The following is a 55,910-nucleotide window of genomic DNA, read 5'->3' as shown; positions in this document are numbered from 1 at the left end:
ATGTGCGTCAGGCTAGCCCTATTCCTCGTGCCACGCGAGAGCCTGCTCCGCGGCGCCTTCCACGAGTGATTTCAGGTCAAATGGTCGAAGTCACCTCGTGCCCAGGCAGCATGCCGCTGCGCGGACTCGTGCAGGATGGCTTTGGCTCCTGACGCGATGACATTGTTGAAGTTGCCGTAGATCCGGTCGAATCTGAGCTCTCCCAACTGCCCGGCTATCCGCAACGCCACGGCACCGGAAAGCGGCAGATGATTCGGGTAGCTGCGCATGAAGGAGATGGAGATTCGATCGGGATTCGGATACACGCTGTCGCCGGTCAACAAGACCCCCCTGCCGCCCGCTCCTGCAGCCCAGTGCACCACCGCGCTGCCGGGGAAGTGCCCCCCGGTCTGGTGTAGCGTCAAGCCCTCGGCGATGGATTGGGTGCCGGACCAGTACTTGATACTAGGGTCACGGCGCCCCAGCCATCGTCGGTCTGCATCTGCCACAAGCACCGGGACGCCCCCGAGCCGATGCGACCATTCGACCTGTACACCAAACATGTGGGGATGGCTGGCGGCGATAGCCAGGACAGGGCCTCGTTCGAGTACGGCCTTCAGAGTGCTGTCATCGACATACCCGATCGGATCCCATAGCAGTGAACCCTCGTGTGTCGTAACGAGCTGGGCGGTCTGGCCGATTCCGACTTTCGGCTTCGTCATGATTCCGCTAAGACCCGGCTCGTTCTCTTTCAGCACTGTCTGCTGCCCCTCCTGCGCCAGCCCAGCCAGTGTGAGCCACTTTTGTCCGTCCTCGGGCACATACTGCCGTTCATCGGTGCAGATCGGGCAGAGCTTCGGGGCAGGTTCGTCGCGTTCCACGGCGCAGGTTGCGCAGATCAGCATGGTTGGTCCCTTCTTGCTATCTCCTGGTGCTCGCTGTTCCGCTTAGCGGTGGAATCGCATTTCGCATCACACCTAGAAACTGGTCACCAGTTCGCCCAGCACCTCTTCGAGCCTATTCGGATCGGTGGCGTCGTAGTAGTGCGCCCCACTGGCCCTGGCGATTTCCAGCAGAGTAGGGACATCGGCGTCGGGCCCGTAAGCGAGCGTAAAGACGAGCACCGGCGTCGAGTGGTTCTGATGGCTCAGCTGCTGGGAGATCCCTTTTAGGTCTCCGGGGTGCGTGGTGTCGTTTTTGCCGTCACTCAAAAGCACGATGGTGTTGATGAAGGTGTCCTTGTAGTCCTTTGCCTGATCGCCCGAGAAGCGGCTCACCGCTTCGAAAAGAGGCGTGGCGTCCACGGCCTGGAGCGCGTTGAGCTTGTTGAGGAGGTCATCTTTGTTGGTCTTGAACGGGGCTACCGGGCTGACGATGCCTGGCTGCAGGGGACCGTCGCCCACGTGGGAGAAGGCGGCCAGTCCAATCTCATCCTCACCCGTGAAATGACCCAGTGCCTTCTGGACGGCATCCTTGGCCCGTTGCAGCTTGGTCACGCCGGGCTCCTGCACCATGGACTCCGAGACGTCCAGCAGGAACAGGGCCCTGGCCCGCTTGCGGACATCGGGGAAGCTGTCCTGCATGGCTACAAGCGCTTCCCTCTTGGGCAGTGGCAGCGGCTGGAGCGTCTGCGCGTACCGGCCGGTGTCCGCCACGCCGGTATCCAGTTTGCCCTGGATGGTCCGGTACCCGGATGCCATGACAACGTTTTGACCCTGTTCCGTCACGGCGAACGCGATGAAATCCTGGGCAGCCAGGCGCTGCTGGCTCCCCACCCAGTCTCCGTCAAGGATTACTGCGGGGTTGTCCGCCACGTGCACGCCGTCCTGTGGGTAGATGGCAGTGAGAGGCTCCTTGGGCGCGGGGCCGGGATGCTTCGTAATTCCATCCTCACTGACCACGCCCCTGTTGTAGTCCCAGACAGATTTTTCATCGACGATCACGGCCGAGAGGAATTCCGAGACGTTCCCGGCGTCGTCAGCCTCCCTGGCGTGCCACAGGAAGTGCTCGGGGGTGGCCATATAGTGGCTGGTGCCCAGTTCGACGGCGCGCACTTTTCCCACCAGGGAGGGAGCGTCCAGGTCCATGTCGTCCAAGCCACCCGGGCTGCCGCCGGCGGCACCGTAGGAGGCAGCCAGGGCCATCAGTCCCGACGTCGAGACGAGCGGACTGGCTTTGCCAAACTTGAACTTTCCCCAGTCGCCGTGGCCGAGGCGCTCCCAGACGTCACGGTCCTCGGCCATCCTGAACACTTCAGACCACGACGGCGGTTTGCTGTCCCAGCCGAGGGCCTTAGCCATTGTCTCGGGCATGGCCACTACGATGGCACTCCGGGCCAGGCTGGTTCCCTCCTGCGGGACAGGACCTCCACCGGCGCTGTCCCCAGCGATCCGCAGCCACGCGGAGGAGTCAGGCAGCCAGATCACGGGTCTGTCGCCTGCGGGAACGCCGGGGAGCTCCGCCGCAACCTTGCCGGCAGCGGTCCCGGATTTTTCCTGGGTCACGGCCGGCGTCACGCACTTGCCGTCAACGCTGCGGGGTTTTGCCGTGTACCCGGCTGCCAGGGCCCGGACCATCTCTGCGTTCTCCAGCGACGTGAGGATGTTCAAGGTAATGCAGGGGGAGGTCCCGGCCACGGCGGCAGGACTGTCCTGTTGCAGGGGTTCAGCTGAAGGCGTGTTGCCATTTCCCGCGGAACCCCCACCTGAACGGTCCGGGTAAATAAGGGTTCGCAGCACAAAGGCACCGCCAACAATGAGAATTGCCACGACAGCGGCCGCGACGTACCAGATCCAGCGTGGGTAGGTGGGGTCAGTTGCTGCGTGTCGACGGCCCATGCTCGTTTCCTTTGAAATCCGCCGGGTTTCCCCGGTGTGGATGCACAATATGAAACTGGCCCGCGGCAGTCACACCGCGGGTGCGCCTAGCCCCCCGCCCGGATGCCCCCGCAACTGGATACGCTCTTTGAGGATAACCCCGACGGGCGAAAAGTGAGTGTGTGGATTCGGATTTTTGATGGAAACTTGTGGGTTCCGGATTTTGGCCAGCTGTCACTGCGCCCCCCCAACGCTTCGCCTGCTGAAGTACATTCCGACAGTGCCGGGCGGAACAACCGCAGGGAGCATGATTTTTGCCGCCAGGCAGGAGTAGGGGATGTCCATTTCCCCCACGGTCGTCGTGTGCGGGCCTGCTTGGTGGAACCAGCTCATCCTCCTTGATCACCTTCCGGAGCCCGTCCCGCACATGCAGTTCGCGCGGCGCTCCTGGCAGACGCTTGGGGGTACCTCGGCGGGCAAGGCTCTGCACCTTGCGGATCTAGGCATCAGTGTGCGCTTGTGCTCGCCTCTTGGGGCGGACGACGACGGCGCCCTGGTGGCGGCCGCCGATCTGGCCGTGATTGACCTGAGCGAGCTCGGCGTACTCCTGCTGGAACGCGATGAGGTCCGGCAGACCCCACTGTGGGTGGACCTCCACGACTACAGCGGATCGTCGTCGTTCCATGAGCCGTTCCTGCGTGCCGCCGACGCCGTGTTCATGAATGACGATCGAACCGGCGATCCTTGGGAGCTCATGAGCTCCTGCCTTGAGCAAGGCCCCTACCTGGCTGTATGCACCCGCGGGCAGCAGGTGCCTTGGCGCTGGAAGCGGATGGGACGAAGCATGAGGTTGCCGCAGTTCCCGCTGATGTGGTGGATACGAACCGCGCCGGCGATGCGTTCATGGCCGGCTTCGTGGCTGCGACCCTTCACGGTGCGTCAGTGGGGGATGCCCTCAAGGCAGCAGCGGCCCAGTCCCGCGTTGCCATTGAGAGTCAACACCTACACCCTGTGCTCGGACTGGCCTCCACCGCTAAGGCATGATTCGCTCATTCAGCCGCGCTCGGCACGCGGAGGTTAAGGTCCAGGCTGTTTTTCTCGACATAGTCCAGGGCGCTCCTGATGGCTCCGACAGCAACAATTGACTCACCCAAGGGGGAAACCGCGATCCGGGGCGGAGTCGCGGTAAATTCGCCCAGCCGTTCCGCGATGGGTCCAAGCAGTACTCCGGCGGACTTTGCCACGGCGCCGCCAATGACCACGAGTTCGGGGTTGAAGATTGTGGCCACGGCTCCGATGACTCTGGCCATCCTGTCGGCGAGGCGGTCCAAAATCCTTAGTGCCAGGGCGTCTCCTTCTGCGGCCGCGGCGAATACATGTTCGGCACTGATTTCCTCACGTGGGTGCTTTCGTAGGGATGTCCTGGTTTTGCCGGCGAGGGTTTCAGAGGCCCAGGTCCGGGCCATGAGGGCGATGCCAAAGGTATTGCCCACACCTTCGACGTACTTGAGGAATGCCAGTTCCCCGGCCCCGCCATGGCTGCCATGAAGGAGCCTCCCGCCATCGATCACTCCCGAACCGAAGCGTTCGCTGGAGAGGATCACTACGACGTCGTCGACTCCGGCAGCTTCGCCGTGCCAGCGTTCGCCCAAGGCCGCAAGGTTTGCGTCGTTTTCCAGCAGCACGGTCCAGCCGCGGAGGTCTTTGAAAGCAGTTTTGATGTCCAGGTCGAACAGTTCCCAGAAGTGTTGGGTGGCCAACACGTCCCCGTTCCGGTCAACGGGTGCTGCTATGCCAATGGTCACGGCGAGCACCATGTCGGCTAAGGCACCTGCATCCTGAAGGGCCGTCATGGCCGTCTGATCGATGATGGCAAGGCGTTCTCCGGCAGTAATCTGGCTCCCGGGAATGCGGTCCTCAGCAGTGATCTGGACACCAGGGAATGGCTGGCTGGATCGTCCGACTGTCTGCCCTCGGAGATTTGACACCACCGCTGTGACCTTGGCGATTCCTACGTCCACGCCCAGGACGAAACCGGCACTTTCGTTGAGCTCGAATCGGCGGGCGGGCCGGCCCTTCCGGTATTCGCCAAAAGCGCGCTGGTTCTCAAGCTCCCTGATCCAGCCACGTTCCACGAGTTCCTCGCACACCGATATCGCAGTGGCGCGTGCGAGCCCGGTTGCCTTCATGATCTCGGTGACTGTCACTGCGCGAGAAGCCCTCATGAAGTCGAGGACAGCGCTGTTACTTACCCTGCGCAGCAATTGTGGCTCCGGTGCGGAGATCACGGACGACATTGGTGTGGACCTCTCTTCCGGGTACGTCCCACAATACTGGCCGACTAAATTTAGTCATGAATTAAATTCAGGGCTCGCCGGCCACCCTTGCGCAGCAACGTGACCCATGCCATACTACTGGTCGATGCGCATCGACGAAGCGTATCGATGCGTCAGGAACCGTTCAGCAGAGAGCACAGGAAGGCCAGGCCATGCCCACAAGCAAGGACGTTGCCCAGGCCGCCGGCGTTGCGCAAAGCACGGTCTCCTACGTTCTTAGTGGCAAACGGCCCATCTCCGAGAAGACCCGGAAAAAGGTGGAGGATGCCATTCAGCAGCTGACCTACCAGCCGAACGCCGGAGCCCGCGCGCTGGCCAGCCGCAGGACCCGTGTCATTGGCCTGGTCATTCCTTTCATACCTGAGTTGCACATGGCCTCGATCATGGAGTTCGTCTCCGTGATCGCCAATACCGCACGCCTCTACGATCACGACATCCTGCTGGTCACGGAGGACGAAGGTGCACCAGGCCTGCAGCGCGTGGTGGGCCAGCAGATCTGTGATGGCTTGATTCTCATGCAGGTAGAGGGCGACGACGAGCGGCTGCCCGTGGTCCGAAGCCTCCACGTACCTGTGGTCCTGATTGGCATCCCGCATGACCCTTCCGGTTTGGTCTGCATCGACGCCGACTTTGAAATGGCCGGCGAACAGTGCGTTCGGGACCTTGCCGCAGTGGGCCACACGGTGATCTCCGTCCTTGACTGGCAGCGGGAAGTGGTAGACCGGCACGTGAATTACGTGGAACGCTTCATGTCCGGCACCGACAAGGCGGGGGAGAGCCTGGGTGTCAAGGTACTCCACCTGCCAGGCGGCACCGACCGCGATGTCCTTGCCGAATCCGTGGACAAGGCCCTGGCCGAAACCACGGGCGTGCCTGCGTTTATTGCTCCTGATGGCACGGTTCAGGACGTACTGCGACGGGCACTGTCGAACCGCGGGCTAACTCCCGGCAAAGACGTCTCGGTCATCGGCAGCGCCACTCCCACCCTTGCTGAACTCCAGCCCATTCCTCTCTCCACCATTGACCTCCGTCCGGCCGAGGTCTCGCGCCGGGCAGTAAAGCTCATTTGCGAACTCCTCGAAGCCAATGTGCAGGGACCAACCGAATCCCTGCAATTGGTACCCACGGTCATTACGCACCGTTCCAGTACGCTCCGCACACCCCCCGGCAGCTGAATTATCCTCCCATCGCCCCACCCAGTTCGAAGTTCACGTCCATTCATCGATCAGCATCGTCGATACGCATCGACGAACCGATCCGCACACAAAAGGAACAGACAATGAAGTCAGCACACAGGACCGCGCGCCCGCTCTCCTTGGCCATGGCCGCCCTGGCAGGCCTTCCACTGCTTATCTCAGGCTGCGGCGCAGCGGGTAATACGGCTTCCTCCACTGATCCCGTCAAGGAGATCTCAGTGGTGGACTATTACAACAATGAGCCGGACAAGTCCTTCATCGGCGATGCGCTCACCGCCTGCGGGACGAAAGCGGGCGTGACGATCAAGCGCGAGACGGTTCCGGGCAAGTCGCTGATCTCCAAGGTGCTCCAGCAGTCCTCTTCCAAGACGCTTCCCGATGTACTCATGCTGGACAACCCCGACCTTCAGCAAATTGCCGCCACGGGCGCGTTGGCTCCCTTGGCTGATTTCAAGATCAACACCGAGAACTTCGCTGAAGGTGTCCTCAGCGCAGGCACCTACAAGGACAAGGTCTACGGCCTGGCGCCCACAGTGAACACCATCGCCCTGTTCTACAACAAGGACATCCTGGCCAAGGCTGGCGTCACCCCGCCCACCACGTGGGATGAGCTGAAGGCAGCAGCCGCGAAGCTCACGAGCGGGGATCAGTACGGGCTGGCGTTCAACGCCAACCCCACCTATGAGGGAACGTGGCAGTTCCTCCCCGTCATGTGGTCGAACGGAGGTGACGAAAAGAAGATTGACACCAAAGAGACCGAAGAGGCCCTGCAGCTGTGGACAGAATTGGTCAAGAGCGGGTCGGTTTCGTCTTCTGCCCTCAACTGGACCCAGGCTGATGTGAAGGATCAGTTCCTTGCCGGCAAGGCAGCGATGATGGTCAACGGCCCGTGGCAGATTCCGTCCCTGGACAAGCAGCCGAGCCTTCAGTATGGCGTCGTGAAGATCCCGGTCCGCGAAGCCGGGCAGACCTCCGTCGCTCCGCTCGGCGGAGAGGTATGGACAGTCCCGCAGACTGGCAACAAAGCCCGTCAGACGAAGGCAGCCGAAGTGGTGGCTTGCCTGAACAATGACGAAAACCAGCTGGCGATGGCCAAGGTCCGCAACACCATTCCTTCCAAGACCACGCTTGCGGAAACCTTCGCCTCCGAGAATCCCAAGCTCGCTACCTTCACCGAACTGATCAAAACCGCCCGGGCACGGACCGGCCAGCTCGGTGAGCAATGGCCCGCCCAAGCCACAAAGATCTACACCGCCATCCAGACCGCACTGACGGGCAACGCCTCGCCGGCCGACGCCCTCAAGCAAGCCCAAGGCCAGTAAGAAGGCCGCCATGTCATTGACAACCGACGTATCGCACACTGCAGCCGGGCCGGCCACGGGAATGGCTTCACGGAAGCACCGCCGCACCGGTTCAGGGGCACAAACTCAAGTCCCGCGTCGGCGTACCCGCCAACGCAGTGAACATATCTTCCAGTGGCTCTTCCTCGTTCCCGCTGTGGTCTACATGGCCCTGTTCTTTGGCTACCCCGTGGTCAAGAACGTCGTCATGAGCTTCCAGGACTACACCACGGCGACGTTCTTTACCGGCGAAGCCCCCTGGGTGGGGTTGGCCAACTATGCAACGGTGTTGTCGTCGTCGTTGTTTTCAACCTCGCTGCTGAACACCGCGCTGTTTACGCTGGGGTCCATCCTGGGGCAGTTCGTGATCGGACTGGCGCTGGCGATCTTTTTCCAGCGCAAGTTCCCGCTCAACGGAATCCTCCGGTCATTGCTACTGCTGCCCTGGCTCCTGCCGCTGATCGTGTCGAGTGCCGTGTGGCGCTGGATCCTGGACAAGGACAGCGGTGCCCTTAACCGCTTCCTTGGCGACCTCGGCCTGATCGACACCGGCATCCCGTGGCTGACCAGCACCTCGCTTGCGTTGCTGGCCGTAGTGGGCGTGAATATCTGGATCGGTATTCCCTTCAACCTGACCATTCTCTACGGCGGTCTCCAGGAAATACCGGATGAGCTCTATGAGGCTGGGTCCCTGGACGGTGCCACCGGCTGGAGGGCCTTCCGGCACATCACCTGGCCCATGCTGAGGCCGGTGGTGAGCGTAGTACTGGTGCTCGGCGTGGTTTACACGCTCAAGGTGCTGGACATCATCCTGGGCCTGACCAACGGCGGCCCGGCAAATTCAACCCAAACCATCGCCACCCAGTCCTATGCCCTCTCCTTCCACGAGTTTAAATTCGGCGAAGGCGCGGCCCTGGGCAACGTACTGGTGATCATTTCCCTCGTGTTCGCGGTCCTCTACCTGCGGGCCAGCCGACGCGCCGTGGATGAGTGAGGAAACGATGACAACCCAACTACGGGCCCCCGTCCGCCGAACGTCAGCGGTCCCACGAACCACCAGCAAGAACTGGGGTTACACGGCACTGGCCATCTTCTTCCTGGCCGTCATGCTGTTCCCGGTCTACTGGATGGTCAACGCCTCCCTGCAGCCCAACGGCACTACCTTGGAAACCTCGTGGCTGCCGCTTAAGCCGGATTTCACCGGCTACGCGACCGCGATCAACGAACAGGCCGGCAACCTGGGCACCAGCCTGGTCATTTCACTCGGAAGTGTGGTCTTGAGCCTAACCATCGCAGCCCCCGCAGCCTACGCTTTGGCGTACTTCAAGGTCCGCGGCGCAGGCGTGGTCCTGTTCGCCATCCTCATCAGCCAGATGATCCCGGGCATCGTGGTGGCTAACGCCCTGTACACCGCCTACAACGATCTAGGCCTGCTCAACTCCATTCCTGGCCTGATCCTTGCGGACTCCGCGCATGGAATCCCGTTTGCCATCCTGATCATCCGGGCGTTCATGAATGGCATGCCGGCCTCTGTCATCGAGGCCGCGCGGGTGGACGGCGCTGGCCACCTCCGGGCGTTCTGGTCGATCGTGCTGCCCTTAAGCCGGAACTCCCTGATCACCGCTGGCCTGTTCACCTTCCTGTTTGCGTGGAGCGACTTCCTCTTCGCACTCACCCTGACTACCACCGAAGCCGTCCGGCCCGTGACGCTGGGAATCTTCCAGTACATCGGGGCCTATGTGAACGACTGGAGTTCAGTGATGGCGACGGCAGTACTTGCCTCCATCCCGGCCATCGTCCTGCTGGTCGCAGCCCAGAAATACATCGCTGCCGGCACCACCGGCGGCGCGGTCAAATAGACCGCCTTCAGCACCTAAAAAGGAGAAATCATGACTGACAGCAAGCCCATCCATGTCACTGTGTGGAGCGAGAACCGGCACGAGAAGCGGGACGAACTGGTGGCACGCCTGTATCCGGAGGGAATGCACGGCGCCGTCAAGGCGGGCATCGAGGAGAACCTGGGTTCCGCCGTCGTGGTCCGTACCGCCACCCTGGACGAGCCGGAACATGGCCTCACGGAGGAAGTCCTCGCCAACACCGATGTCCTGACCTGGTGGGGGCACATGTCCCATGCGGACGTCGACGACGCGATTGTTGAGCGCGTGCACCGCCACGTCCTCGCCGGCATGGGCCTGCTCGTGCTGCACTCCGGACACTGGTCCAAGATCTTCACCAAGCTCATGGGCACTTCCTGCACCCTTCGCTGGCGGTCTGAGCAGGACCGCGAACTCGTCTGGACCGTGGACCCGACCCACCCCATCGCCAAAGGGGTGCCGCACCCCATCGAGATTCCCGAGCAGGAGATGTACGGCGAGTTCTTCGACATCCCCACACCCGAGGAACTCGTGTTCATCAGTTCATTCAGCGGCGGCGAAGTCTTCCGTTCCGGCTGCACGTTCCGCCGCGGACACGGCAAGATCTTCTTCTTCAGCCCCGGCGACCAGGACTACCCCGTGTACCACCACAAAGATATCCGCCGGGTCATCGCCAACGCGGTGGAATGGGCACTCACCGACCGGCCCGAACGGGCCGTCCCCGAACTGCTTCGCTATGAAACCGGCGATTTCTTCAACGGCAAGAGCTACCAGGGAGCCAACGCATGAACACCCCCTTCGCCATCATCCCCGATGACGGCACGCCCCTTCGCGTCGTTGTGGTCGGAGCCGGGGGCATGGGACGCGCCTGGCTTCGCACTGTTGAGGAATCTCCACTGGTGGAGCTTGCGGGCATCGTCGACCTGGACCTGGACGCCGCCCGCACGGCTGCAGCCGCGCTGGGGCATCCCGATCTCCCGGTAGGTGCCAGTACAACGGCATTGGCGTCCGACGTCGGAGCCCAGGCAGTCATCAACGTCACCATCCCTGCCGCTCATCATCCGGTCACCACGGAAGCACTTGCCGCTGGGCTGCCGGTCCTTGGCGAAAAGCCAGTTGCATCCACAGTGGCCCAGGGACTCTCGCTGGCGGCCGCTGCTGAACTCCACGGCCAACTGTTCATGGTCAGCCAGTCCCGCCGCTACAACCGGCAATTGTTCGAAGCGAAGCGGCTGTCCGCATCTTTGGGTTCCGTTGGCATTGTGTCGGCTGAGTTCTTCAAGGCGCCACACTTTGGCGGTTTCCGCGATGCCATGGACCACCCCCTGCTGCTGGACATGGCCATCCACCAGTTCGACATGGCCCGGTTCCTGCTCGACGCCGATCCGGTCTCCGTCTTCTGCGAGGAATACAACCCCGCCTGGAGCTGGTACCGGGGAGATGCATGCTCCACGGCCATCTTCGAAATGACTGGAGGCGAACGCTTCGTGTTCACCGGGAGTTGGTGCAGTCCGGGCCAGGAAACCTCGTGGAATGCTTCGTGGCGTATCAGTGGTGAGCGCGGAACAGTTTTGTGGGACGGGGACAACCACCCTGTATCTTCGCTTGCCTCTGATGGCGGCACCAGCGAAGACCCGGGCCTGGAAATCGCCGGGTCCTTGCGGGACTTCGTGGACGCGGTCCGCACGGGAAGCGTGCCGATGGGAAGGGTCCACCAGAACATCATGAGCCTTGCCATGGTGGAAGCTGCGATCCGCAGCGCCGCAGCGGGATCGCGGGTGTCCGTGGACGTACTCCTGGCGGACTCCTACGGCCAGGCCATCCTGGCCGAGCGGGACCCGGCCGTTCTGGAAGTCCTCAAATCATGGACATCGGTTCGGAGTGCACTCACCGGCGAAAGCGTCGCCCGCTGACGGGCGATTCTCGTGTGGAGTTGGTGGGTTACTCCATTACCGTTGAGTGCTCACGCACACGCGCCAGCCATTCGGCAAGGAGTGTTTGGACCAGAATGGGTTGCTCGTGCATCAGAGCATGGCCGGCTCGATCCAGCACCGCATAGGTGGCACGAGGATAATCGTTTATCAATTCCCAAGTGTCTGCGTACCCGGCCGTGGCATCCTGACGACCGGCAAGGACGAGCACCGGATGTGGATAGACTTTCGCTGCTTCTGAAACGGACCGCAGCTCCCAGTGCGAAAAGATGCGCGTCAGGCCTCGCTCGTCAACGAGAGCGGCGGCGGGAGCCACATCCGCCTGGAACCGGCGCAGGGTTTCCGCGGTCTGCACCACAAAGTAGTCGCTGTAGGAAGCCTCAACATCCGGGTCCAGCGCGCCGGCCGGCGCGGCCGACGAAACAAGGACCTGGTGTCCGGGCACCTGGCCCGTGTGTGCGCCAACTGGGCAGATCAGCGCCAGCCCTATGGCCTGCCCGGGTCTGCGGCCGGCAATCGCACGGGCCAGGTACCCGCCGTAGGAGTGGCCTATGACAAGAAATGGTTTATCGCCGATGGTGTCGTCGATCAGTCCGAACAGCACATCCACGACGTCATCATTGCTGTTGATAGTTTCCGGCGCCGGAGTGCGGCCCATCCCTGGCAGGTCCGGGTAGAGGCGGCGAAAGCCAGAGAGGCCGGAGAACATCGGTTCAACGGCGGCGGCGATCTCGCGATGATCCACACCAGCCCCGTGCAGGGCGAGAACCGGTGTGCCGCTTCCGTATTCGGCGTAGTGCACGGGCACTTCGCTGTCCGTGACCTTCATCCAGTCAGTGTAGGTCGCGTCGCGACGCTCGTGCAGCGGGTCCAGTCATAACCAGGTGCCTCGTAAGCGGATCAGGTCTCAGTCCCGGCAGTCGGGCCAGAGTTCTCCGTCTTGAACGAAGTTGCTCGAAGTCCACTTCTGCGGAATTGCGGATGAGGCCGCCAACCCGGTGGTGGGGCTGACTCCGCTCGAGGCGTTTACCTCTATGCCAGTGCGTGAAGGACCGCCGAGGGCCCGGGGCGCTGATCTCCGCTTCATGGGTTAACCATGCCGCCGCTGGATCAAGAGTTCCTTTGGTTTTCCCTAGTCCCAGGGAAATTCTTGGGCAGGGAAAGGCAAGCATTCCTGCGAATCGCATTTTGGTGCACCGCCGGGCGCTTGGTCCCTCTCCTAAGGGATTTCCTGGTGCCGCGTTGGCTTCGCCGATAATCCGCGTTGATGCTGACGGAGTGCCAGGAGCGGAAACAGGAGTACCGAGAGCATGCCTGCTCCAACGAGGGCGGATGCGATTCCGCCCGAGATCAGCCCCTCGTCCCGGCCAATGGCTGTCACCGCCACGATAATCGGCAATCCCGTTGCCCCAAACAGCATGATGGCCCGTTTCTCTGCACCGCTGGAGTGAGGGGGAGCAGCGAGCAACGACGGCAGACCGCGGATTATGAGCAGGAGGATCAGGAAGAGCGGGACCAGGGCTAGGGCGGCCGGGCTGGCGGTGAGCGCACGCAGGTCGAAATCTATGCCGGTGTCGATAAAGAAGATCGGCACCAGGAAACCGAACGCGATGGCGTCGATTTTTGTCTCGATGACCTTCCGGTCCAGTTCGGGAGCCCGCGCGATGGCCACCTTCCAGAGGACTCCGGCGGCGAACGCACCCAGCAGCATGTCCAGTCCCAAAACCATGCTGAGAACAACGAGCACAGTGAGGATGAACATGATGGACCGTACGGCGAACTGGCCGCTGGTGTGCAGGGTCATGGTGACCTGGGAGTGGAGAAGTGAGTGCCGTGCGCGCGAGGCGAGGTAAATCGCCAAGCCAGTCAGGAGGACAAACCCGAGAAGTACACCTGTTGCCGGACCGAGCTCCCTGCCACTGAAGAACAGCGAGATCGCTACGAGAGGACCAAACTCCCCGGCGGCACCCAGTGCGGTTACCGCGATGCCGAGCGCGGACTTCGATTCGCCGGCGTCGCGAAGGATGGGCAGCAGCGCGCCCAGTGCAGTGGAGCACAGGGCGACGCCGACAATCACGGCAGCCTCCGGTGCCGGGGCCAGGACGAGGCCTGCGCCAATGCCTGCCGCCAACGAGATCACCCAGCCAGCAGCTGCACGGTTAGCCGGCCGGCCGCTAATGACGGCGAAATCGATCTCGTTGCCTGCAACAAAAAACAGCATGGCGAGCCCGAACTGGGCCAGCGTATCCGTAAACTCTGCCGGATGGATCCAGCCCAGCAGGCTGGGGCCGAGCATGATTCCGAGGACAATTTCGAAGACCACAATCGGTACCTTGACCACGCGGTCAAGGAAGCGGGCCGCAAGGGGCGCTGCGATAGCCAGCAGGGCGATCAGAACCAGTGACGTGGACAAGCCCTGCATCGGTGGTACCTCCGGCACCTCGCTGCTTCGACGAAAAGTAATCCAAAGCTACCGCCACCATAGCGATGGCGCCATAAGGCCAAACAACAACACCGGGTACCGTACGTGATCGTCCATATATCCGCGGTTTTCTGCCATGGGTCGCGCCGGGGGTGCATTCATAAACTTGCGCCGTGAAGAACACCTGCGTGACCGCGCGGCGGCCCTTTCCACGCCGTATTTTCTAGTCGTCCAGCGGAAATGCGACGGCCTCGCCCACAACCCGAAGGCACAGTTCCATGCCTGGCCGCGCGATGGACGCATTCCAGTGGCGGATGGTGATGACTTCGCCCCCACCGGGGTAGCGGTGGTCGGCGCCGGACGCCAGCTCCGGGGGAACTGCCAGCTTGAGGCGCACCGTCGTCTCAGGGCCGAAGTAGTCGGTATCCACCACCACGCCACGGATCGGGCCGTCCTCGGCAATCCGGATCTGTTCGGGCCGCAGCATCAGCTGCACACGGCCCTGGGCCGGCGGCCGGCGGACCGGGATTCCGCCCAGCGAACAGGTGGCCAGTGAGCCTTCCAGCCAGGCGTCGAGGATGACCGCGTCGCCCAGGAATTCCGCTGTGGCACGGTCTGCGGGACGGGTATAGACGACGAAGGGATTGCCGATCTGGGCCAGCTTGCCACCGCGCATCACGGCTACCTGGTCCGCGAAGGAGAGTGCTTCGGCTTGGTCGTGGGTGACCAGGATGGTGGTGACGCCGGCCTGGTTGAGGACTTTGGCTACCGCACGCCGGGTGGCAACGCGCAGGCCCGCGTCAAGGGCCGAGAACGGCTCGTCCAGGAGCATGAGTTCGGGTTCGCGGGCCAGAGCGCGGGCCAGGGCGACCCGCTGCTGCTGCCCGCCCGAAAGCTGATGCGGACGCCGCCTGGCCATTGCCGGGTCCAGGGAGACCATCTCCAGCAGTTCATTGATCCGGCCCGCCACGGCGCGCCGCCCGCCGTCGAGCTTTCCGGCGTCCAGGCCGAAGGCGACGTTCTGCCCCACGGTGAGGTGGGGAAAGAGGGCACCATCCTGTGCCACATATCCCACGTGACGCTTGTGCGCCGGCAACCAGACGCCGTCGCCCGCCACCTTGGTACCGTTCAGCGAGATGCTGCCGGTGGTGGGGTGCTCGAAACCGGCGATGAGCCGCAGCAGAGTAGTTTTGCCGGACCCGGAGGGACCAACGATGGCGGTAGTCCCACCCTTGGCGACAGACAGATTTACGCCTTTGAGGACCGCCTGGGATGAAAAATTCTTGGTGACGTCGGTGATCTGCAGATGGCTGTTGGTGCTGGGGGCCACCGACGCCGCAATCCGCGGCTCCGGGAGCCGCGAGGGAGATTGTTCGGTCACTGTCCGGCCACTTTCTTGGACTGGTGGAAGAGGAGGTAGGTCATAGGGGCGGAGAGCAGGATCATCAGCAAGGCGTAGGGTGCCGCACCTGTGTAGTCGATTTCACTGCTCTTGATCCAGAATTCCGTGGCAAGCGTCCGTGTGCCGTTGGGGGATAGCAGCAGCGTTGCGGTCAACTCGTTGGCGATGGCAAGGAACACCAAGGCGGCGCCGCCCGCAGCGGCGGGCGCAGTGAGCCGGAGGGTCACCCTGATGAAGGCAAGGAGCGGAGGTTTACCCAGTGCCCGCGCGGCTTCGTCGAGTTCTTTGGGGGCCTGGGCCAGGCCGGCACGCAGGTTCACCAGCGCCCGCGGCAGGAACAGCAGGACGTAGGCGGCAACCAGGACCGCACTGCTCTGGTAAACGCCGGGAACCACACTGATGCTGACGGTGACGAACGCCAGGCCCACTACGATGCCGGGGAGGGAGCTGGTGACGTAGTTGGAGAGCTCGAGGGCCTTGCTGAACCAGCCTGGATGCCTTACTGCCAGATAGGCCATGGGGAAGGCGACCACGGTAGTCACCGCCGCCCCGGCCAGGCCGTAGCCGAGGGTCGTCAGAAGGGCGGGCACGAATTCGTTTGCAACCCAAATCACGGGGCCACCGGCGAAGACCCAGCGCAGGACTAACACCAGCGGCAGCCCAAAGGCCAGGGCGGTGAGCGTCAGGAGGAAGAGCTGGGCAGGAACGTGGTAGCCGTGCAGCGGCAGGCGCAGGGCCTTTCCTTGGGCTCCGGAACCGATTCGCGCATACCGGGCCGATCCGCGGCCGCGGGCTTCGAGGAGCAGCAAGACCAGGCAGAAGAACACGAGCACGCTGGCCAGCATGTTGCCGGCGGTGCCGTTGAACGTGGATTGGAACTGGACCATGATCGCGGTGGTGAACGTATCAAAACGGATCATGGCAAAGGCCCCATATTCGGCCAGCAGGTGCAGGGCCACCAACAGTGCGCCGCCGGTGATGGCAAGCCGGAGCTGCGGGAGAACCACGCGGAAGAACACCCGCCAGGCCCCGAGCCCCAGAGCTGCGGCGGACTGTTCAATGGCCGGGTCCAGCCGGCTTAGAGTCGCTGCTGCGGGGATATAGACCAAGGGGAAGTAGGACAGTGTGGCGATCAGGACGCCGGAGCCCAGGCCCTCCAGGGACGGAACAGCGGATACCCACGCATAGCTGTTCACAAAAGCCGGGATGGCCAGGGGAGCGGCCAGCAGGACAGCCCAGATTTTGTGGCCGTGCAGTTTGGTGCGTTCCACCAACCAAGCCCCGCCGATTCCCAGGACGAGGCAAAGGGGCACTGTCACCAACATCAGCAGGACGGTGTTGAGGAGCAGCTCGCCCACGCGGGGGCGGAAGATCAGTTCGACGGCGGTGTCCCAGCCGGTGGCTGCGGTCATGAACACGACGTAGCCCAGGGGAATAAGCGAAAAGAGTGCGATCAGCACCGCGATGACGGACACTGCTGAGACGCCGAAAGGCGGGCGGGGGCTGCTGCCCCGGCCCGCCGTCGTCGTGCTCCCTTTTGACGGGGAAGCCGATAGATCGGTTGTCACTGAATTACAGGAGTCCTGCCTTGGTCATCAGCTCGGTGACCTTCTCGGAGTTCAGCTTGGCGGGATCCACGGTGGGAGCCTGCAGTTCCGCCAGCGGAACCAGCTTCTCGTTGGCGGGGACGTCAGAGGCGATGGCGTATTCGAAGGAGGTGCCCTTCTGCAGGACTTCCTGGCCCTTCTTGCCGGTAATGAACTTCAGGAACGCCTGGGCAGCTTCTGCATTCTTAGTGGTCTTCAGGACTCCGCCGCCGGAGACGGACACGAACGCGCCCGGATCCTGGTTCTTGAAGTAGTACGGCGTGACGTTCTTGGAGTTCTCGCCGGTCTTGGCCTGGTCGCCGTAGTAGTAGTAGTGATAGATCAGTGCGGCATCAACTTCGCCGGCGTTGACGGCCTTCATGGCCGTGCTATTGCCCTTGTAGGCCTTGAAGTTTTCCTTCATGCCCTTGAGCCATTCCTCCGTTGCGGCCTCGCCCTTGAGCTCAAGCAGTGCGGAGACAATGGCCTGGAAGTCGGCGCCGGACGGGGATGCGGCCCACTTGCCCTTCCACTCCGGCTTGGCCAGATCAAGCATGGACTTGGGCAGCTTATCCTCGGCCACCTTGGCTTTGTCATAGACCAGGACGGTGGAGCGGGCGGCAATGCCGGTCCACTTGCCGGTGGACGGGCGGAACTCTTCGGGGACCTGCGCGATGGTGGCCGCATCAACATCCGCAAAAAGTCCCGCGTTTTCCACCTGGGCCATGGCGGGGGAGTTTTCGGTGAGGAAAACATCGGCCGGCGAGGCAGTGCCTTCCTGGACGATCTGATTGGACAGTTCCGTGTCCGAGCCCTGCCGCATGGTCACCGTGATGCCTGTCTCGGCCGTGAAGGCCTCGATCCACTCTTTGGTCAGGCTCTCGTGCTGAGCGTTGTAGACCGTGATGTCTCCGGCTTCGGCGGAAGCGGAACCGGAGGCTGCGGGGGCAGTGCTGCCGCCGCAGGCGGTCAGCCCAAGGGCTGCGGTGGCGGCGATGGCGATGCCGGCCAGCGCGTGGGTGCGGATCTTCATGGAGGCTGCTTTCTGGGAACAAGTCTGGTGGACCCTGGGGCCGACGGGCTGAGATTGCCCACAAAGGAACTTTAGGTTAGCCCAACCTAAGTCCCAACAAGGAAAGCGCTTAAAGTGATGGAGATCACATCAATTACGGAACTGTTGCATAACGTAATTCGCGCCGTTGCTTGGGTTGTCATTTATCCAGTTGTAGTTAGGCAAGGCTTACTTTATGGTTACGCCGTGACCTTACCCCTCGAACTCACAGGGGTCGCCCTTGCCGCCAATCTGGCAAGCCACGGTGACCGGCCCGCCGTCCTGACCGGCGGCCGCGTCCTCAGCTACAGCGACCTCGCCCAACGCGTGGAAGCTTTCGCAGCGCGCCTCGGTACCGTGCGCCGCCTTGTGGTGCTTGCCGCCGACAACAGCATTGAGTCGCTCGTTGCCTACCTCGCGGCCCTGGCATCCGGACACCCCCTCATCCTCGCTCCCGCCGGCAACGACGCCGCGCTGGAATCGCTCATCACCTCCTACGATCCCGACGTCATCATCCGGCCGGGCGCCTCCCTGCCGAGTACGGTGCCGGGCCATCAGGCGGGGCCGCTCCTGGAAGAACTCCGGCCCGGTACCCGGCATGAGCTGCACCCGGACCTCGCGCTCATGCTCAGCACGTCCGGTTCCACAGGATCCCCGAAGCTCGTGCGCCTGTCGCACCAGAACGTGCAGTCCAACGCCGAGTCGATCGCTGAGTATCTCAACATCCATGCCGGCGACCGGGCCATGACAACGCTCCCCATGTACTACTGTTACGGGCTGTCAGTGATCAACAGCCACCTTCTCCGCGGGGCGGGGATCGTCCTCACTGAGCTGTCTGTGGTGGATCCTTGCTTCTGGGAACTGTTCCGCAACCGGCGTGCCACTTCCTTTGCTGCCGTGCCGTACACCTTCGAATTGCTGGACCGGGTCCGGTTCACCGACATGGAGCTGCCGAGCCTGCGCTACATCACCCAGGCCGGGGGCCGCCTGGAACCGGAAACGATCGTCCGGTACTCCAAGGAGGGCCAGCGGAACGGCTGGGAGCTGTTCGTTATGTATGGGCAGACGGAGGCCACGGCACGGATGGCCTATCTTCCACCGCACCTGGCCACCACCTTTCCCGGCAGCATCGGGATTCCGGTGCCGGGCGGGAACTTTCGCATCGAACCCGTCCCTGGCCTGGACGACGGAGAACTCGTCTACACCGGACCCAACGTGATGCTCGGCTACGCGGAAAGTCCGGCCGACCTCGCGGCCGGCCGCGCCGTCCACGAACTGCGCACGGGCGATCTCGCCCGCAAGCATGATTCCGGTCTCTATGAGGTAGTGGGCCGAAGGAGCCGGTTCGTCAAGATCGTCGGGCTGCGCATCGACCTCGGCCAGGTGGAGAAGACGCTCCACAACCTTGGCCTCCAGTCCGCCTGCGCTGGAACAGACCAGAGGCTCGTGGCCGCCGTCGAGGGCAACCACGACGAGCGCCTGCTCGCCAAAACCCTGGCCCAGAGCCTGGGCCTGCCGCGGGCCGCGGTGGAGGTGCGCGCCGTCGAGCGCCTCCCGCGCCTGGCCACAGGCAAAACCGACTACCCGGCTATCCTTGGGCTTGCGGCTCCGCCCGAAGGGCCGGTGCGGACGACGGCGAGCCCCGGCGCCGAAGCGTCAGCGGCCCCCGAGGACATCCGCCGAATCTTCGCCGAAGCGCTTGAGATCACGGACATCGACGACGGCGACACGTTCGTATCCCTCGGAGGCGATTCGCTGTCATATGTGGCGGCCTCGGTCCGTCTCGAGAAAGCCCTCGGGCACCTGCCTGCCGACTGGCACGTAACCCCGGTCGGGAACCTGGTTGCCAAGGCGCGGCCAGCTCGCAAACGCTGGAGGCTCTTTGCGCCACTGGAGACAAGCATTGTGCTCCGCGCCGTTGCCATCGTGGTGATCATCAGCACCCATATGGACCTCATTGCGTGGCCCGGCACCGCACACGTCCTGATGGCCCTGGCCGGCTACAACTTCGCGCGCTTCCAACTGGGCGGGGACCGGCTTCCCCGGTTGAAACGCCAGGCACGGAGCCTTGCCCGGGTGGTCGTGCCCACTGTCGCGTTCATCGGCGCTGTGATGCTCCTGACGGACAAATTCAACTACACACCGGCCAACCTGTTGATGCTCAACACGATGATCGGGCCCAGCGGCTGGACAGATGCCTGGCATTTCTGGTTCGTGGAAGTCCTGATCTATGTGCTGGTGGCCATGATGGCACTTCTGGCCATCCCGTGGGCGGACCGGGCAGAAAAGCGGTTCCCGTTGGCCTTTCCCGTGGCGCTTATCGGGGTGGGGTTGCTGGCCCGCTACAACCTCGTACCGATCGACATCCTGCACACCAGGCCCGTCCTGTGGCTGTTCGCGCTCGGGTGGGCCCTGGCGCGGGCCCGCACGGTTCCCCAACGGCTCATCCTCTCCGTCATCGCGGCTTTGGCCCTTCCGGGCTACTTTGACAACCCCTGGCGCGAAGCCACAATCCTCGCCGGGATCCTCCTGCTCGCCTGGATTCCTGCCCTTCCCCTGCCTGCAGTCCTTCATGGACTGTTCGGCACGCTGGCCAGCGCCTCCCTGTACGCGTATGTGACGCACTGGGTGATTTTTCCCGATTTCAAGGAGCACACCCCTGTGCTGGCAGTGGTCCTATCCCTGGCCGTTGGAGTGGCGTACTGGGGGGTGTCCATGAGGATCATGGGCCGCCTGCTTCGCTTGGGAACTGCAGCCCCTCGGAAACCCGTCAACTATGGGCGGACTCAATCCACGAAACGCGAAGGGTTGCCCCCGGCCGCCCGAGCCTAGCTGCTTGGTGCCTCAGCGCCGGTCGGGGTGGGATTGGGCGTCGGGGTGACAACAGCTGGTTCAGCGGGCGCGGTACTCGGTTCCTGCATGGGACCTTCCTGGGTGAGACCTTCCTGCGTGGGGCTGCCGTCGGTAGCCGCACCACCAGTGACAGGCGCGGCGGGAGTGGGTGCCGCCGTCGTGGCCTTGGACGTCACGGATGCCGGTTCAGTGGTTCCAGGAGAGGGGGCCGTTGTGCCGGCAGAGGGGGCCGAGGCCGGGGGAGTACCGTTCGTGGCGCCGGGGTCGCTGCGGACAATTTCCATGATTTGTTCCTTGAATGCGTTGAGGCGTCCCTGGATCTCAGAGAAGGGGACGTTGTGGAGCTCCCGGCCGTACTCGGCGATCTCGGCCCACAGCGTGTTGAGCCGGGCTGTGCTGTCCTCGCTGAGGGGTCCGTCCAAGGTGAGGACCAATTGGCTGGCCAGCGCGTAGGTGAGGCACCGAAGGCAGTTGTAGTTGGCGGCGGCTGACAAATTCTCCGGAACTATCACGTCGGCCTGACCCACGATCAGCACTACCTGGAAGCCGACGGCGACTGCGGTGCAGTCTGTGCAGCTGGCGAACGCGTAGGCCTCGTTGGTGGTATCGACGGGTTTGCCGTCTTCTGCCCAGACCAGCGCGAAGGCGACGTCGTAGGTCACAGAGCCGTCGCTCGTGTTCACGGCGAGGGCCTGGTTTCCGTCCTCCTCTGGTGCGGCAGGCTGGTTGAACGGGAACACCCACGACGGCGCCGGACTGGCCCCTGGGGCGCTGTCGGCCCGTGTCCCAGCACTGGCGGGACCAGTATGCGGTACCAGGACCGTGCTGAGCTGGGGGTTCTCGCGTGTCGGCATGGCTGCCCCTGCGGGCCATAACGCTACAGTCTTCCCGGCCTGCCCTTCCCGCAGGGGAGAGTGTGACGCAGCGGGGAAAACGGCGGTGGCTACGTCTGCCAGGGTTCCGCGTTCGTACGGCTGGACGGGCCGGTAGGTGTCTGCCGCGGGCCACCAGGCCCAGGCAAGCCCGGCGGTCACCGCTGCGATGGTGGCCATCGCGGCGGCTCGCTGCAATGCCTTTCCGCGCGTTTTGTGCCAGAGCCCGAGGGTCAGTTGCCGGGCCAGTCGGAGCAGGATGTAGAGGATGCCAAGAATGGGAAGGGCGACGGCGGCGATCGCCAGGGCGCGCAGCGCAGCGCCGCCAAGGTCGCCGTCGGCGAGGCTTCCGGCAAACTGCGCCTGCTGATCCAGGACGCTGGCCCACGCCGTCGCGAGGAGCCGAGGGAGCGAGAGGACCATCATGGCCATGCTGACCACGAGCAGCGGCACAGTGACCAACACCCAGACAGTGACTACGGCCCGGGCCCATGGTTTGAGGGCCTGTGCTTCGGGACTCGTGCGGCGCCAGGGGAGCAACCCCAGCAGCGTCGGTTTGATACGTTGGAAAAGGTCCGGGACCCCGGTGGCATCGGCCAGGATGTGGTACCCGTCGAATCGGACCAGGGGCAGGAGCTGCCGGACCATCTGGAGAATTTGGGTGACCACAACCAACAACAGGGCGTCAAAGCCGGTGGCCCACCAGAGACCCATTATGGCCACGGCAACGATCGCGTTGAAGTACAGCCCGCCCAAGTCGGTCCGGATCCGGCCCCCGCGGCCCAGCCTGTACGAGTCTGTGACGTCCGTGAAGAATGCAGGCCAGATGAGGTACAGACCCGCCCCCATGGCACCGGGCGTGGCGCCGCCCCGGCGTGCGGCCGCGGCGTGACCGAACTCGTGAAAGCCGGCCGAAAGCACTGTTACGGCCAGGACCAGCAGGACCAGGGCCGGGTTGGCGAAGGCGTCGTGGGTCGCGGAGGCGAGTCCCTTGACCCCGAGAACCCACCAGGACGCGGCGATGAAGGCTGCGCAGATGGCCGCCACGATGACCGGGTTGAAGAGCAACGCGAACGGCGCCGTGAGCTTTCGGGTACGTTCCGGATCCGTGACGGTGTAGCGGAAGCGCATGCCCAGCAGGGGGTCCGCTTTCCGCACCTCTGGCTGTGAACCGTCACCCAGCCGGAGCAGTCCCAGCGGCAGCAGCTGCGAGGCGACCAGTGTGCGGACGTTGTCTTCGCTGACTAATCTTCCGAAGCGTGTGCTGGCGTGGGCGGCAATCTGTTCGGTAGTGCGCTGGCCGTCCACTGCTTCAAGTACCAGGTACAGCAGGCGGGTCAGCTGGATGGCCTGGCCGTCTGCCCGGCGGACCAGCGAAGGCGGTTCCCGGTACCCCGATCCCTTTGTTTCACCCATCAGTTCCACGCCGTCGGCCAGCACAGGAACGTCAGGCAGCAGGACGTGGGAAGGGTTAACAGTGCTGGTACCGGCAGACGCGGGAGAAGTCAGCGGGCCGTCCGGCCGGGACGGCCCGCCGTCTACTGTGCTCATGAAGCAGTGCTCATTCTCGGAGGTAGTGTGCGGACTCTACTGCCTCAGGTCTGACTGCTGGTCGGCAGACGCGGTTGCTTCACCGTCGATGTGCTGGCTGATGATGGCGTCCTGCTGGGCCACTGCGAAAGCGTCACTGTCGATGGAACCGATGTTGGCGGCAACGGCGGCGTCGATCGGCGCGGCGACGTTCGCGTTGGCAGCCACGGCGCCGTTGATCGGGGCCGCAATGTCTGCCTGCGCCGCCAGGTCAACGTTGACGTTCAGCAGGTCCCCGTCCAGCGCGGCAGCCGGATCCACCGGCAAGGCACCCACGTCGGGGAGTGTGCCATCCGGGAGAAGGTCACCGCCTGCGGTTCCGTCCGGTGCGGTCCCGCTGTCCGCAGTTCCGGCGTCACCGGCCTCTGTATCTGCGCCCTGGTCAATGCTGCTGTCCTGCGTGGAGTCTGCTGTGGCATCGGCAGTGATGCCCTGTTCGATGATCACTCCCTGGTCCGCTAGGGCCTGGGCCTCGGATCCGTAGGAGAGGATGTTCGCGGACGCTGCCGCGTCGATCGGGGCTGCTACGTTGGCGTTGGCCGCGACGGCGAGGTCGATGGGGGCCGCAGCGTTGATGCCCAAGTCAAGATCGGCGTTGAGGTCCAGCACGGAAGCTACTTCCTTGTCGGGGAGCGCCGTGCCGCCCTGTGCCTGCAATTCTTCGTTGGTCAGCGGAGTCATTCCCTGTTCAGTGCTCATGCGAAACTCCAGTTCCGGCACGGTCGCCGCTGCCCCCAGTGAGCAGTTCCTACACCGATGTGCCTAATGCCAGTCAATAGTAAGCATGATGATCATATTTTGGTATATCCCCCGACGGTGAGTACGGGACAGGGCCGACCTGCAGATGGAGCCTGTTCCGCACAATCAGCGTCGAGTCGAGGCCGGCCGTCATATCGGGCCGGGCCTGGGCATGACCGGTCCCGCCGCGGTGGATTACATCTTGTGGAGCCAGCCGAGCCTTGCGTGAAGGGTCAGAAATGTGCCCCCTCGAGCGTGGCGCGTAGCGCGTATGGCCGGGGCTGTGGGCGTTGGCCGCTCTTCCCCGACCCGGTGACTCTCTTACAGCGACGACGGCCGTTTGCCGGACGAGGGCCTTTCCCGACGGACCTTCCTGACCTTCAGCCTGCGCCGTCTCACGGGAACTCCGGCGTTCCGGTCCGGGATCGCATGGCGTCGGCGCATTGGCCGGTCGGGGCGGCCGGGGGCTTGGTCTGCGGGGGCGGTAGCGGAACGTACCAGCGTCGAGCCACTTCTGCGCCGCCGTAGCCGGAGCATCGCGATCGCCGTCAGGCCCAGCCAGACGAATGCTGCCCCAATAACGAGGAAAACCGCCGGGATCGTGTCCATGATCAAGTCTAGATCCGATTCCGTAAGTACACTTAGCAACTAAGCTTCCGCGCTTGGTCTGCACCCCGCACGGCCTTCCAACGGCGCCTCGCTCGTTTGTTCCTCCGGGCTAGCCGTTCTTATTTTTGCCTTTACCCTCGCTGCCTCTTGCCGGCTCGGGAGCAGGCGCAGGTACAGGGGCCGGCGGCGGGACCACCGATACCTGTTCCTGGGCTGCCTTCGCCGCCGCTTCTGCTTCGGCCCTTGCCTTCTCCGCTTCTGCTGCTGCGGCAGCGGCTGCTTCGTGCTCGCGTGCTTTCGCGGCAGCCTCGGCGGCCGCTTGGATGGCGGTGGTGAGGTCGGTCCTGACAGCGGTGATACTGGTCATGATGGCCCGGCGCCGTTCCTCCGAAACCTGGCCGCTGCCCGCCGCCGACGCTACGTCCGCTTCCAGGCTCTCCAAGGCTGTGAGCGCAGCAGGGTGATCATTCGCTGCCGCTGCCTGGCTTACGCCCAGCACCAGTTCCTGAAAGTGCCGGGCCGTGTCCGGCTGCAGGCCGGTATCGGCCGGGGCGCAGCCTGCCATGGACGCCGCCAGCATCATCAGGGCCGCGGCGAAGCCGGCTCCCCGTGTACCGGCTCCCCGTGTACCGGTTCCCCGTGTACCGGGCCGCCGAATGGCGGCATGAAACCGGGTCACGGTTCCACACTCTTTTGCAGTTCCAGGAGGTGGTCACCCAGCGTGCCAGTAACCGCAGGGTAAGGAACGACGCCGGACGTTGAGTCCGGGGTCTGGGCCGCCGTGAGTGCCCCGGCGCCGCCCGCCAGTGCAATAACGACCAGGCTGGCCGCCGCCCAGAGCCGGCCTTTGCGCGTGGGGCGGGTGGAGCGCGCAGCCCTGCGCGTCCTTAACGGGCCGCCGGGCTGATCTTCACCAGGCACCAACCCCGACCACCCGACGCCGGCGGAGAGCGGGCCCACCTGGCCAGTATCGTCGGTACCGGAATCGGCCGGTCGTGAATTTGGCGAGCGTGGCTCCGCAGTGATGGCGGGTGCCCTGAATGGCATGGCGGGCAGCACTCGAGTGGTTTCCGGTGCAAGCTGACCGGGGGTGGATGTCGGGGAGATGAGGGCCTGCCGGAGCGCGGTCTCGATGTCAGCTGCTGTGGGGCGGTCCAGAGGCTCGATCGCGGTCATTGAACGGATCAGGTCGGTCCACTCGGCCGGCAGATCCTCGGGAATGCCTGGCGGGCGGTGCAGCCTGGCCACAGCGGATTCCACCGCGCTGCCCGGGAACTCCATTGTCTGCTTGACGCATTCGAGCAGCACCAGTCCCAGCGAGTACACGTCGGTGGCCGGGCTGAGCGGCGATCCCATGGCCTGTTCAGGGCTGAGGTAGGCTGCGGTGCCCACCATGGCTCCGGTGGCAGTCAGGCGTGTGCTGTCGGCAATTCTTGCGATGCCAAAGTCGGTGACCTTTGCCCTGAGTGGTTCCCCTGGCCGGGTCTGCACCAGGAGGATGTTTCCTGGCTTGATGTCCCGATGGATGATGCCGAGGCCGTGGACGTAGGCCAGGGCGTCAGCGATTCCGGCTCCAATAACGGCCAGCTCGTCCAGTGGAACAGAGCTGTGCCGGATGCGGCTGCGCAGGTCCTGTCCTTCGACGAGTTCCATGGTCAGGAACGGCCGTGGCTCATCCGGGATGCGCGTGTCGATGCCGGCATCGAACAGCGTTACAAGGCTGGGATGGTTCAGGGTGGCCAGCAGCCTGATTTCAGCTTCCTGGCGTTTGAGTTCGTCCGCATCCGGGGCCTGCGGCGCGAAGAGTTTCAGTGCAACGTCGCGGCCCAGGTTCTCGTCCCGCGCGCAGTACACGGACGACATCCCGCCACGGCCGATCACATCACCGAGGCGGTAACGGCCGCCGACGACTTCAGTCCTGATGGAGCTGGGCGATTCCGCCACCATATTCGTTCCTCCCGGCGCCCCACGGCACACTACACTCCAAATCATAAGGCAACTTACTTTATTCTGTGGAACCACGGAGTGCTGAGGTATGACGGACGTGACCCCCAGTGTCCCGAGGCCATGGAGGTACTGTGGGGCACATGGAGATGCGCCTTGAGGTTGTGCAAGTACCGGTCGCGGATGTTGACGCGTCCAAGTCCTTCTACACGGAAAAGCTGGGATTTGTCCTCGACCACGATGTTGAGCACATCCCTGGGATGAGGGTCGTTCAGCTGACACCTCCAGGATCCGCTACGTCGATCGTCATAGGTACCGGAATGACGAGTATGGTGCCTGGCAGCCTGGAGGGGCTACAGCTCGTTGTCCCCGACATCGGCTCAGTTCGCGCGGAGCTCCTGGGGCGGGGCGCAGACATCAGTGAAATCCACGACATGGGCGGAGTGCAATTTGCCTACTTCGGTGACCCGGACGGCAACCGCTGGGTCTTGCAGGGCATGACACCCCCTGGTATCAGGGACGCACACCTGAACTTGGGTACGCGCTAACGAAGCTGGCCGGGACGGGACAGGCGAAGTCTCTCGGCCCGTTCGACAAGAAGTGGAATGTAGTCCCGGACTTCGGGTTCGTTGGTCCCCAAAGTTTCGGCCCGACAGGCAGGACAGTCAACTGCCGCGCGTGCGCCTCTGCCGTACCCGGATTGCATCCGTTGGCCGGGGTCGCACGGTTAAATAGCTGGCCGTCCTAGGTGGAGTAGGCCCAGGATCGCTATGCTGATGCCATACACGAGCCGGGGGGCGCCATGTCGAGGGGAATCTGCCTTGTCATCGAGGATGACGAGGATATCGCCGGCCTGATCGGCGTCGTCCTCAAACGTGTTGGGTTTGAAGTCCGCGCCGTGCGAACAGCTTCTGCCGCGCTGCATCAGCTTCGGGGCCTTGACCCGGCACTCATTACCCTGGATCTGGGCCTGCCTGACCTGGACGGGCTTCAAATAGCCAAAAACGTCCGGGAACTGAGCGCCGCCCCACTGCTGATGATCACGGCACGGGCCTCAGCAGCCGACCAATTCAACGGCATGGCTGCGGGAGCTTCCGCGTACCTCATCAAACCTTTCCATCCTGGTGAACTTCGGGACGCGGTCAATGGCCTCTGCCCGGCCCCCAGCTCTATGCAGACACCGGAGTAGCCCAACTCTTCGTGAAGGCGTTTCGGGCCGCCGGATGAGGTGGGGAACATCGTCGGAGGCGTTTATTCGCGGTATTCGAGTGTTTGACCGAAGGGGACGTCGCGGCTGACTGCCACTGTGTATCTGGTGTAGCCGTGCTGGGTGACCAGTATTCCGTAAAGTCCTTGCTGCATGGCGTGCTCGCGCGCGATCTCTACGGCGGTATTGAGGTCATTTTCTATGGTGTGGGGATCGTAGCCGGTGATTTCCAGGACGAGGTCAGAGTGGCGCTGGATCATTGTGGTCTCTTTCTCAGGGGAGAGATGCCGGTGCCTCGGGCTTGTTTCGGGGCGGGAACGCCCCTTGGAGGCTGAAGGGCTGTGATTCGAAAGGGGTGCCCGGCATGCTCTGATGGGGCGGTGGTCGGCGAGGGCCGGCTGTGTGGATCGGCGGAAGAACTCCTGCGGATCTGTAGTCAGTCTGAATGATCAGTGGCCCTGGGCGCAACATAAAGCATGATGAATCTTTCGCGGACCGGGTGAACAAAAGGGAGCGGGCCTGCCGCATGCCATTCGGTTATGGGCGAACATTTGTGCGGAGGAAATTCATAGCGTCTCCAAAGATGTTTCTGGATCTGTTCTCAACCTGCGGCATCATGATCGGGTTATGAGGCTTTGGAAGAAGACCGTTGTTCCTGCGCTGGCGGCCGTGGCGGTCGTTCTGATGGCGGCGGCTGGTGCTGCAGGGGTGGACCAGATCGCAAACACCATGGTGACGAACACCGCCTCAGTCACCGCCTTCGCTGCCGGTGCTGACAGCCAGCCATCGCTGCGGCATGTGCTTATTCGAGGCCTGGCGGAAGGAGGCCTTCCTGGTGGGTCCCCGTTCGACGAGCCGCGTGAAGAAAGGTACGACGAGAACCATCAGGAAGCACGTCATGTTGAGCCGAGCACTCCGGCGTAACGCTGGTTCCTGACCTTGGATGATGGCCTTCAGAGGCTGCGCTCAAGCATCTCAAGCGCTCCGGACCTTCATCGCAGCACGGCGGCCACCGCACTGATCTCGACGAGGGCGCCGGGCACACCCAGCCCGGCCACTCGTGCTGCTGTAACCAGGGCAGGTTCATCGGACGCCAGCTCCGACGCGATCGCCCCATACCCCGCCGCGAGGTCGGCGCCGTCGACGAAGAGCACCGTCCAGTGCACAACGTCGGCGAGGGTCGCGCCGGCCGCGGCGAGGGCGGTTCTCGCGTTCTCGAGGGCGCGGGCGGACTGCGCCGCCACGTCGCCCCTGCCGACGAGCGAGCCGTCGACGTCGACCGCGTTCTGACCGCCGACGTAGATGGTGGTCGCGCCGGGCGGCACGATGGCGACGTGGCTGAAGGCCGGGCTCGAGACGAGCCCCTGGGGACGGATGCGCTGTATGGATGCCATGCCTGTATGTTCCCACTGACTTCAGATTGAGGGCACGCCCATCTTTTGGCGATGGCCTGGGATGGTGAACGCCACGAAGATCAAAGGCGCCACTTTCCCTCAGTCCTGCCCCCTTGAACTCCTGTTCGCCCCGGGGCTAGCATTGCCGGCACGGGCGCCGACGGCGCACCTCTGCAGCGTGGCGCCGGTCATGGACTGAGCGTCCCGGGCAGACAGCGACGTCGACCAGATTCAGGAGACGGCCATGGGCGAGCAAACTGCGGAAACGTCATCAGCGACATTGATGATTGACCTGATCATCTCCCTTGACGGGTATGCCTCAGCCGAGGGATGGCCCGGCTGGTGGGGTTTGGAGGGGCCGGAGTACCTGGCTTGGCTGGAGCAGGAAGGGGAGAAGAACTACACCTTCCTTCTCGGGGCCAACACGTACCGGCTCATGTCCAGCATGTCTGAGGAAGCCGCGGCTGAGGGCTCGGGATTCTCCGAAAATGAGGGTGCCAGCCTCACCGGCCTTGCCGCCGTCCCCAAAGTCGTCTTCTCCTCGACGCTGCAGGCGCCCCTGACGTGGCCGAACTCGGAGCTGGTCACCGAGGACGCGGTGGAGGCCGTGAGGGAGATGAAAAGGACCAGGACTGGATCCCTGAGCACCCTCGGCAGCCTCAGCCTCTGTCGTTCGCTGCTGACGGCTGGCCTGGTGGACAGATTCCGGCTCGTCATCTTCCCGGTCATCACAGGCCGCACCGGGCAAGAGCGGATCTACGACGGCTATCCGGACGTATCGCTCGAGATGGTGGATAGCAGGATCTTCGATGGCAGGCTCCAGTTGCTCGAATACATCCCTACGGTGCTCAGCGGCCCACCTGGCAGCAGTCTGGCCTGAGTCAAACCGTGGGCAGCGGCTCAGTTTATTGTCCAGCCCGCCCGCCGCAATGGCTCACCCGCGGTTTGCCACGGTGACAGTCCGGGGAGCCTGAAAGGACAGGAGCCTGATCCAGTCGGGCTGGTCCACCCGCAACTGCACTTCCGGCAGTGCAGTGGCGGCCTCCTGAACAATGACAGCAGCTTCCAGTTCCGCCAGCTTGGCCCCGAGGCAGCGGTGGATGCCGGAGCCGAAGACCAGGCCAGGGCCTGTAGTTCTACCGCGCTGGGCCTCCTTCGAAGACATGGCCTCCTTCGAAGACATGGACAGACGCTCGGCTCCGCCCGGAGCGGTGATGTGATTTCCACTTAGTTCGAGGAGAATTTCCGCACCGGCAGGGATCAGGCCGCCACCAAGCTGTGTATCGTGGGCTGCCACGCGGCGCCAGGTCGGCACGGACGACTCGGTGGCCAGCACGTGCTGGACCATGGTCCTGGAACCCGCTTCGGTGGCAGCGTCTTTCCAGCCCACGGGCCCAGACCCCTCCAGGAGGCGGAACAGCGTGGTGCTGATCAGCTGCGTGGTTGTTTCCTGTCCGGCGATCAGCAGGAAGTAGCCCAGCGAGCAGATTTCAGGTGTGGACAGCCCGTGTTCGGCCAGGGATTTGAACAGGTTGCGCCCAGGGGCCTTCTTGGATTCCGCTGCGAGCTGCCGGAGCCAGACGTAGAAATCGGCGGCGCTGCGGGCCAGTTCCAGTTGCCGGTCCTCATCGGGCCAGCCCCAGAACAGCTCCATGGAATCCAGGCCCCAGCGCTTGAGGTCAACAAGATCCCGAACGGGAAGCCCGAGAAGTTCGAGCATCACGACGGCAGGCGGAAACGCCGCAACTGCCTGCACGAGGTCCACGTGGCCGGAAGATTCGAGCCCGCCCGCGGCGTTCCGTGCAGCTTCGCGGGCCAGTTCACGGATCCGCGGCTCGAAGGCCCCAACGGTAGCTGGAGTAAAGAATCCCGCCACGACCTTGCGGATTCCGGCGTGCGTGTCGGTATCGTTGCTGGCCAAAACGGGAGGCAGCGCAAAGCGCACCCCCTGCAGCACGCGCAGGGCAGGCCCTGCGAGGGGCGTGACCGCGACGAGTGCGTTCCCTGGGCTGAAGTCGCCAGGCCGGTGCAACACGTCACGGACCGCGTCCGGGTCACGCACCACGAGGTACGGGCAGCGGGCCCCGGCAACGCCGTCGACCACCCCTGGGACGCCCTGCGGTCCCGGGCTGTCTACCAGACCCTCCGCGGGTTTCTGGCCCATCAACGCGGGGTTCATGCGGGCAGTCCGTTAAGCCAGGCAGCTGCCCCGGTACGGAAATCCGCAGGGGACAGGTCAGAGGCGTGCTCCGGGAGGGCGCCCAGCAAGGGCACACGCAGCGATCCGAACACCTGCCGGTTGCTGAAGTGCACAACATCCGGCGTGTGTGGCCAGCTTCCGAGTACCACGCCCAGGACCAGAAGATCCCGCGCGGCCAGCGCCTCGAGTGTCAGGGCAGTGTGGTTCAGCGTGCCGAGGGACGGCCGGGCGACCAGTACGAATGCCGCGGCCAGGATTGACCCGAGCTCCGCCAGGGTGCCGCCGTCGGAATCCAGCTCCACCAGCAGGCCGCCCGCGCCCTCAACCAGGACGTGGTCGTGCGACGTTGCCAGCTCGCGGACCCGCTCGGCGTGCGCAGCCACTCGTGGGAGCGGCGTCCCGTCGACGGCGGCTGCGGCCACGGGTGCCAGCGGTGGCTGCAGTACCACTCCCGTCTCAGCAGTCACGGCGCCGGCGAGCCGGACGACTTCGGCGGCGTCGGAATCGCCCTCGGCGGCGCCTGATTGGCACGGTTTGTACACCGCAACGCTGCGCCCTGCTCCGCGGAGGACGGCGGCGAGGGCCGCCGTCGTAATGGTTTTGCCAACGCCGGTGTCGGTTCCAGTGACCAGGATGATGCCAGGCAAACTCATTGATGCTCCTCCAAAATGCCGCGCAGCACTGCGCAGCCGTCTTCGATTTCCTCGAGGGTAAGGGTGGCGCGGGCAGTGAGCCGCAGCCGTGAAATCCCATCCGGGACGGATGGGGGACGGAAGCAGCCGATCCGGACGCCGGCGGTGCGCGCGGCAGCGGCAGCCGCCAAGGCCGATTCGGCGGACGGCATGGCGACAGATTGGACCGCCCCTGCTGTTTGTTCGACGACGGGATGGCCGATGACGGGACGGCCGACGACGGGCACGACGTCAGCCGTGCGGCGGGCCTCGAGGGCCGGGGCGAGGCCAGCGGCCAGCGCCGCTGCGTTGCGGTGAACAGCTCCGGCCCGCCAGGGCTCGTCCCGAATGATCCGTACCGCGGCGAGGGCTGCCGCCGCAGAGGTGGGCGCCAGGCCAGTGTCGAAGATGAAGCTCCGGGCCCTGTTGACGAGGTGCTCGCGCAGCAGTCCGGATCCCAGGACAGCCCCGCCCTGGCTCCCCAAGGCTTTGGACAGCGTCGCCGTCACCACCACGTTCGGATGTCCGGCCAGGAAAGTTCCGGCCACAGAGCCGTGGCCCTGGAAGTTACCGGTCCCGGTGACGCCGAGGCTGTGCGCCTCGTCGATAAGCAGCATGGCGTCGTACTGTTCTGCCAAGGCCAGCAGGGCAGGAAGCGGGGCTTCGTCGCCCAGGACACTGTAAACGGATTCGACGGCGATGAGAGCGCGCGGTTCATTCCGGTCGGCCAGCAGGCGCCCGGTTTCCTCCACGCTGTTGTGGGCGAACGTTTCGGTGCGGGAGCGGCTAAGCCGGAAGCCGTCGATCATCGAGGCGTGACAGTGTTCATCAGCGACGATCAGGGTCCCGGGGCCGCCGAGCGCAGTGATGACCCCGATGTTGGCGAGATAGCCGGAGGAGAACACCAGCGCCGTCTCCATTCCCGCCAGCCCGGCCAGTTCCTGCTCCAGGTCCAAGTGCAGCCTGGTGGTGCCGGCGACGAGGCGTGAGGACGTGGCCCCAGCGCCCCACAGAGATGCGGCCGCCGCCGCAGCAGCAGCCACCCGAGGGTCGGCCGAGAGGCCCAGATAGTCGTTGCTGGCCAGGTCGGTGAACCGTTCGTCCGCGCCACGGGCGAGTGGGCGGCGGACAAGGCCCCGGCGGTCCCGGACTGCGGCCTGCCGCTCAAGCCACTGGGTCATCGATCCGGTCATCCCCGACCACCCAATCCTGTAGGGACGTACTTCCGTGCCGGGATACGCTCATGGACTTCGGCGATGGCGGCCGTCATCCCCGCGGTAATCTGCCCAATATCGGCCGCGGCGCTGATATACGGTGGCATCGTGTAGACGAGGTTGCGGAACGGCCGGAGCCAGACCCCGTGCCGGATGGCGGCGGCAGTGACCGCCGTGACGTCGACGGCGTCGTGCAGTTCGATGACGCCGACGGCGCCGATGGTGCGGACATCACGGACGGACTCAAGGTCAACTGCAGGGGCGAGCCCCGCTTCCAAGCCTGCACGGATCCGTGCGACGTCGGCCCGCCAGCCGCCGCCGTCGATGATGCCGAGGCTGGCGTTGGCCACTGCGCACGCCAGCGGGTTGCCCATGAACGTGGGGCCGTGAAGCAGCGCCCCGACCTTGCCGCCGGATACCGTCGACGCAATTTCCCCCGTGCAAAGCATGGCGGCCAGGGTCAGGTACCCGCCGGTGAGGGCTTTGCCCACGCACATGATGTCCGGCACAACGCCACCATGATCAGCCGCGAACAGTTCGCCGGTACGGCCAAAACCGGTGGCGATCTCGTCGAAGATGAGCAGCAGCCCATGCCGGTCCGCCACCTGTCGCAGCACCGTCAGGCATTCGGCCGGGTACGCGTGCATCCCGCCGGCACCCTGGAGGACCGGTTCGACGATAATCGCGGCCAACTCCCCGGCATGCGCGGCCGCAATGTCCGCGAGTTCGGACGCCCAAACCCGCACGGTCTCCGGTGTCGCCGAAGAAGCCGCCGGCGGTCGGGGTGCAAAGACGTTGGCGGCCAGCAGGCCCGGGAAGGCGGAGTGCATGCCGTCAACGGGATCGCAGACACCCATCGCCGCGAAGGTATCGCCATGGTACCCGCCACGGATGCTGAGGAAACGCTGCCTCCGGGGGTGCCCGGAGGCGGTCTGGAACTGTACGGCCACCTTCAGCGCAACCTCGACGGCCACCGAACCCGAGTCGGCCAGGAACACCCGCTCCAGCCCCGGCCGTCCAGGTGCGGACGGCGCCATCTCCACCAACCGCTCGGCCAGTTCAACCGCCGGGGCGTGCGTGAGGCCGCCGAACATCACATGGCTGAAGCTGTCCAACTGCCGCTCTGCCGCCGCATCCAACACTGGATTGCGGTAACCATGGATGACCGACCACCACGAAGACATCGCATCCACCACCTCGTGGCGCGTGCCGTCCTCGCCCCGAATCCGCAGCCGCACGCCGTCGGCCGCCTCCACTTCCCACAGCGGAAGGCCCGGCGAGGCGGGCGCATACGGATGCCACAACCGCGCACGGTCCCGCTGGATCAGGCCCGGCTGCGCCTCATCGATCATGGTGCGAGCACCCCATGGCGGGAGCACTCGGCGGACCAGCCCAGCGGAGTGACCTGGACCTTCATGCGGCGCCGGCAGGCGGCGCAGTACCGCGGCGGCTCCATGGCGAGCCGTTCGCGGCAAGGGTGGTGAACGTCCGACGCCGGGCCGGTGCCGCCGTCGGACGGCTCGCCGCAGTGACCGCAGAACGCAGCCGTGGTTGGGCCCACTGCGTCGGCGGCGGTGGAAGCGTGGGGGAGCGAAACCCGGTTCATAGCGTCTTCTGGAGTTCCTTGATGGGCATGTTCAGCTCGACCAGGAGGTTCAGGTCCGCGGTAGCCGGCCGGCCCAGGGTGGTGAGGTAGTTGCCCACGATGACGGCGTTGATGCCGCCCATGAGGCCTTCGCGGGTTCCGAGGTCGCCGAGGGTCAGTTCCCGGCCACCGGCGTAGCGGAGCACGGTGCGGGGCATGGCGAGGCGGAACGCGGCGATGGCGCGGAGGGCGTCCTTGCCGTCCATGATGCCTTGGTTTTCCAAGGGAGTGCCGGGCCGGGGGTTGAGGAAGTTCAGTGGCACTTCGTGGGGTTCCAGTGCCGCCAGTTGGGCTGCGAGTTCTGCCCGCTGCTCCACTGTTTCGCCCATGCCGATCAGCGCTCCGCAGCAGAGCTCCATGCCGGCGTCCTTGACCATGTTGCAGGTGTCCAGGCGTTCCTCGTAACTGTGGGTGGTGACGACCTCTGGGAAGTAGCTGCGGGCGGTCTCGAGGTTGTGGTTGTAGCGGTGCACGCCCCAGCTGGCGAGCTGGTCCACCTGCCGCTGGGTGAGCATGCCGAGGGAGCAGGCGATGTTGATATCCACTGCTTCGTTGATTCGGTCGATGGCGAACTTGATCTGGTTCATGAGCTTGATGTCGGGTCCGCGGACAGCCGCGACGATGCAGAATTCGGTGGCTCCCGTGGCGGCGGTTTCCTTGGCGGCCTTCACGAGTTCGGGGATGTCGAGCCAGACGCCGCGGACGGGGGAGTCGAAGAGGCCGGACTGGCTGCAGAAGTGGCAGTCCTCGGGGCAGCCGCCGGTCTTGATGGAGATGATGCCCTCGACTTCGACGTCTTCGCCGCAGTGTTTGAGCCGCACTTCGTGCGCCAGTTGCAGGGCGGCGGGCAAGTCGCTGTCCGGCAGCCGGAGGATTTCCAGGAGCTGGTTTTCGGAGAGGCCGATACCCTGGTCAAGGACCTGCGTGCGGGCGGTTTCGAGGATGGTGCCGGGCTTGGCCTGGAGGTCTGGCTGCATCGTCATTGATCGTCCTAGGGTGCTTAGGTGCGGATATTTCTTGTGATCTGACGGTAGTTCCCGGTTGCAGGCGAGATTTTGTTGGGTTTCGACAAGGTGGTGAAGCCGACGTTGGACGGACCGGGTACTGCTTTACTCAGGAGGGCGCGCGCGACTCGCGCCTGCGGAGTGTCCTCGTAGACTCGCCATTGCGTTAGCCCTTCGGGGGTGGCAACGGCCGTCCACAGCGCAGGTCGCTCAAGGGCAGGAAACCCTGAGCAGACGGAGCGGCGGCGCAGATGACGGCGTCAGGTTCCAACGGGGTACCGCGCTCAAGCTGGACGGCCGCGCCGTCAAAGGACTGCACTGCACCGACGACTTCGAAGCCAGTTTATCGCCGGCTTAACACGGGCGACAGGGACCCGGACGCTATGAGGGCGGCACTCGCGGGAGCAGAATGGATTCATGGTCGACGCCGCGGTGTCTGAACGCCTTAGAGAAGGCGAAAGCCTCCTTGCGTCTGCCGAATGGGCAGCGGCCGCAGCCGTATTCGACTCCGTGCTGGCGGTCCATGACCAGCCAGAGGCCCACGACGGACTGGCAACCGCTTTGTGGTGGCTTCGGAACGTGGACCAGGCTGTGGCCGCGCGCACGGCGGCTTACGCCGGCTTTCGTCGTTTCGGCCAGGACGCGAGGGCATTCCGCTCAGCACTGTGGTTGGCGCGGGAATATGCAGAGTCGCTGGGCAACGAGCCGGTCAGCCGCGGCTGGCTTGCGCGTGCCGAGGGCATCGCAGCCGGCCTCCCGAACGGCGTCGACCGCGGGTGGCTGGCTGTGACTCGCGGGCTGTTGCGCACTGACCCGGCAACGGCGCGCGACGACGCCCGGACCGCGCTGGAAGTTGCGCGGAGCTGCAAAGATCCGGATCTTGAAGCAACAGCCCTGGCGCTCCTGGGCCTCGGGACCATCGCCGCTGGCGACGTGCCGGAGGGGATGACGCTGGTTGATGAGGCAATGGTGGTGGTTACGGCGGGCGAACTTCGCGACAAGATAGTTTTCGGCGATATCTGCTGCATGGTTACACGGGCCAGCGAAGAGGCCTGCGACACCTCCCGCCTGGGCCAGTGGAACAAGATCCTCCTGCGCTTTATGCAAAGTACGGGGCACCCCGCGCTCCTGGAATTTTGTGGCACGTGCTGCGCGGAGATCTTCCTCGCCTCCGGCGATATCGCCAGTGCCGAGGACTGGCTCAGCAAGACGCTCCGCGAGCTGGAACAGGGCGGTCACCGTGCCCGATGCGTGCACCCGGCAGCAAAGCTTGCGGAGCTGCGGCTGCTGCAGGGCCGCGTGGAGGAAGCAAGCCGCTTGCTCGCGGGCTTTGAAGACCGCACCGACGCGTTGCGGGCGACGGCGGCGGTTCGTCTCGCGGCTGGTGACACAGCCGTGGCTGCGGCGCTGCTGCACCGCCGGATCCATCAGGTCGGCGAGGGCTTGCTTACCGTTCCACTGCTCGCGCTGCTTGCCGAGGTCGAACTTGCTCAACACGTCCCGAGCCAAGCCGTGGCGACCGCAGAACGCCTGGACAGGATTGCTTCCGCGACACGCTGGCCCCGCGCCATCGCGTCGTCCCTCCTGACAGGTGGTCGCGTCGCGGCCGCCGTCGGTAACACCGACTTGGCGCACGAACGGTTCGACTCAGCGATCGCGATCTTCGGCGAGTTGACCATGCCGCTTGAGGCTGCGCGGGCACGGCTCGCACTAGCCGAAGCCTTGCGCGAGTCGGACCGTGAAGTGGCTGTGCACGAGGCCGGGGTGGCACTGGCAGTGTTCGACGGCGCCGGCGCTAACGGTTTGGCCGACAAGGCGGCTGCGCTCCTTCGATCCCTGGGCGGCCCTGCCCGCACGGGACCGAAGGCACTGGGCCTGCTGTCGCGGCGGGAACGTGAAGTACTCGCCCTGCTCGCAGAGGCCATGACCAACGCCGAAATCGCGGAGCGCCTTTTTATCAGCGCCAAAACAGCCGAGCACCACGTGAGCAGCATCCTGGCCAAGCTGCAGCTTCGCAGCCGTGGCGAAGCGGCCGCCTTCGCGCTGCGGCACTCCCTCGCGGAATAGGACCGCAAATGGGGGATGCCCCCCATCCTTTTCATCCGGCCGCAACGCATTCTTGGGGTGTCCGCAGAATATTGCCCTAGGAGGTGCGGAAATGAAGCAGCAAAGAACAGCAGCCAACGTCCTTAATCGCGAGGTTGCCGTGACCGTCCGTGAACACAGCGCCGCCCCAGCACATACGGTTTTCGATGTCCTCGCTGATTTGGCAGGCCATCCCGGGTGGGGAGGCGCCGAGGCTTCAACGCTCTTGTCCATGGATGCCCCACCGGGGCAGGCCACGGCCGGGACGGAGTTCACGTCCACGGCCGAGGACTCCATATGCCGGATGCGGGACTCCTCAGTGGTCACAGAAGCCATTCGACCATCAACGTTCGAGCGGGTCACGGAGTCGGCATTGGAGTCCAAGAAAAACGGGACGCCAGCGGACTGGCTCCTGGTGCACCGGTATGAAATACGTCCGGACGGAAACCAGAGCGACGTGACTTACACCTGCCGCCTGGTCCGGGCGACCGCCCTGCCCGGCATGCTGGCGATGTTTGGAACTCCCGTCTTGCGGTCACTCGCCGCGCGTGAGTGGGCGCGGGCAAGCAGGGCAGGGCTGCAGCGGCTGATCGCGGCGGCGGAATCCACAGCACGGGCGTGACCCGCGCAGAAGACAAGAAAAGGAACAAGACGATGGCAAAGCTATCAAAAGACGACGAGACCGCACGGGTGGAGCGCATGACCGGCTATGAGGGCCGCTATCGGGAAGCCGACGGATACACGATCGCATTCGAAAAATTCGAGGAGGGAGGCGATTTCACGCCGTTCTACCAAGGCTTGCCGGATGACCTGTGCCAGAGCCACCACTGGGGGTATGTCGTCAAGGGCAGGCTCATCATGCACACGCCCGCGGGAGACGAGATCGTCGAAGCGGGTGAGGCCTACTACACGGCTCCTGGCCATACCGATGAGCTTGCTCCAGGTACGGAATTGGTGGAGTTCAGCCCGACCGACGAGCTCGCCCGTACGCTGGCAGTGGTAGCGCAGAACCTGCAATCCGAGGCGAGCTGACTATCCGAATGGACACCCGTGGCGACTGAGCTACTCGGCGGGCGGACGCTTCCTTTGCTGTTTCGTCGCCGCACGCTGTTGCTTTGCGGCAAGACGACGGCGGTTCGAGCCCCGCGTGGGTTTGGTCGCCCGGCGGCGGGCCGCTTCGGGAGCAATACCCTCTGCCACCAGGCCGGCGAGCTTGGCTAGGGCGATCTCGCGATTGCGGAGCTGGGAGCGCTGCTCGGAGGCGGTCAAAGTGATCACCCCGGCGATGAGACGCGGTTCGAGACGCGTCAGCAGCCTCACTCGTTGGACGTCCGACAGCGCCGACGAGGTGCAGACGTTCCAGAAAAGCTCCACGCGGCTGTCCGAGGTGTTGACGTGTTGTCCGCCAGGTCCGGACGACCTCGAAAACCGCCAGCCGAGTTCCGAGGCGGGTATCGTGAGCGCGGGCGACACTTCCAGATCCATGTACCAAGCGTTGCACAACATGGGCACGGTGAAGACTCCTTTCGGGCGGCAACACCGGGGTCCCGGCTGGGTCGCAAGGTCCCAGGAGTACAACTCCAGGAGTAGGGTTTGCCCTAGTCGACGAAGGGGTCACCATGAGCTACAAATACCGAACTGTCCGGGTTCGCGGTACCGACCTGGTTGGAACAATTGCCCGGAAACATGGAAGTGCGCCTGATATCTACGAAACCTCCAAGGACCCCAGCACATCAGTAGTCCCGGTCTTCTTCGAGGCGACGGGCGAGATCCGTTTCTTTGACAGGTCGATGCTGGAGGACGTCGTTGCGCCCGCCGGTTAGTTGCGGAAACCGCTGCGATTAGTTCCTGGCCGCATCTGTGAAGCCGATTATCCTCCTCGACGTTGATGGCGTGCTCAACCCTGTGGCCCGCCCTGGCACGGAAGGGGATCCGACGGAGTTGGAGCTGTCGGATGGCACCGTTTCCCTCGTCAGAAGGCTTGCCCGGTGCGGACGGATCGCGTGGGTTTCAACGTGGCCGGCAGACTCAACGGCCAGCTTGGAGTCGCAGCTGCAGCTGGAGGAGGAACCCTTGCGGGTGACGGTGTCCATGCGTGCCGAGGACATCGAAGAGCCGACGCCGAAGCTCCGGTCGGTGCGCCGGTGGTTGGCCACAAAGGAACTCCTCGGCGAAGCAGACTGGGACGCCGTGGTGTGGATCGATGACGTGCTGGGGTCCGACGCCCGGGAATGGGCCCACAACCATCACCAGCCGGTCCTGCTGGAGAAGCCGGCTCCGGCGCAGGGGCTGTCGGAAGTGCACGTCGTCGCTGTCGAGGTGTTAACGAATGACAGTCCGGACGATTGATCCGCCCGGGCCCAGAGGGCCTCTTCCCGCGGCGCGCGTCCGGTGGGACGATGCCTTTATGAGTGATAAATACCCAGAACAGCCGCATGATCTTGGCCCGCACCAGCACGCGCATGCGGCTCCAACCACGCAGCAGATACGGACTGTCGGACAGCGCCGGCGGGACGCGGAGGAGAAGCTGGAGCATCACCTCGATGAGGCACGCCATAAGGCCGAACACCATGAGGAGACGGCCAAGCCGGGTACGGAAACGGGGAGTTCCGGTGCTCCGGAGGTCAACGGTGGGGATGTAGCAGCCATACAGAACGATGAGCGGCTGACCGCCGCCGACCGCGTGGACCTGATTGCCAATCAGGTCGTCCCCGAACCGGAGGACAAGCAGGCATCCCAGGCAGGCGAACAGGAGCAAGGACCGTAGCAGAGATGAAGGACATGACCTTCAGGACGGGAGAAGCCCGGGACGCCGCTGCGCCTGAACCGGCGGTGGGTGGCGATCTCGCCGGCCAGCTCAGCGATCTCGCCCGGGAGCTTCAGCAGGAGGAGGACACTGAAGCACTGCTGGTGGACATTGTTCACGCTGCCCTGGACCTGATCCCGCACGTTGCCGATGCCTCCGTCAGTCTCGTCATGGGCAGGAGGACCGTCCAGTCCCGGGCAGCCTCAGGAGATCTCCCCAGGAAGGTGGACGCATTGCAGAGCGCCACGGGTCAGGGACCCTGTATTGATGCCGCCTACGAGGAACGGATTGTCCGGGTCCCGAATATGGGCCGTGAGCAACGTTGGCCGGATTTCGCGCGCGCAGCCAACGACGCCGGTGCCCGGAGCATGCTGTCATTCCAGCTTTTCGTCGAGGGGGACAACCTGGGCGCCCTCAACCTGTACGGCGACGACGTTGACGTCTTCGATCAGGAATCAGAACAGGTCGGCCTGCTGGTAGCCGCCCACGCGGCGGTCGCTTTTTCCGAGGCACAGGAAATCAGCCAGCTCAACCATGCCCTGGACACACGAGACCTCATCGGACAGGCCAAGGGAATCCTGATGGAAAGGTTCAAAATCAGCTCCCAACAGGCGTTCCAAATCCTGACCAGGGCCAGTTCCGAATCCAATATCAAACTCAGGGACGTCGCCGACCACCTCGCCCGCAGCGGAGAAATCCTCACTCGCCACCGCGGCTAGGGGTCTTCCCCTGTACGTTCCGTTCCTTGGAGTTTAGGCAATATTGCCCGGATCTTGAGCCGATCCGGCGTGTCCGCAAGTACTCCTGAAGCTACTGTTTCCGTAGTGGTTCAGGCAGATGGACCCCCACTCTGAGTGGTTGGAGCACCGAATGGCTGACAGCAAGCACAACGATGGAGAACGTCAGAAAGCCCAGGAGCAGGCCGGAGACGAAGCTTCTGAATCGGCAGACAGCGGTGAGAAGGTTCATGAGGACCGTCCTGACCAAGCACAAAGGCCGCGCCGCATTCCAGGCCTGCACGGCTACGACCCGGATCAATGGCCGGACGCAAGCGTTTAGCGTCGTCACGGCCCCGCCGGCGGACCTTTCATTGGAAGGCGTACCACGCATTGAGCCTCAACCGTAGCGCTAACTTAGAGTCATGGCTGATTCTGAAGCGGTTACAACGCAACGTTCGACGGTTGAAGACTGGACGCGGGCTTTAGCGGAGTCCCACGGTTCGCCGGGCGGTGGGGCCGGCACGGGAGTGATGCTGGCCATCGCCGCGTCACTGACGTCCATGGTTGCCGGATACACGGAACCAGGGGCGGCCCAGCACGGGGAGCTCAACGATCTCCACGCGCGGGCGCATTCCCTGCGGGAGGCCGCTCTTCGGCTGGCCGACGACGATGCTTCGGCGTCTGCTGCTTTCGGGGCTGCCTTCAGGCTTGAACCGGGGCCGCAACGTGAGGACGCGATACACCGTGCCTCCATCGAGGCCGCCAAGGCATCGGCGGTGCTCGGCGAACGCGCTATCGACGCCATCGATGACCTGGGGTGGCTGGCATCCAACGGAAACCCAGCGCTCATTTCCGATGTCGTCGTCGCGTTCGGTGCCCTGCGCGCCGCGGTGACAGGGGCACGCACCAACGTCAGTTTTGACCTGGCGCAACTGACCGCCGCCGGTGCCACGCTCGAACAAATCCGGGAACAGCATCCCGTTTTGTGGGCCACTGTTGAGCGCTTCAATGCCGCCCTGGACCGCATCGACGGCTTGACGGGCAAAATAGACCACCGGGCCGCCCCCACTGACGCCTCGCCGTTGGGGTGAGCCCGGAAGGTTCAGCAATAACGCCTCAGTAACGGCACTTCCGTAAGTTCAGGGTGAACCGAACCGATCAGTGGGAGGTAAGCCATGGCACCGCGACTCATCGAAGTCCGCCAGCCCAAATCAGGCGATGTCGTTGGCCGGGACTTTACGATCGCCGGCTTCGGCACGGGATTTGAAGCCACTGTGCTGTGGCGGGTGCTCGACGCTGCCGGGCACATCGTCGCCACCGGCAACATCCAGGGCGCGGGGAGCATGGGGGTGATCCGTGACTTTGGGCATCAGGTTTCACTCGGCGGATTCACGGCCCGGGCCGCCCACATGATGCTTCAGGTTTTCGGCGAAGACGCCTCCGGTATGAATCCGCCCGGGACGGATCTGAACGTCGTCCCGGTTACGGTATTCACGGGGCTGGAGGGCTTCAGGCTCTACGAAGTGGTTAGCGGTGACAACCTGACAAAGATCGCCCGCGATCAGGGACAAAACACCACGGCCGACGACATTTTCCAAGCCAACAGGGATCGAATCAGCAACCCGAACCTGATTTTTCCCGGCCAAGTCTTCCGCATCCCGCTCCTTGCCTGACGGTTGCCCCGTGGCGTGAGGCCATAGGGGAGGCAGTCCAGCCGCAGTAATTTTGATTCAGGACATGAAGGAGAAGCCCGAACAGCTTGGGGCCATTGCGCCTGCGCTTCGTAAGTTCAGGTAAATTTTGTCCATTGAAATGCCAAACTTCCCCGGGTGGAGTCGTACGATGGCCTCGTCCTATCACTCAAATTTGGGGGAAATCACCATGAGCTATCCGCAATACCCGCAGCAGCAGGCACAGCCGCAGACCTTCCAGGGCGGCGAGCCGCCGCTCTGGGCACCGTACTACGGAGCGCCGTTCCCGGCTGCCGTCAAGCGGTTCTTCAAGAAGTACGCCACCTTCTCCGGCCGGGCCAGCCGAAGCGAGTTCTGGTGGTGGGCCCTTGTTTCATTTGCTGTGAGCATTGTCCTTAACATCATCAGCGGCCCGGCGACGACGGCCGACGGCACGCCAAACTTTGGCGTCGGAAGCATTCTGGCCCTCATCTGGGGGCTGGCCACGATCGTCCCGTCCCTGGCGCTGGTTGTGCGTCGTCTCCACGACGGCGGCTTCAGCGGCCTGCTGGCCCTGCTCCTGCTGGTGCCTTTCATCGGCGCCCTGGCGGTGCTGGTCCTGACGATCCTGCCGTCCAAACCGGAAGGCCAGAAGTACGACAGGCCGGCGGGCGTCTAGCTCGCAACTCGGTCAGTCCACGAAGCTGACCCACCACATGCAGAAGGGCCCGTTCGGACGAACGGGCCCTTCTGCATTCCTCTTCAGTCAGCCGCCCACACGTGCCGGAGGGGGCTCGGCAGTCAGGTTTCATCCAGAAAACTCCGGAAGAGTGGAAGGCTGCGGGCCTTGCGCCCGCGAAATTCAGTCGAGCATCGAGGGCCCAGTTCCTGCCTTGGACCAGCCAAGGCCGGCACTGGCCGGACGGAAGCCCCGGAGGTTATGTGACGTTACTCATTGGTGGACCCGTGAAGACGGCCGCCCCGCAAACTACGGTTCGCCAGAGGCTGGGCGGACTGGATGTTCTACGCGGTGCCGCAGTTGGCGCCGTCCTGCTGGGGCATTCGTGGCCCGGAGTCTTCCAGGGCGCCGGAATCGTCGGTGTCATTGTGTTCTTCGTGCTGAGCGGTTACCTGATCACGGGCGTCCTGATGAGGGATGTCGAGCGGCACCGAAAGGTCCGTTACGGACGCTTCTACGCGCACCGGGCCTTCCGACTGCTGCCGGCATTGACCGCCTTCCTGGGCGTATACGCCATCGTGGAACTCATGGCCGACGTCCTCGGGGACCGGTCGGAGGGAATCATCGGTTACACACTCCTGGCCGGTTTCGGGTACCTCAAGGACCTGCCGCTGCCGTTCGATGTCAGCATGGCCATCGGGCCGCTTTGGACACTTGCGGTGGAGGAACAGTTCTATCTCATCTGGCCGGCCCTCCTGGTGCTTGCCCTGCGGACGAACCGGCAGGCGCGCCTGATTAGCTGGTCGGCCGCCGTCGTCTATTCACTAATGGCCGCAAGCGTTTTGGGGATGCTGATCCTTGCCCCGCACCTGCACTCCCTGGTCTACGCGCTTCCGACGACGTGGGGCCTCGGGCTGATCATCGGTGCCGCACTGCGCCTGTATCGTGTGCGGCTGTCCGGCTGGTCCTCGGGGCGCAGCACCCGGCGGGCGGCCCTTCTTGGTGCGGCCGCGGTCCTGGGTGCGCTGATGTTCTTTCCCAAGGCCAACGAGTCCCCGGCTTTCTTTTTCGCCTGCGGCCCCCTGGCCATGGTTGCCGCCGCCGTCTTGGTGGTCCTGGCCTCTTCCACTCAGCGCCAAATGCCTCAATGGTCCCGGCCATTGCAGTTGCTGGGCACGGTGTCCTATGCGGCGTACCTCTGGAACTATCCGGTTATCCTGTGGCTCAACCACGGATCAACGGCCAACCTTCCGCCGCTCGTGGCAGTGATGGCCATCGTGCTGACCCTGCTCGTGGCGGTGATCAGCTGGCACACAGTGGAAAGGCTTGGCCGCATGGGACGCGTACGGTTCGACAAGCGCTACGGCACCTAGGGGCTGGTCTCCTCGGTCGATGGCGTCGTCGAAGCTTTGGCCACGTCGGCGGGGGAGCCCTGCCGGCGGCTCGCCAGCAGGAACGGGACCACAAAGAGCTGGATCACACCGGCCATGGCAAGGGATGCGGGGTAGCCGAACACGTCGGCACCCCGGCCGAGCGCCGGCTGGACCACTACGCCACCGCTCGATCCCATCAGCGAAGCAAAGCTGAGTACTGTGGCCCGCTGCTTGGACGGGATCATGTCGTTGACGTAGGCCTGCCGCACGGGCATTGCCGCGGAGTCGACCACAGCCCACAGCGTCAGCAGTGCCAAGGCCACCCAGAACACCTGGGTAATCCCGAGCACCAGGAGAAGCAGCGCGCTGATACAGGCGCTAAGGATCAACACGGACGTGCGTTTGCGGAACAGGCCCCGGACATGGGGGGCGAGCCAGCCGCCCACTACCTCCGCGCCGGCCACGATTGCCGCCGCCAGGCCGGCCACGGAGTACGCCCGCGGATCCCCGAAGAGCTCCAACAGGTACGGCTGCAGGGCATAGAAGACGTAATATCCGACGCCGGTACTGAAGGGGGCAGCCAGCATCACGTACCGCACGGGCGGGATTTTCAGGCCGTTGTCGATCGAAGCGGACAGCACAGCCCGCGTCGCGCGCAAGGGGTGCGCTGACCGTTCAGGGGTGAACCCGACGTCGTGCATGAGCCAAAACGCCAACGCGAACATGGCCAACAGCACGCCCACCCGCACAAGGAACGGCACGCCGAGGTCCGTGGCCTGGGCAATGACGCCGCCGGCCACCGAGCCAACGAGCATCGCCACCCCGGACACCATCTGCCCGCGCCCGAAGACCGACTCGAGCCCGCCTTCGTACCCCGAGAAATGCAGGGCATCCACCAGCCAGGCCTCAACCGCCCCCGAGAAGAACGTGAAACCCAGGCCCAGCAGTATCGACACCGCGGCCCACCAGGGGAACGGCGCAGACAGCAGCCACAGCAGGTAGTAAAGGTAGGTCGAACCGGCCAAGGTTACGGTGCCCAGCAGGAACGAAACCCGACGGCCCCAACCGTCGGCGATCACTCCCGTGGGAACCTCGAAAATTACCATTCCGGCCGTGAAGAAGGCGTTCGCGGCGAAAGCTTCGAAGTTTGTCAGCCCCGCGTCAAGCAGGAATAGCGTGTTGACGCCCCAGATGAAGGAGGCCGCAAGGGTATTGCCCAGCGTCAACGTCAGATAGATGCGCTGAATCTTTCGGGCGGCAGCGTTCATCGTTTCGCCGTCCCCGCCGCGGCGAGTTAGGAACACGAGGCTATTCTCGCCCCGTTCAACGTGGTGTGCCAGAGAGCCGGCGAAACCCCAGCATCCCCCTACGCTTCGTGGGTCGTCGGAATGTCCTGGGACGCCGCCCATTCGCCAACGTCGCGGCGTTCAATGGCCGCTGCCATCAAGTCAGGGAACAGGTCGGGCGTGCAGGCGAAGGCAGGGACGCCGATTCCCGCGAGGGCCGCGGCATGGCCCGAGTCGAAGGACGGGTGGCCGCTGTCGCTCAGCGCCAGCAGCGCGATCATGGTGGTCCCCGAACCCACGATCGTGGCCGCGCGCCGCAGCATTTCCTCCGCTATCCCTCCTTCGTAGAGGTCGCTGATCAGCACCAGGATCGTTTCGGTGGGCTGGGTGATCTGCTCCTGGCAGTAAGCCAGGGCTCGGTTGATGTCAGTGCCGCCGCCAAGTTGCACGCCAAAGAGCACATCAACGGGATCGTCCAGTTCATCGGTGAGGTCCACGACTTCGGTGTCGAAGACCACGAGCCGGGTGCGCACGGACCGCAGCGAGCTGAGCACAGCTCCGAACACGCTGGAGTACACCACAGACTCGGCCATGGACCCGGACTGGTCGATGCACAGGATGATTTCACGCTGGATCTCGGTGCTGCGCCGGGCATGGCCGACCAGCCGCTCGGGCACGATCGTCCGGTATTCGGGCTGGTAGTGCTTGAGGTTGGCCGCGATCGTCCTGGCCCAATCAATGTCCCGATGGCGGGGCCGCCGGGACCGTGCCGCCCGGTTCAGCGCCCCGGAGACCGCCTGGACAGTCTTAGCGCGCAGGCGGTCCTCAAGCTCATTCGTCACGTGCCGGATGACTGTCCTGGCAGTCTCGCGGGAATGCTCGGGGATCACCCGGCCGAGGCCTACCAGCGTACTGACGAGGCCGACGTCGGGCTGTACCGTTCGCAGCATCTCCGGCTCGAGGAGCAATTGGCGCAGCCCGAGCCGGTCCATCGCATCGGCCTGCATCACCTGCACGACACTGGACGGGAAATAGCTCCGTATGTCACCCAGCCAGCGGGCCACCCGTGGGCTGGAGGCGCCGAGGCCACCACGGCCGTTCTTTTCCGCCCCGTACAAAGCCTCGAGGGCCTGGTCCCGGCGCGCGTCAGCGGTTGAAAGCACCACGCTATCGCCGTCCGCCGTGCTGATACCGTCCGCAGCCTGCCCGCCAAGAACCAGGCGCCAGCGGTTCAGCCGGCCGCGCGGGCCGATGACATCAGGGTTCGCGTCCGTCACGCGACCACCTCCCATCCGAGATACCTGGCCATGGTCCGGATCGCAGGGCCGGCCGACGCCAAGTCCAGAGTTGTCTGGCTGTCCGTTTGCCCGGCGTCGTCAATGCGGCTCACCTGCTCGCCGATCTCCCGCCTCTCCGGCTGGCTGAATGCCGAAAAGGTCCTGCGCAGCAGCGGGAGGACGTCGTCGAAGACGTCGTCGTCAACGCCGGCGACCCAGTCGTCCACGATCTTGAGGAGGCGCCGGTCATAAACCAGCAGCGTCGCGTCGCCGGAGAGCAGGCCCTCCAGCCAGGCAGCGGCTTCCCGCGCCGGAGTGGCCACTGAGAGCCGGCGACTGAGCCGGGCGGCGACGTCGTCCGCGTCCACAAGGCCCGCGTCCAGCAGCAGCCTGGTGGCGCGTCCCGCCACCGAACCGTGGATCCGGTCCGAGCCGGCGACGGCAGCGAGCGCCCGGTGCCAGTCGCCGAGCGGCAGGTCGGGCATCAAGGACAGTCCTTGCTGGGCCGAGTCGATGGCGCGCCGCATGGCGTCCGCAGCTTCATCGTCCAGGCCTGCGCAGGCTGTGGGCAGTCCCACGCAGGCGCGCACCACCGTTGTGTCCAGGATCTTCCGTACACCCGTGACGTCAACCCCGCGGACGTTTCCATACCTACAGGTCCGGGCTAGCGGGGCGATGGTTTCCAGCAGCGGCGCGACGTCCTGCTGCAGGGCCGTGCGTTCAGCAAGTACCGTGACGACGCCACCTATGCCGTCGGGCAGGTCAGCGAGCAGGCAGCTTGCGAGCAGTTCGCTAAGCTCGGCCAGGCTGCCGGCGGCCTGCGCACGTTCGGACACACAGGTCGAGGCAGCCGAGGCGACCGTCGTGCCGTAGCGGCTGGCTTCAACCACTGCAACCGCGAGTTCCGGCTGCCAATGGAGCGTCCAGACCTCCTTGAAAGTGCCCGTGGTCCGGCCGGTTTCGCTCTGCGCGCCCCAATGCACTCCGAGCAGTGCCAGCCGGTGCAGCAGGACCGAGCGGGCCAGCTGATTAGGCTTGCGCAGGTCCAGGGTCAGGACCTCTTCCATGGCGCTGGGCTTCCACCGGAGCCTGCGTTGTGTGGCTGCCAGATCGGCGGCCAGGGGGAGGGTCGGCGCGGAGTCCGGCACGCTCCCGAGTTCGAGTCCAACGGTGAGTTCGCGATGGACCAGGGCCAGCGGGAGGGGCGAACCGTCGCACAGCACGGCCTGGGCGGCGTCGTCCAGTTCCGCCAATCCCGGGCTCGGCCGGCCCCGGACGGCGGCCAGGGCAGTCGCCATCCTGCTCGCTTCCACCACCGAGGCTGTTGATGCGTCGAGGTTTTCCCGGCGCAGGGCATGGGCTACCCGGACCAGCCAGGTGGTGGACACGTCCGGGCCGGAGCCCCGGGTCATCCAGTGCGAAAAGAGATGCTGGTACCAGCCCGGTGCGGTGACCCCGGCACCGTATCCGCTGCGCAGGCTGAGCCGGCCCGAGGTCCATGGCACCCAGGTGACGGCGACCTTGGCTTTAGGCAGGCCGGCGAGCACTTTATTGTCTGCAGACACCGGGGGAAAGTCGGCGGGCACCAGCGCCGGGGCATGATAGGCACCGCACACGACGGCGATCCGTGCGTGCCCTTCACGCATGGCCGCCCTGATCAGGCGCCGCATCGCGGCTTCCCGCCGGTTGTTTTCCAGCACGTCGGGGTGGTCGCCCGGCCGGCCGTCGGCCGCACGGATCTCTGCAATGGCCTCGGTCAGTGCCGTGAACCGGTCGACTGGGTCAGTGTTGCGGTGCTCGATGGCATCCTCCCACCACCGTTCGGCGTCGCTGTAGCCGGCGGCCGCGGCGAGCATCCCGATCGCGTCGGGCCGGTAAGGCTGCTGTGGAGGGGCAGGTGGTTCCGTACCTTCTGCGGAGGGGCCGTCGTCGTCCTCCCTCTCACTGTCCGACGGCGGCACGGGAGGCACAGTTGGCACGTCCGACGGCGGCATGGGAGGCACAGAGGGCGCAGGGGCCATCTGCAGCGCGAAAGTGTGCGCCGCCGGCAGGTCGATCGCCCGCACCTGAGTGCCGGTGGAGAGGGCCCAGCGGATCGCCACCCATTCCGGCGAGAAACTGGCCATCGGATAGAAGGAAGCCAGCCGTGGCTCATCTGCTACGTAGATGAGGCCGGCGACTGGCGGCACCATCTCGGGATCGGATAGTAAGGGGATGACCTGGTCCAGTTCCGGAGGTCCCTCGACCAGCACCAAATCCGGTTTGAGGCTGGCCAGTGCTTCAGCGACGGAGTGTGCTGAGCCGGGGCCATGGTGCCGGATCCCCAGGATGTGGACGTCTGTCATCGGTCAGGGCTCATCGGTCAGGGCCAATCGGTCAGAAGCCACAGTCAGTTGGTCGATTCGAGGTCGCGGCAGGCCCGGTAAAGGTCCTTCCACTCTGGCCGGTTCCGCACGACGGTTTCCAGGTATTCCTGCCAGATCACCCGGTCCTGGACAGGGTCCTTGACCACCGCGCCCACCAGGCTGGCCGCTACATCCTGGGCCCGGACGGTTCCGTCACCGAAGTGCGCAGCGAGGGAGAGCCCGTTGGTCATGACCGAGATGGCTTCTGCTGTCGACAGGGTCGCCGAGGGCGATTTAAGAGTGGTTCGCTGGTCCTGGGTTACGCCTGCGCGCAGTTCCCGCATGACGGTGACCACCCTTCGGATCTCGGAGAGCGCGGCCAGGTCAGCCGGAAGCTCAAGGGCCTCGCCCAGGCTCCGGACCCGGGTGGTGACAATCTCCACCTCCTGGTCGATGCTGTCCGGCAGCGGCAGCACCACGGTGTTGAAGCGGCGGCGCAGTGCCGAGGAGAGATCGTTGACGCCTTTGTCGCGGTTGTTAGCCGTCGCGATGATGTTGAAGCCCTTGCGTGCCTGCACTTCTTCGTTCAGTTCGGGGATTGGCAGCGTCTTCTCGCTGAGAATCGTGATGAGGGAATCCTGGACGTCGGACGGGATCCGGGTGAGTTCCTCCACGCGAACCAGGCTTCCGGTTTCCATCGCGCGCATCACCGGCCCGGGGACCATGGCCGCCCGGGACGGGCCGTCGGCGAGCAGCCGCGCATAGTTCCAGCCATACCTCAGTGCCTCCTCCGGAGTTCCGGCGGTGCCCTGGACCACGAGCTTTGAGGATCCGGAAACGGCTGCGGCGAGATGCTCTCCCAGCCAGGTCTTAGCGGTGCCCGGCACACCAAGCAAGAGCAGGGCCCGGTCCGTTGCCAGGGATGCCACTGCGATTTCCACCAGCCGTTCCGAACCCAGGTATTTGGGCGTGACTTGCACTCCGTTACCGCCCAGGGTGACAGCCGCCAGCTGGGCGGACGGGGCCGGTCGTCGACGGTGGCCAGCGCGCTGAGCTCGTCGGCGTACGCGTGCTCGGCGTGGGCGCGAAGGACATCGGTGCCGTTAGGGGCATTGGTCATGGAAAAGCCTCCGTCAGGGATTGTCGGAATGATTGGTACTGCAGGGCCTCACGGAGCACGCGGCGCCGCGCGGCGTCGTCGTCTGAACGCTCCAGCAATCGCCGGGCCTGCTCGGCCGCCTGCGGCGGCAGTGCCGCGGGCAGGACGTCGGCCAGCATGCTTGCCAGCTGTCCGCCGTTCTTGGCCGAAATCTGCTCAAGCACGGCTTCAGCCAGGGCAGTTCCCCAGGGACGTGGCATGTCACGCAGCGGTGTGGCCAGTGCGAAGGGGTTTGCGGCGCTGGCCCGGATGTGCCGGATCAGTGTCTCTTCGCGCTCATCCTGAGGCAGGCAATTGAGCAGCCGCAAGTCCAAGCGGAGCTCCAGGAGCGCACGAGCCCAGTCACCGTCACCCCGCAGTGCGGCAATGTCCCGGATCGTTTCGAGGACGCGCTTTTCGCTTTTAAGCAGTGCCACAGTTGCCGCGGGGCTGCGGCCAGAGGCCTTTGTCCAGACGTCGAGCGGGGCGCCGCGGACGACGGTGTCGAGCCGGCCCAACAGGTCGGGCTCACCGCTGAGTGGGTCCGGCGCGATCCCGTCCCGCAGGGCGACCGCGTCCGGTTCCGAAGGGAGGTCGATCTCGAATTGCTTGCGCAGCACGCCCTTGACGCGCAGCAGCGGGAGAAGCCGGGTGGCCATACGGCGGGCGCGGGCGCTGGCGGGGAGTTGGTCGAGCAGGCCGGCGGCAACCTCTCGGACCACCTTGGCTTTGTCATCGAGCGCCTGCTCGAGCAGGTCCTCGTCGTCGTCCCCGAGGTTCATCGCCAAGGTGCCCAGGTGGGCGGCCCGCTCCCGCGCTCCGAGCGTGTCCCAGTGGGCGGCAAGGTATTCGCGGGCGGCGGCAGGGTTACTCCTGCGGAGGCGTTCCAGTTCTTTGGTAGCGTCCGCGCTTTTCAGCTCCGCCCAATCCGTTGCACTGGCTGCCGGCAGGTCGGACCCCCGCGCTTTGAGGTCCTGAAGCCAGCGGCCCCGGGCACCGATCGCCGGCTGCAGAAGCGCTGCGACCCCGGGCTTCGTGTCCGCCAAAGCCAGCAGCACAGGCAGCAGTCTGTGCGGAACTCGTCGGCCGAAGGCTTGGGCCAGCTGGAGCCAATCGGCCACCAGCATGTCCCGAAGCTCCTGTCCGACCGGCGGCTGGGTAAGCAGCAGTTCCAGCAGTCGGGCGGCCGCATCGGAGGCTATGGGGGCATCATCCGGTGGGGCTGGCTCGGGCAGGTCAGCTGCAGCCAAAGTGGTGGATTCCCGGGAGGAACGGCTGACGGCGTCGGCCAGGGCCGCCTGGTCAAGCACCAATTCCTCGCTGGACAGGCCTTCCGGGGGGCGGACGCCCAGTTCACTGGGCGGCGGCGGTGCCGGATGCCGGGCGGTCCCGACGAGCGCCGCCGTCCTGAGCTCGGCCAGCCAGGTCATGGCGTCACCACCGTTCCACCAACGACGGCGGACAGTGGCCGTAGGTGGCCCTCGTCCAGTTCGCCGAACACGTCCACGGGATGACCGCCGGTGAGGGCCAGCAAGGCGTCCAATGGTGCGTCGACCAGGGGGAGGGCGTCTCCCGCTCCGTCCCGCAGCCAGCCGTGGTCACCAGGACAGATGCGCACTCCGCCCAGCAGGAAGGGGTGGCGCTCACGCCAGGGGGAGAGGGCTACCGCGGCCGATTCGGCTTCCATCGCTTGGGCGATACTGCCACCGTCGCCCAGGCTGGTTGCCGTTCCCAAGGGTGCGGCGGGGCTGGTGAACATGGCGCGCCTCGGTGCGGAGCCGGGGTATCGTGCGAGCGTGGCGTCCAGGACAGCGCCGGCGAGCTGGGGCGTCGCCAGGGACTCACTCTGGGCAGCAAAATCGAGGACGACGACGACCGTTCCGTCGGATGCTCGGAGCCAGGTCCGTTGCTGCTTGAGCCTGCCGTCGTCGCTGCGGTGGGCGCCCAGGACCAGCCAGGGACCGTGCAGGGCCTCGGTGCCGTGGACGTCCGCCGTCGGAACTGCCCAGCCGACGGCCACCCGGAGATCGGCGAGCTCCTCCGGCGTCAGGATTTCTCTCATGCGCCAGGCCTTGGTCACGGCCCACCAGCGGCCTGCGCGGAACAGCAGATGGTCGGCCCAATCGGCCCGGGCGTGTACGTCCGAACCCATGGCCCTCACCTGTTCAGCCAAACCCGGAAGCTGGGCGTCAACAAGGCGGGCTGCCACCCCGTCCCACCAGGAGTACGGCTGGGTGCGTGCGGACGCCAGCCCGGTCCTGACCAGATCTGTCAGCCACCGGGCGAAGTCCTCGATCCCCGCATCCATCAGTGCCATTCGGTCGGCCAGCCGCTTCGCCTGTGCTGCAGGATCCGTCGGCTGATCAGTAGGGCGTTTTTCCCGCGCAGCGGACCGTTCCGCCCGCTGGGCCGCCCATTCCTGGGCGAAACCGGCGGTCTCTGTGCCGGCGTCGGCCGCTTCACCCCGGGACCACATAAGCAGCAAAGCCAGGGCGTGCTTGCAGGGGAATTTCCGGCTGGGGCAGGAGCACCGGTAGGCGGGGGCCACGGTGTCCACGCTCACCTGATAGGGCGTCTTTCCACTGCCTTGGCATTTGCCCCAGACCAGGTCGTCGTTGCTGCCCGTATCCGACCAAGGCCCCGGCCGTGCCAGCTTCCGCGCGGCCGCGAGGGACGACGCGTCGGGAGCGGCGCCTATCACCTGCTGCTCGCTCCATCGCCCCATGAAGCACATTGTGCCCGATGTCACAGGAAGCGCCAAGGTGAGCAGCGCGGCCTGGCCCTCAAGATCTGAACAAGATTGCCAGGATCCGTGACGTCCGGCTATGTGCAGGAGTCTGAGCCGCCGAGCAGGCCCAGTCCCTTGCCTGCGTCCTCCCATACCGCGGCTGAAACGGGCGTTCCGTGGAGGCCCAGGACAAGGACCCCGTTACCGTTTTCGTCGTAGTAGAGCTCGACGCCGCTGACGCGGGGTTGAGGCATGCCACCAGCGTAGGCCTGCCAGTTAACCTGCGAAAGGCCCGCGTGCAAGGCCCTCGGGAACGCGGAGAGCTTAACTGAAGACTCTTGCGCACCCTCCCAGGGCTGAGCGAGACTCTTTAGGAACTTGATGCACCGATCAATGGGATTGCACAACAAAACCAGCGGTAAGGGACGCAGCGTCGCGTCCCTCAGCTCAGCGGCAAAGCCGTCGCGGGGTTTGATCGCGCAGACTTGAGGAGAGCCATGGCCGGCATGTTTGAACTTTACGTGGACCCCGAATCCTGTTTCAGGTTTCGGCTCACAGCACCGGATGGAACGGTGATGGCCATTTCCAAAGCCTTTGACACCAAGACCGCAGCGGTTGCCGGCATTGCCGAGGTGCGTGAGTATGCCGGCATGGGACACATCACCGATCTCTGCCCGAAGGCCGTGAAGGAGGCGCGGCCGGATAATTACGACCTCCCGGTTGTCCAGCCCCATGAGGTCCGGCGTATTCCGGCCGCTGACCTTCATGGCCGTATCAGGCCGATCCGTCAGCCCGCCGGGCCACGGTGGGCGGGCGCGGTCTAACGCTGCTGGCGCATCCGTGTCAGGATCAGGTATGCCACACCGCCTGATGCTGCTCGACACCGCGTCACTGTACTTTCGCGCCTTCTACGGCCTGCCGGATAGCATCCGTCGCCCCGACGGGACACCAGTGAACGCTGTCCGCGGCCTTCTGGACATGATTGCCAGGCTCACCACCGATTATGGTGCGACGCACCTGATCGCTTGCTGGGACAACGACTGGCGCCCGCAGTGGCGGGTGGATCTCATTCCGACCTACAAGGCCCACCGGGTCGCGGAGGTCATGACGGATGCAGCCGATATCGAGGTTGTTCCGGATGCGCTGGAGGCCCAGATTCCGATGATCCGCCACGTGCTTGACCTCGCTGGCATAGCCGTCGTCGGGGCTGACGAGCACGAGGCGGACGACGTCGTGGGCACGTACGCCAGCCACGCCGAGTTTCCGGTCGACGTCGTCACGGGAGACCGCGATTTATTCCAGGTGATCGACGACGCCCGCCAAGTGCGCGTGATCTACACGGCGCGAGGGATGAGGAACCTCGAAGTGTTGACGGAAGTGGTCGTCGTCGGCAAGTACCTCGTGCTGCCCCAACAGTATGCCGACTATGCCACGCTCCGCGGCGACGCATCGGACGGGCTGCCAGGCGTCGCCGGTGTCGGTGAGAAGACCGCCGCGTCGCTGCTCGGGCAGTTCGGCACGCTGGACAATCTGCTCGCGGCGGCAGCTGACGGGGGAGGCGGCGTTTCCGCATCCGTGCGGGCAAGACTCGAAGCCGCTGCCGGTTACCTCATGGTCGCGCCCACGGTAGTGAAGGTGGTACGCGACCTCAAGTTGCCCACCCTCGAGGAAGCCGGAGCGCAACTTCATCCCGTCGGAGCCGACTCGCGCGCCGAACTGGAGCGTCTTGCTGTCGACTGGAATCTGGGCAGCTCTGTTAAACGGCTGCTGGCCGCCTTGGACCAGCGCTAGCCTTGGGCCAGCGCTAAAGGTGCTGGTCGGGAACCAGTTCGCTCAGTACTTGGGGTGGCCAGTGGGGTGGTTCCCAGTCTTGGTGTTCGCTTTGGTAGTGGCGTCCGGTGGGTGAGGTCCAGCCGGGTGGTTTGTCGAT

Annotated in this window: 56 protein-coding genes and 1 pseudogene (1 of these 57 running past the window's edge); 26 read left to right on the top strand and 31 right to left on the bottom strand. The window is 64.7% G+C overall.

What is annotated here, in order from left to right; translation table 11 throughout:
- The 3 genes from V9L17_RS09970 to V9L17_RS09960 form a co-directional block, all read right to left on the bottom strand.
- A protein-coding gene (locus V9L17_RS09970) for a methyltransferase family protein (RefSeq protein ID WP_337351302.1) crosses the window boundary here: on the bottom strand, window positions 1–2 show a 2-nt sliver of it. Its footprint begins 508 nt before the window's first position; only 2 of the gene's 510 nt are visible here; the start codon is cut by the window's left edge — 2 of its three bases fall inside, at window positions 1–2; its stop codon lies off the left edge, out of view.
- Between the two features lie 69 nt (window positions 3–71).
- Complete coding sequence (locus V9L17_RS09965) at window positions 72–884, bottom strand: hydrolase (RefSeq protein WP_337351301.1); 813 nt, start codon at window positions 882–884, stop codon at window positions 72–74.
- 72 nt (window positions 885–956) lie between these two features.
- Window positions 957–2,816 carry a vWA domain-containing protein gene (locus tag V9L17_RS09960; RefSeq protein WP_337347186.1) on the bottom strand — a complete coding sequence of 620 codons (1,860 nt, stop codon included), beginning with the start codon at window positions 2,814–2,816 and terminating at the stop codon, window positions 957–959.
- A gap of 316 nt (window positions 2,817–3,132) precedes the next feature.
- Between V9L17_RS09960 and V9L17_RS21295 the strand changes: the two genes are divergently transcribed.
- Window positions 3,133–3,876: a hypothetical protein gene (locus V9L17_RS21295; RefSeq protein ID WP_443198026.1), complete on the top strand. Its 744-nt coding sequence runs from the start codon at window positions 3,133–3,135 to the stop codon at window positions 3,874–3,876.
- On the opposite strand, the gene V9L17_RS09945 is transcribed toward V9L17_RS21295, so the two are convergent.
- Entirely contained in the window at window positions 3,845–5,092 is a 1,248-nt protein-coding gene (locus V9L17_RS09945) for an ROK family transcriptional regulator (RefSeq protein ID WP_337351298.1), read from the bottom strand. The genes V9L17_RS21295 and V9L17_RS09945 overlap by 32 nt on opposite strands.
- A 191-nt stretch (window positions 5,093–5,283) precedes the next feature.
- Here V9L17_RS09945 and V9L17_RS09940 point away from each other — a divergent pair, with 191 nt between their 5' ends.
- From V9L17_RS09940 to V9L17_RS09915, 6 genes are all read left to right on the top strand, one after another.
- Window positions 5,284–6,306 carry a LacI family DNA-binding transcriptional regulator gene (locus V9L17_RS09940; RefSeq protein ID WP_337351297.1) on the top strand — a complete coding sequence of 341 codons (1,023 nt, stop codon included), beginning with the start codon at window positions 5,284–5,286 and terminating at the stop codon, window positions 6,304–6,306.
- Between the two features lie 104 nt (window positions 6,307–6,410).
- Complete coding sequence (locus V9L17_RS09935; protein WP_337351296.1) at window positions 6,411–7,649, top strand: sugar ABC transporter substrate-binding protein; 1,239 nt, start codon at window positions 6,411–6,413, stop codon at window positions 7,647–7,649.
- A 10-nt stretch (window positions 7,650–7,659) separates the two neighbouring features.
- Window positions 7,660–8,661, top strand: coding sequence for a carbohydrate ABC transporter permease (locus V9L17_RS09930; protein WP_337351295.1), 1,002 nt, complete (start codon window positions 7,660–7,662; stop codon window positions 8,659–8,661).
- 7 nt (window positions 8,662–8,668) lie between these two features.
- Complete coding sequence (locus V9L17_RS09925; RefSeq protein WP_337351294.1) at window positions 8,669–9,526, top strand: carbohydrate ABC transporter permease; 858 nt, start codon at window positions 8,669–8,671, stop codon at window positions 9,524–9,526.
- A 30-nt stretch (window positions 9,527–9,556) separates the two neighbouring features.
- On the top strand, window positions 9,557–10,330 hold the full coding sequence (locus tag V9L17_RS09920) for a ThuA domain-containing protein (RefSeq protein WP_337351293.1): 774 nt from the start codon (window positions 9,557–9,559) through the stop codon (window positions 10,328–10,330).
- Window positions 10,327–11,454: a Gfo/Idh/MocA family protein gene (locus V9L17_RS09915; RefSeq protein ID WP_337347194.1), complete on the top strand. Its 1,128-nt coding sequence runs from the start codon at window positions 10,327–10,329 to the stop codon at window positions 11,452–11,454. Before V9L17_RS09920 ends, V9L17_RS09915 begins: the two co-directional genes overlap by 4 nt.
- A 28-nt stretch (window positions 11,455–11,482) precedes the next feature.
- Here the strand turns inward: V9L17_RS09915 and V9L17_RS09910 are convergent, their stop codons facing one another.
- From V9L17_RS09910 to V9L17_RS09890, 5 genes are all read right to left on the bottom strand, one after another.
- A complete protein-coding gene (locus tag V9L17_RS09910) occupies window positions 11,483–12,301 on the bottom strand; it encodes an alpha/beta fold hydrolase (protein ID WP_337347195.1) in 819 nt (272 codons plus the stop codon).
- Between the two features lie 390 nt (window positions 12,302–12,691).
- On the bottom strand, window positions 12,692–13,894 hold the full coding sequence (locus V9L17_RS09905) for a cation:proton antiporter (RefSeq protein WP_337351292.1): 1,203 nt from the start codon (window positions 13,892–13,894) through the stop codon (window positions 12,692–12,694).
- 223 nt (window positions 13,895–14,117) lie between these two features.
- Entirely contained in the window at window positions 14,118–15,275 is a 1,158-nt protein-coding gene (locus V9L17_RS09900) for an ABC transporter ATP-binding protein (protein ID WP_337347197.1), read from the bottom strand.
- A complete protein-coding gene (locus V9L17_RS09895; protein ID WP_337351291.1) occupies window positions 15,272–16,864 on the bottom strand; it encodes an ABC transporter permease in 1,593 nt (530 codons plus the stop codon). Before V9L17_RS09895 ends, V9L17_RS09900 begins: the two co-directional genes overlap by 4 nt.
- Before the next feature lie 4 nt (window positions 16,865–16,868).
- Window positions 16,869–17,915, bottom strand: coding sequence for an iron ABC transporter substrate-binding protein (locus V9L17_RS09890; protein WP_337347199.1), 1,047 nt, complete (start codon window positions 17,913–17,915; stop codon window positions 16,869–16,871).
- Between the two features lie 225 nt (window positions 17,916–18,140).
- Here V9L17_RS09890 and V9L17_RS09885 point away from each other — a divergent pair, with 225 nt between their 5' ends.
- Window positions 18,141–20,765 (top strand): AMP-binding protein, encoded by a 2,625-nt coding sequence (locus V9L17_RS09885; protein WP_337347200.1) that lies wholly within the window; start codon window positions 18,141–18,143, stop codon window positions 20,763–20,765.
- Here V9L17_RS09885 and V9L17_RS09880 read toward each other — a convergent pair.
- From V9L17_RS09880 to V9L17_RS09860, 5 genes are all read right to left on the bottom strand, one after another.
- On the bottom strand, window positions 20,762–23,209 hold the full coding sequence (locus tag V9L17_RS09880; protein ID WP_337351290.1) for a hypothetical protein: 2,448 nt from the start codon (window positions 23,207–23,209) through the stop codon (window positions 20,762–20,764). The genes V9L17_RS09885 and V9L17_RS09880 overlap by 4 nt on opposite strands.
- Window positions 23,210–23,245: 36 nt before the next feature.
- Window positions 23,246–23,947: a peptidoglycan-binding protein gene (locus tag V9L17_RS09875; protein WP_337347202.1), complete on the bottom strand. Its 702-nt coding sequence runs from the start codon at window positions 23,945–23,947 to the stop codon at window positions 23,246–23,248.
- 360 nt (window positions 23,948–24,307) lie between these two features.
- Window positions 24,308–24,595 carry a hypothetical protein gene (locus V9L17_RS09870; protein ID WP_337347203.1) on the bottom strand — a complete coding sequence of 96 codons (288 nt, stop codon included), beginning with the start codon at window positions 24,593–24,595 and terminating at the stop codon, window positions 24,308–24,310.
- Between the two features lie 109 nt (window positions 24,596–24,704).
- Window positions 24,705–25,274 carry a hypothetical protein gene (locus tag V9L17_RS09865; RefSeq protein WP_337351289.1) on the bottom strand — a complete coding sequence of 190 codons (570 nt, stop codon included), beginning with the start codon at window positions 25,272–25,274 and terminating at the stop codon, window positions 24,705–24,707.
- Window positions 25,271–26,542 (bottom strand): serine/threonine-protein kinase, encoded by a 1,272-nt coding sequence (locus tag V9L17_RS09860; protein WP_337351288.1) that lies wholly within the window; start codon window positions 26,540–26,542, stop codon window positions 25,271–25,273. The genes V9L17_RS09865 and V9L17_RS09860 overlap by 4 nt, the downstream gene beginning before the upstream one ends.
- 140 nt (window positions 26,543–26,682) lie before the next feature.
- Between V9L17_RS09860 and V9L17_RS09855 the strand changes: the two genes are divergently transcribed.
- Both V9L17_RS09855 and V9L17_RS09850 read left to right on the top strand, forming a co-directional pair.
- Window positions 26,683–27,087: a VOC family protein gene (locus tag V9L17_RS09855; RefSeq protein ID WP_337351287.1), complete on the top strand. Its 405-nt coding sequence runs from the start codon at window positions 26,683–26,685 to the stop codon at window positions 27,085–27,087.
- Between the two features lie 254 nt (window positions 27,088–27,341).
- Entirely contained in the window at window positions 27,342–27,728 is a 387-nt protein-coding gene (locus V9L17_RS09850; protein ID WP_337347207.1) for a response regulator transcription factor, read from the top strand.
- A 62-nt stretch (window positions 27,729–27,790) separates the two neighbouring features.
- Here the strand turns inward: V9L17_RS09850 and V9L17_RS09845 are convergent, their stop codons facing one another.
- The gene (locus V9L17_RS09845; protein ID WP_337347208.1) at window positions 27,791–28,006 is read right to left on the bottom strand and encodes a hypothetical protein; all 216 of its coding nucleotides are present in this window, start codon (window positions 28,004–28,006) and stop codon (window positions 27,791–27,793) included.
- Between the two features lie 367 nt (window positions 28,007–28,373).
- On the opposite strand from V9L17_RS09845, the gene V9L17_RS09840 reads away from it, so the two are divergent.
- Window positions 28,374–28,670, top strand: a complete 297-nt coding sequence (locus V9L17_RS09840) for a hypothetical protein (RefSeq protein ID WP_337351286.1) — start codon at window positions 28,374–28,376, stop codon at window positions 28,668–28,670.
- Between the two features lie 68 nt (window positions 28,671–28,738).
- Here the strand turns inward: V9L17_RS09840 and V9L17_RS09835 are convergent, their stop codons facing one another.
- Window positions 28,739–29,140, bottom strand: a complete 402-nt coding sequence (locus V9L17_RS09835) for a RidA family protein (RefSeq protein WP_337347210.1) — start codon at window positions 29,138–29,140, stop codon at window positions 28,739–28,741.
- A gap of 244 nt (window positions 29,141–29,384) precedes the next feature.
- On the opposite strand from V9L17_RS09835, the gene V9L17_RS09830 reads away from it, so the two are divergent.
- Window positions 29,385–30,020, top strand: coding sequence for a dihydrofolate reductase family protein (locus V9L17_RS09830; protein ID WP_337351285.1), 636 nt, complete (start codon window positions 29,385–29,387; stop codon window positions 30,018–30,020).
- Between the two features lie 54 nt (window positions 30,021–30,074).
- On the opposite strand, the gene V9L17_RS09825 is transcribed toward V9L17_RS09830, so the two are convergent.
- The 6 genes from V9L17_RS09825 to bioB are packed head-to-tail and all read right to left on the bottom strand — an operon-like array spanning window position 30,075 to window position 35,853.
- Window positions 30,075–31,319 (bottom strand): cytochrome P450, encoded by a 1,245-nt coding sequence (locus tag V9L17_RS09825; protein ID WP_337351284.1) that lies wholly within the window; start codon window positions 31,317–31,319, stop codon window positions 30,075–30,077.
- On the bottom strand, window positions 31,316–31,993 hold the full coding sequence (gene bioD, locus V9L17_RS09820) for a dethiobiotin synthase (protein ID WP_337351283.1): 678 nt from the start codon (window positions 31,991–31,993) through the stop codon (window positions 31,316–31,318). The genes V9L17_RS09825 and bioD overlap by 4 nt, the downstream gene beginning before the upstream one ends.
- Entirely contained in the window at window positions 31,990–33,192 is a 1,203-nt protein-coding gene (locus tag V9L17_RS09815) for an 8-amino-7-oxononanoate synthase (RefSeq protein WP_443198029.1), read from the bottom strand. The genes bioD and V9L17_RS09815 overlap by 4 nt, the downstream gene beginning before the upstream one ends.
- An 8-nt stretch (window positions 33,193–33,200) precedes the next feature.
- Window positions 33,201–34,577, bottom strand: a complete 1,377-nt coding sequence (locus tag V9L17_RS09810; protein ID WP_337351281.1) for an adenosylmethionine--8-amino-7-oxononanoate transaminase — start codon at window positions 34,575–34,577, stop codon at window positions 33,201–33,203.
- Window positions 34,574–34,831 carry a biotin synthase auxiliary protein BsaP gene (gene bsaP / locus V9L17_RS09805; protein ID WP_337351280.1) on the bottom strand — a complete coding sequence of 86 codons (258 nt, stop codon included), beginning with the start codon at window positions 34,829–34,831 and terminating at the stop codon, window positions 34,574–34,576. Before bsaP ends, V9L17_RS09810 begins: the two co-directional genes overlap by 4 nt.
- Window positions 34,828–35,853 carry a biotin synthase BioB gene (gene bioB / locus V9L17_RS09800; RefSeq protein ID WP_337347217.1) on the bottom strand — a complete coding sequence of 342 codons (1,026 nt, stop codon included), beginning with the start codon at window positions 35,851–35,853 and terminating at the stop codon, window positions 34,828–34,830. Before bioB ends, bsaP begins: the two co-directional genes overlap by 4 nt.
- A 438-nt stretch (window positions 35,854–36,291) precedes the next feature.
- Here bioB and V9L17_RS09795 point away from each other — a divergent pair, with 438 nt between their 5' ends.
- The 3 genes from V9L17_RS09795 (at window position 36,292) to V9L17_RS09785 (ending at window position 38,991) form a co-directional block, all read left to right on the top strand.
- On the top strand, window positions 36,292–37,941 hold the full coding sequence (locus tag V9L17_RS09795) for a helix-turn-helix transcriptional regulator (RefSeq protein ID WP_337351279.1): 1,650 nt from the start codon (window positions 36,292–36,294) through the stop codon (window positions 37,939–37,941).
- 91 nt (window positions 37,942–38,032) lie between these two features.
- Window positions 38,033–38,581 carry an SRPBCC family protein gene (locus tag V9L17_RS09790; protein ID WP_337347220.1) on the top strand — a complete coding sequence of 183 codons (549 nt, stop codon included), beginning with the start codon at window positions 38,033–38,035 and terminating at the stop codon, window positions 38,579–38,581.
- Entirely contained in the window at window positions 38,578–38,991 is a 414-nt protein-coding gene (locus V9L17_RS09785) for a hypothetical protein (protein ID WP_337351530.1), read from the top strand. The genes V9L17_RS09790 and V9L17_RS09785 overlap by 4 nt, the downstream gene beginning before the upstream one ends.
- 30 nt (window positions 38,992–39,021) lie before the next feature.
- Here the strand turns inward: V9L17_RS09785 and arfB are convergent, their stop codons facing one another.
- Complete coding sequence (gene arfB, locus V9L17_RS09780; RefSeq protein WP_337347222.1) at window positions 39,022–39,444, bottom strand: alternative ribosome rescue aminoacyl-tRNA hydrolase ArfB; 423 nt, start codon at window positions 39,442–39,444, stop codon at window positions 39,022–39,024.
- 134 nt (window positions 39,445–39,578) lie between these two features.
- On the opposite strand from arfB, the gene V9L17_RS09775 reads away from it, so the two are divergent.
- The 9 genes from V9L17_RS09775 (at window position 39,579) to V9L17_RS09735 (ending at window position 45,206) form a co-directional block, all read left to right on the top strand.
- A complete protein-coding gene (locus V9L17_RS09775; RefSeq protein ID WP_337351278.1) occupies window positions 39,579–39,782 on the top strand; it encodes a hypothetical protein in 204 nt (67 codons plus the stop codon).
- Window positions 39,783–39,819: 37 nt separating this feature from the next.
- Complete coding sequence (locus V9L17_RS09770) at window positions 39,820–40,308, top strand: HAD domain-containing protein (protein ID WP_337351277.1); 489 nt, start codon at window positions 39,820–39,822, stop codon at window positions 40,306–40,308.
- 58 nt (window positions 40,309–40,366) lie between these two features.
- Window positions 40,367–40,726: a hypothetical protein gene (locus V9L17_RS09765; protein WP_337351276.1), complete on the top strand. Its 360-nt coding sequence runs from the start codon at window positions 40,367–40,369 to the stop codon at window positions 40,724–40,726.
- A 5-nt stretch (window positions 40,727–40,731) separates the two neighbouring features.
- The gene (locus tag V9L17_RS09760) at window positions 40,732–41,484 is read left to right on the top strand and encodes a GAF and ANTAR domain-containing protein (protein ID WP_337351275.1); all 753 of its coding nucleotides are present in this window, start codon (window positions 40,732–40,734) and stop codon (window positions 41,482–41,484) included.
- 151 nt (window positions 41,485–41,635) lie between these two features.
- Complete coding sequence (locus tag V9L17_RS09755; RefSeq protein ID WP_337351274.1) at window positions 41,636–41,824, top strand: hypothetical protein; 189 nt, start codon at window positions 41,636–41,638, stop codon at window positions 41,822–41,824.
- Between the two features lie 82 nt (window positions 41,825–41,906).
- Window positions 41,907–42,575: a cyclodeaminase/cyclohydrolase family protein gene (locus tag V9L17_RS09750; RefSeq protein WP_337351273.1), complete on the top strand. Its 669-nt coding sequence runs from the start codon at window positions 41,907–41,909 to the stop codon at window positions 42,573–42,575.
- An 84-nt stretch (window positions 42,576–42,659) separates the two neighbouring features.
- Complete coding sequence (locus tag V9L17_RS09745) at window positions 42,660–43,157, top strand: Gmad2 immunoglobulin-like domain-containing protein (protein ID WP_337351272.1); 498 nt, start codon at window positions 42,660–42,662, stop codon at window positions 43,155–43,157.
- A 208-nt stretch (window positions 43,158–43,365) separates the two neighbouring features.
- Entirely contained in the window at window positions 43,366–43,833 is a 468-nt protein-coding gene (locus V9L17_RS09740) for a DUF805 domain-containing protein (protein WP_337347230.1), read from the top strand.
- Between the two features lie 287 nt (window positions 43,834–44,120).
- Window positions 44,121–45,206, top strand: coding sequence for an acyltransferase family protein (locus V9L17_RS09735; protein ID WP_337351271.1), 1,086 nt, complete (start codon window positions 44,121–44,123; stop codon window positions 45,204–45,206).
- Here V9L17_RS09735 and V9L17_RS09730 read toward each other — a convergent pair.
- The 7 genes from V9L17_RS09730 to V9L17_RS09700 form a co-directional block, all read right to left on the bottom strand.
- Window positions 45,203–46,474 carry an MFS transporter gene (locus V9L17_RS09730; protein WP_337351517.1) on the bottom strand — a complete coding sequence of 424 codons (1,272 nt, stop codon included), beginning with the start codon at window positions 46,472–46,474 and terminating at the stop codon, window positions 45,203–45,205. The two genes, V9L17_RS09735 and V9L17_RS09730, sit on opposite strands and share 4 nt — an antisense overlap.
- Window positions 46,475–46,572: 98 nt before the next feature.
- Window positions 46,573–47,769 carry a VWA domain-containing protein gene (locus tag V9L17_RS09725; protein WP_337351270.1) on the bottom strand — a complete coding sequence of 399 codons (1,197 nt, stop codon included), beginning with the start codon at window positions 47,767–47,769 and terminating at the stop codon, window positions 46,573–46,575.
- Window positions 47,766–50,114: a DUF5682 family protein gene (locus V9L17_RS09720; protein WP_337351269.1), complete on the bottom strand. Its 2,349-nt coding sequence runs from the start codon at window positions 50,112–50,114 to the stop codon at window positions 47,766–47,768. Before V9L17_RS09720 ends, V9L17_RS09725 begins: the two co-directional genes overlap by 4 nt.
- Window positions 50,115–50,158: 44 nt before the next feature.
- Window positions 50,159–51,094, bottom strand: a complete 936-nt coding sequence (locus V9L17_RS09715) for an ATP-binding protein (RefSeq protein WP_337351268.1) — start codon at window positions 51,092–51,094, stop codon at window positions 50,159–50,161.
- Between the two features lie 136 nt (window positions 51,095–51,230).
- On the bottom strand, window positions 51,231–52,682 hold the full coding sequence (locus V9L17_RS09710; protein ID WP_337351267.1) for a DUF5691 domain-containing protein: 1,452 nt from the start codon (window positions 52,680–52,682) through the stop codon (window positions 51,231–51,233).
- Window positions 52,679–53,977, bottom strand: coding sequence for an SWIM zinc finger family protein (locus V9L17_RS09705; RefSeq protein ID WP_337351266.1), 1,299 nt, complete (start codon window positions 53,975–53,977; stop codon window positions 52,679–52,681). Before V9L17_RS09705 ends, V9L17_RS09710 begins: the two co-directional genes overlap by 4 nt.
- A 98-nt stretch (window positions 53,978–54,075) precedes the next feature.
- Window positions 54,076–54,234 carry a hypothetical protein gene (locus tag V9L17_RS09700; RefSeq protein WP_337351265.1) on the bottom strand — a complete coding sequence of 53 codons (159 nt, stop codon included), beginning with the start codon at window positions 54,232–54,234 and terminating at the stop codon, window positions 54,076–54,078.
- A gap of 321 nt (window positions 54,235–54,555) precedes the next feature.
- Between V9L17_RS09700 and V9L17_RS09695 the strand changes: the two genes are divergently transcribed.
- Window positions 54,556–54,804, top strand: coding sequence for a hypothetical protein (locus tag V9L17_RS09695; RefSeq protein WP_443198025.1), 249 nt, complete (start codon window positions 54,556–54,558; stop codon window positions 54,802–54,804).
- A 31-nt stretch (window positions 54,805–54,835) separates the two neighbouring features.
- Complete coding sequence (locus tag V9L17_RS09690; RefSeq protein WP_337351516.1) at window positions 54,836–55,771, top strand: 5'-3' exonuclease; 936 nt, start codon at window positions 54,836–54,838, stop codon at window positions 55,769–55,771.
- Between the two features lie 40 nt (window positions 55,772–55,811).
- Here the strand turns inward: V9L17_RS09690 and V9L17_RS09685 are convergent.
- Window positions 55,812–55,910: pseudogene (locus V9L17_RS09685) on the bottom strand (HNH endonuclease); the annotation flags it as partial.

Source organism: Pseudarthrobacter sp. CCNWLW207 (genome assembly GCF_037203945.1).
In the GTDB taxonomy this organism is placed as follows: domain Bacteria; phylum Actinomycetota; class Actinomycetes; order Actinomycetales; family Micrococcaceae; genus Arthrobacter.
Note: the sequence above shows the minus strand (reverse complement) of the source record. Positions and strands in the feature narration are given on the sequence as shown.

Coding starts and splice junctions, on each gene's coding strand:
- V9L17_RS09965 (WP_337351301.1), bottom strand. CDS start 884: ATGCTGATCTGCGCAACCTGCGCCGTGGAACGCGACGAACCTGCCCCG.
- V9L17_RS09960 (WP_337347186.1), bottom strand. CDS start 2,816: ATGGGCCGTCGACACGCAGCAACTGACCCCACCTACCCACGCTGGATC.
- V9L17_RS21295 (WP_443198026.1), top strand. CDS start 3,133: ATGTCCATTTCCCCCACGGTCGTCGTGTGCGGGCCTGCTTGGTGGAAC.
- V9L17_RS09945 (WP_337351298.1), bottom strand. CDS start 5,092: ATGTCGTCCGTGATCTCCGCACCGGAGCCACAATTGCTGCGCAGGGTA.
- V9L17_RS09940 (WP_337351297.1), top strand. CDS start 5,284: ATGCCCACAAGCAAGGACGTTGCCCAGGCCGCCGGCGTTGCGCAAAGC.
- V9L17_RS09935 (WP_337351296.1), top strand. CDS start 6,411: ATGAAGTCAGCACACAGGACCGCGCGCCCGCTCTCCTTGGCCATGGCC.
- V9L17_RS09930 (WP_337351295.1), top strand. CDS start 7,660: ATGTCATTGACAACCGACGTATCGCACACTGCAGCCGGGCCGGCCACG.
- V9L17_RS09925 (WP_337351294.1), top strand. CDS start 8,669: ATGACAACCCAACTACGGGCCCCCGTCCGCCGAACGTCAGCGGTCCCA.
- V9L17_RS09920 (WP_337351293.1), top strand. CDS start 9,557: ATGACTGACAGCAAGCCCATCCATGTCACTGTGTGGAGCGAGAACCGG.
- V9L17_RS09915 (WP_337347194.1), top strand. CDS start 10,327: ATGAACACCCCCTTCGCCATCATCCCCGATGACGGCACGCCCCTTCGC.
- V9L17_RS09910 (WP_337347195.1), bottom strand. CDS start 12,301: ATGAAGGTCACGGACAGCGAAGTGCCCGTGCACTACGCCGAATACGGA.
- V9L17_RS09905 (WP_337351292.1), bottom strand. CDS start 13,894: ATGCAGGGCTTGTCCACGTCACTGGTTCTGATCGCCCTGCTGGCTATC.
- V9L17_RS09890 (WP_337347199.1), bottom strand. CDS start 17,915: ATGAAGATCCGCACCCACGCGCTGGCCGGCATCGCCATCGCCGCCACC.
- V9L17_RS09880 (WP_337351290.1), bottom strand. CDS start 23,209: ATGAGCACAGTAGACGGCGGGCCGTCCCGGCCGGACGGCCCGCTGACT.
- V9L17_RS09875 (WP_337347202.1), bottom strand. CDS start 23,947: ATGAGCACTGAACAGGGAATGACTCCGCTGACCAACGAAGAATTGCAG.
- V9L17_RS09870 (WP_337347203.1), bottom strand. CDS start 24,595: ATGGACACGATCCCGGCGGTTTTCCTCGTTATTGGGGCAGCATTCGTC.
- V9L17_RS09860 (WP_337351288.1), bottom strand. CDS start 26,542: ATGGTGGCGGAATCGCCCAGCTCCATCAGGACTGAAGTCGTCGGCGGC.
- V9L17_RS09855 (WP_337351287.1), top strand. CDS start 26,683: ATGGAGATGCGCCTTGAGGTTGTGCAAGTACCGGTCGCGGATGTTGAC.
- V9L17_RS09850 (WP_337347207.1), top strand. CDS start 27,342: ATGTCGAGGGGAATCTGCCTTGTCATCGAGGATGACGAGGATATCGCC.
- V9L17_RS09845 (WP_337347208.1), bottom strand. CDS start 28,006: ATGATCCAGCGCCACTCTGACCTCGTCCTGGAAATCACCGGCTACGAT.
- V9L17_RS09840 (WP_337351286.1), top strand. CDS start 28,374: ATGAGGCTTTGGAAGAAGACCGTTGTTCCTGCGCTGGCGGCCGTGGCG.
- V9L17_RS09835 (WP_337347210.1), bottom strand. CDS start 29,140: ATGGCATCCATACAGCGCATCCGTCCCCAGGGGCTCGTCTCGAGCCCG.
- V9L17_RS09830 (WP_337351285.1), top strand. CDS start 29,385: ATGGGCGAGCAAACTGCGGAAACGTCATCAGCGACATTGATGATTGAC.
- V9L17_RS09825 (WP_337351284.1), bottom strand. CDS start 31,319: ATGAACCCCGCGTTGATGGGCCAGAAACCCGCGGAGGGTCTGGTAGAC.
- bioD (WP_337351283.1), bottom strand. CDS start 31,993: ATGAGTTTGCCTGGCATCATCCTGGTCACTGGAACCGACACCGGCGTT.
- V9L17_RS09815 (WP_443198029.1), bottom strand. CDS start 33,192: ATGACCCAGTGGCTTGAGCGGCAGGCCGCAGTCCGGGACCGCCGGGGC.
- V9L17_RS09810 (WP_337351281.1), bottom strand. CDS start 34,577: ATGATCGATGAGGCGCAGCCGGGCCTGATCCAGCGGGACCGTGCGCGG.
- bsaP (WP_337351280.1), bottom strand. CDS start 34,831: ATGAACCGGGTTTCGCTCCCCCACGCTTCCACCGCCGCCGACGCAGTG.
- bioB (WP_337347217.1), bottom strand. CDS start 35,853: ATGACGATGCAGCCAGACCTCCAGGCCAAGCCCGGCACCATCCTCGAA.
- V9L17_RS09795 (WP_337351279.1), top strand. CDS start 36,292: ATGGTCGACGCCGCGGTGTCTGAACGCCTTAGAGAAGGCGAAAGCCTC.
- V9L17_RS09790 (WP_337347220.1), top strand. CDS start 38,033: ATGAAGCAGCAAAGAACAGCAGCCAACGTCCTTAATCGCGAGGTTGCC.
- arfB (WP_337347222.1), bottom strand. CDS start 39,444: ATGGATCTGGAAGTGTCGCCCGCGCTCACGATACCCGCCTCGGAACTC.
- V9L17_RS09775 (WP_337351278.1), top strand. CDS start 39,579: ATGAGCTACAAATACCGAACTGTCCGGGTTCGCGGTACCGACCTGGTT.
- V9L17_RS09765 (WP_337351276.1), top strand. CDS start 40,367: ATGAGTGATAAATACCCAGAACAGCCGCATGATCTTGGCCCGCACCAG.
- V9L17_RS09760 (WP_337351275.1), top strand. CDS start 40,732: ATGAAGGACATGACCTTCAGGACGGGAGAAGCCCGGGACGCCGCTGCG.
- V9L17_RS09755 (WP_337351274.1), top strand. CDS start 41,636: ATGGCTGACAGCAAGCACAACGATGGAGAACGTCAGAAAGCCCAGGAG.
- V9L17_RS09750 (WP_337351273.1), top strand. CDS start 41,907: ATGGCTGATTCTGAAGCGGTTACAACGCAACGTTCGACGGTTGAAGAC.
- V9L17_RS09745 (WP_337351272.1), top strand. CDS start 42,660: ATGGCACCGCGACTCATCGAAGTCCGCCAGCCCAAATCAGGCGATGTC.
- V9L17_RS09740 (WP_337347230.1), top strand. CDS start 43,366: ATGAGCTATCCGCAATACCCGCAGCAGCAGGCACAGCCGCAGACCTTC.
- V9L17_RS09730 (WP_337351517.1), bottom strand. CDS start 46,474: ATGAACGCTGCCGCCCGAAAGATTCAGCGCATCTATCTGACGTTGACG.
- V9L17_RS09720 (WP_337351269.1), bottom strand. CDS start 50,114: ATGACAGACGTCCACATCCTGGGGATCCGGCACCATGGCCCCGGCTCA.
- V9L17_RS09710 (WP_337351267.1), bottom strand. CDS start 52,682: ATGACCTGGCTGGCCGAGCTCAGGACGGCGGCGCTCGTCGGGACCGCC.
- V9L17_RS09705 (WP_337351266.1), bottom strand. CDS start 53,977: ATGGGGCGATGGAGCGAGCAGCAGGTGATAGGCGCCGCTCCCGACGCG.
- V9L17_RS09700 (WP_337351265.1), bottom strand. CDS start 54,234: ATGCCTCAACCCCGCGTCAGCGGCGTCGAGCTCTACTACGACGAAAAC.
- V9L17_RS09695 (WP_443198025.1), top strand. CDS start 54,556: ATGGCCATTTCCAAAGCCTTTGACACCAAGACCGCAGCGGTTGCCGGC.
- V9L17_RS09690 (WP_337351516.1), top strand. CDS start 54,836: ATGCCACACCGCCTGATGCTGCTCGACACCGCGTCACTGTACTTTCGC.